Source organism: Acinetobacter sp. ANC_7634 (assembly GCF_056779875.1).
In genome coordinates, this window is record NZ_JBWYIT010000008.1 from 115344 (window position 1) to 159866 (window position 44523).

Below are 44523 nucleotides of genomic sequence, written 5' to 3' on the forward strand. Positions count from 1 at the left end.
AATCTATAACAACCTCAAAGCATCGGGCTATCAGCCTACGCAAGTGAATGGTATCTTCCTCACTCACTTACACCCTGACCATGTGTGTGGTATTTCAAACAACGGTGTAGCGAATTATCCAAATGCGACACTACATATTTCAAAAACAGAATATGACTATTGGCTGAGTCCAAACACCGTAAAAAAACTGCCAAAAGATAAGCAAGCAGGCTTTTTAGGAACAGTTGAAAAAATCAAAGCAGCACTTGCGCCATATGAAAAAGCCAAACAGATTAAAGTCTTCTCAGACAAATCTTTACGCTTCGGCGATGTCGAATTTAAACCCTCCTTTGGTCATACACCAGGACATTACAGCTTTAAATTGAAAGCTGATGGACAAGAAGTGATGTTTATTGGTGACATCGTACATTCACATACCTTGCAGTTCGACAAACCTGAAACCGCGATTGAGTTTGATATCGATCCACAAACGGCAATCCAAACTCGCATAAAGCACTTTGCTGAATATGCCAAAGATGGACAGTTGATTGCAGCACCGCATTTACCATTCCCGGGGCTTGGGCACATTTATTCCAAAGATGGACACAGCTATGAGTGGATGCCAATTCACTTTAAAGATTAAACTAAAGTCTCGTAATGGTTGAAATTTCAAGTATTTTTATTTGAAGTTCCCTCGCTTAAAAAACGGGGGTAAACTAATGAAAAAATTATTAATTTCAATTATCGCAGCAACTTCAGTATTGGCGACAGGCAGTTCAGTTCGTATGGCTGATATGACAGTTGCTTCAACTAAAAACTATAATCTCAACTCTAATCAGTTCGTGAAAGGTGAACGTGTAACAGGTGAAGATAAGGTCCCAGTTGTCTTGTTCCCTTTAGGGGTTCCAAACTTTAAAACTGCTGTAGATCGTGCTATTGAAAAAAACCGTTGCGCTGTGGCTCTTTCTGATGTGGTGATCACTCAATTGAATCAAGCATTCATTGTTGGTCAAATTGGTTATCGTGTAGAAGGTACACAAGTAATTGACCGTTCACAGCCTGAATGTAAGAAATAAGATTTTAAAAAAGCCTCTAATACGTTTAGAGGCTTTTTTATGGGCGTATTTAAATCAAAAATTAGGTGTCTAAATTTACGTTCTGTCTTCGGTCAATATATTCAACATAACCTCGCCCCTTACGTTCAGTTCCATTCAGCAAACCACTCCACTGATAAGAACTTACATAACCTGCAGCTAAACCATAACAATATTCCGTATCCGCAACCGCAAGAATATCTAACACTTTCTCACCTTGATGATGCGCAATCCATCTAAAAGACTGAGGCACCTCCATCTCAAAACCATCAGGTGTTATTTTCGGATCAGGCTTTAATGCGATGACTTGAAAAGCAACCTCACCATCATACTGGATGGAGGTACCATCAATATGGCGATAAGACACAGCGGTATAGGTAGGTTCACCTGCAAAACCGATATAGGCCAAGACCAATTGTGACTCTTCATCTATGTTGATGACTTGATAACTAAAACTGTCTAAAGGCACCAATCCTGTGGTCGGTTTAATGGGACTCGGCAACATTGAGCTTGAGACTGCTTTCCAATGTTCTAGTGTACATAGTCCTTTAACTTCAACACGTTTTCCATGTTGGGTGACATGACCTTCATATTGCATCAATACACTAAAGTGCTGATATAACATGCTATGTGCAAACCACGTAATGGCAGGCGTTGGGGTTAACCAAAGATCAACTTGCAGATCATCACGTTCAGATACTAGATGATAACTCCCTTCAATTTCAGCAAGGAAAGATTCTCGACCAAACTCAACCTTAAATGGCTTTTGATGAAATACAATTTCCTCTTGAATGTTATAAATACGAAAGGCTTCTTCATCTGTCGATAAGGCTGTTCCATGGACCAAAGTAGCGGTATTTTCAGGACTAAGACCCGAAATCGACTTGGGTAAATGCGTTATCTTCGCACCGACATCACCAATGACAGAAGCATAGGACAGATATCGAAAAGGCTCAGGCAAATCTGGAATCATGATTCCATAATGCGTACTCGCGAATTGACGATGAAAAACATGCGCGTCTAAATTATATTCGCGCGGTAAAAGTGCTTGTTCTTCTGGCTCTACTGCACCCAAAAGGTTTTTGGCCATTTGACCCAATTGATAGTAGAACTTTTGTTGTAGACTTTTATTTTTGGAATGACTACTGAGGAGAGAATACATAACAAACTCACAAACAATGAGAGATGTTTACACCCTAAACAACCTCTCCTCAGTTCTTTATAGCTGATCAGGACTGGCAAATGTGAATTCAGGTCAGATCATAAAAATTGTTAGACAATATTAAAAATGTGATCTACCTCACACCAAAAATCAACTTCAATCCGAGTACAGACATCACAATGCCCGCACCACGATCAAATACTTTCTTAAATTTTAAATACACCGCACGTGGCTTTTCTGCTGATAAAGCAACCGCCACCAACGAGCACCAACCAGCATCGATAAAAAAGCACAGCATTGGTAACACAAAGTAAAAATACAACGGAATCTCTTTGGGTAATAAAGCTGTGAAAATACTGGCAAGTACAATGGCAATTTTAGGATTCGACAGTTGAGTAATTAAGCCTGTGGTAAATGCACGTCGTAAACTCATCGGATGCGATGCAGAATGATCAGCTTCGATTGGATCTTTGGCATGTTTGATAATTTTATAAGCCAAAAACAATAAATATAATCCACCGCAGATTTTCAAAGCCAAATATGCTGAAGGCACTGCAAGTAAGAATGCCTGTAAACCTAATACTGCCAATAAACCAAAAATTGCAGCACCGAGACCAGTTCCCAGTGCAGTAAATAAACCATGTTTACGCGAAATAGCGATTGAATTTTTAGCGACATAGATTGAAGTCGGCCCCGGACTCATTGCGCCCAGTAAAAGTGCTGCTGCAATCGAACCTAAAATCCAAATTGATTCCACATTAATTCCATAGTAGATGATTGATTTATCGCGTTATTCTACTTGGAAGCCTTATGAATATTTCCCTAATTATTTGAGTGATTTTTTTAAATATTAAAATTATTCACTATTTATTTCATTATTTTTAGCGAATTAGTTTACTGTATAAATTAAATACAATTGATTTTATAAAATAGCCAAGTCATGCTAATCATCATCTGACAGTGCTTCATTATATGCAGTTTCGTGCGGAGACAGACGATAGTCCCTTTCCTGTACAGGTACGCCAGCAATAATCATACTTCGTGCTTCAGTTTTTGGTTTGTTTAGAAAATCCTGCTCACAGCCTAAGGCCGTTAAAACAAACAAACCCAATAATAAAATGGATAGAGATTGCTTCATGCCACCCTCCCAAAATTCCGTTTTCTTTCAGATTAGCACTTCTGATTATTTTTTAAACATATTTTTTCACTGTTTTTCAATTTCTCCGAGTAAGAGCTAAGATTCGAAATCCGCTATACTGTTAAAAAACCAAATGCTCGCACTATGTTTGATACGATTGCCCAACAGGTTCAAGATCAGGAAATTTCTTTAAATGGTTTAAACATCACAGTTCGCCGTTTAGACCAAATTCATCCACATATCTCTGGAAATAAGTTTTATAAACTGAAATACAATTTTATTGAGGCAAAACGTCAAGGCTTTCAAAATGTAATGACCTTTGGTGGGGCTTATTCAAATCATATTGCCGCCACAGCGTTTGCTGCGCATCAATTTGGCTTTCAGTCTATTGGGATCATTCGTGGTGAAGAACTCAAAAACTCAGCCCGCAATCACACCCTAGCCACCGCAGAACGTTTTGGTATGGCGCTGCATTTTATCTCACGAGAAGCATATCGACACAAAAATGATCCTGAGTTTTTAGCTCACTTAGCGCAACGCTTTCCTGAAAGTTATTTAATTCCAGAAGGTGGCACCAACTCGCTTGCCATTCAGGGCACTCAACAAATTTTAAAAGATGCTGATCAGACCTTTGACTTCATTTGTTGTGCTGTCGGAACAGGCGGTACGATTTCAGGATTGATTGAGCGCAGTTTAAACCGTCAAAGAATTATTGGATTTTCTGCATTAAAAGGCAATTTTCTGAATGATGAAGTAAAACTACTGACGGGTAAAAACAACTGGCATATCACTGATGATTATTGCTTCGGAGGCTATGCCAAAACTCGACCTGAACTGATTCAATTTATTGAAAAGTTTGAATATGAATACCGTATTCCACTTGAACAAGTCTATACAGGAAAAATGATGTTTGGCATTCATGATCTTATACAACAAAACTATTTCCCCAAAAACGCTAAAGTTTTAGTCATTCATTCGGGCGGGCTTCAAGGTCGAGCGATTTAGTTGATCTTGCTTCTGCTTCTGTTCGCTTGAATTAATCCGATAATGCTCAGTTCATCTTAATTTACCGTTATAATTGCGCTGTTTCGTTTTTTGATTATTTTCATGTCTTCCAAGCAATACGATGTTTTAGTAATAGGTGCGGGTGCATCTGGTTTAATGACCGCATATATGGCTGCTCAACGTGGGCGTCGTGTCGTGGTGGTTGAAAAAGCCAATAAAGTAGGGAAAAAAATTCTCATGTCAGGTGGCGGTAAATGTAACTTTACCAATCTGTATGTTGAGCCTGACAACTATATTTCACATAACCCGCATTTTGTTATCTCAGCACTCACTCGTTATACCAATTGGGATTTCATTGGCTTGGTCTGCGAATATGGCATTGAATACGAAGAACGTAAACACGGTCAGCTCTTTACCCTCAACGGCGCGAAAGAAATCTTAGCCATGTTACTTGCTGAATGTGACAAAACTGGTCTAGTCGACATCAAAACCAGTTGCGAGGTGAAAGCCGTCAACGCCCTTGAGGAGCACGGTTTTCAAGTAGCAACCAATTTAGGTTATTTTGAAGTTGAATCTGTCGTGGTCGCATCTGGTGGTCTCTCAATTCCGACGCTTGGAGGCTCAGGCATTGGCTATGAGATTGCTAAACAATTTGGACACTATGTTTATCCAACTCGTGCAGGTCTAGTCCCCTTTACTTTTTCTGATGGTTTCAAAGAAGTGACGACACGACTCAGTGGCAATGCTGTTGAAGCGACATTAAGCAATCATCTCAATAGCTTTACTGAAGCACTCTTGTTTACGCACCGTGGTTTAAGTGGTCCAAGTTCTTTACAGCTCTCAAACTATTGGGATGTGGGTCAAAGTTTTAAAGTCGACTTTTTACCGAGTCTTGATCTCTTGGATTTTTTTAAAACTAGAAAACAAAATCAACCTAAAGTGTTACTCCGCACCTTACTCGCTGAACACTTACCCAAGAGTGTCGTAGTTGAATTGCAACAGTTGATTTGGATGGATCAAGCTGAAATATCAATCGGTAATATCAGTGATGAGAAGTTAGAGACGATTGCCCAGCGCCTTCATGCATTTGAAGTTAAACCTTCTGGGACTGAAGGATACCGTACGGCTGAGGTGACTTTAGGTGGAGTTGATACCACTGAAGTTTCCTCAAAAACAATGGAAAGTAAAAAGCAAAAAGGACTTTTCTTCGTCGGTGAAATACTCGATGTAACTGGCCATTTAGGTGGATTTAACTTTCAATGGGCTTGGTCATCTGCACATGCCGCATCTGAGTATGTCTAATTAACAACGAGTATTGTTCATTTTTTCATTAAAGGGGGCATCCTTTGCCCTCTTTGAATATCGTCCCTATTGATCAATCGAATGCTTCATTATTGATTTATCTTTTCTAAAGGAAGTAATTTATGAGGGTCTTTGGGCGTTGGTATCAGTTGAATCAATCATTTGTGTGGTTGGATCTGTTACTGCATCATCAATAGATGGTGTATTGAGTCTGTTGTTTTCAGTAGCTTTTGAATTTGCAAAAACAAAGCGGTAAGCGCTTGCTAAAAAACCCACGGTGATACCCGCAATCACTATTGGGGCGAATAATTTATTAAATTTCTTACTCATAATTTTTACTCTTTTTCATGAGGATCAGCCAAACCATGCTGACTGATCCTGACACAAATTTACATGTTATTTAGGGTCATTTTTTGATGGTGTATTTTGATCCGACTCTCCTGTAGATCCATAAGGATTATTCAATGGTTGAGTTGGTGCCTCTACATCAATTTGCGTGGGTGGAATGTCTTCGTCTTGATATTCTTCCGCAACAGTTGAAGCATCCATTTGCTCAGTAAGTGGTGGAGTGACTTGTTCAGGCTGATTTGGTCTTGGCTTATTCGCGTCAGATTTCGCTTTATCGATTAAGTCAGTCAACAATCGCTCTGCAGGTTGGCGACCACCTAGACCAAAAGCAAGCGCAAAAGCGACAGCAACCGCTCCAAGTGTTAATCCAAAGGCTAAGTTTACGATTGAGTCAGCGATTCCCATTGCACGCAAGCCCATTGCCACGACTAAACCAATGATCAGTACTCGGACAAGATTCGCTAACCAATGTGCGCTATTGGTCTCACCACGCTTCACCACATTGGCAACAAGATTTGCTAACCAGAAACCAATGACGAGGATAACTGCACCTAAAAGTACATTCGCTCCGAAATAAATGAACATCGCAATCAAATCACTAATTTGATCGAAGCCCAAACGATTCGCAGCTTCAGACACCGCAAAGAGCATGGTGAAGAATACAATCAAATGACCGACAACTTTTGATATTTTGGTTTGACCCAAAAAGCGTTGCATATAGAGCTTTTGAGGAATGTTATCAATACCTGTCCCAGCGATTACTTCAACCACAAGATTAGATACGAAACGTGAGACCACATAAGCAATGATCAGGATTAAACCTGCTGCGATGATATGCGGAATTGCATTCATAATTTCATACAACATTGCTGTTGCTGGTTGTGAAATCGCGTCTACACCCAAAGCCTCAAACGCAATAATCAGTGAAGTAATGATTACTAAGGCAAATACAAATGATCCTAATAGCTTAGGCAGATTGGAATTTTTAAAAATTCCGATTTTTTCAGCTTGCTGTTGAACATTCAAACTTGAAAGTAGTCCTTCGACAATACCGCGTACAATTTTTGCCAAAATGTAACCAACAAATAAAATCACACCTGCCATAAAGATATTCGGCAAGTATGCAACGGCTTCAGTCACCATATTCTGAACTGGATATAACAAACCATTTAAGCCCAAAATAGACAGCACGATCGGTAAGAACAGCAATAAAATGAGCCAGTAAACAATTTCACTGATATTTTGGCTAAATGAGCTCACACCAACGTCTTGACTGAGCTTTTCATCCAATTGTGTACGACTGAGTAGTCGAGTTAATCCAACTTTGACTAAATTTGCTACGATCCATCCAATAAAACCAACTGCTACCGCAGCCAATAATTGTGGGATAAATAGTAAGAATTGTTGAACCATATTACTAAACGGACCACTCACACTGGTCAAGTTTAAAACGTTGAGTGAGCCGATAACAGCAATAATGAGGATCAGCCAGAAAACGACTCTGGAGATGATATTTTCTATATTTGAGCGATGTCCTGTCGCGCTACTCAATTTTTGATTGGTATTTAATTTTGCAAGTACCTTCTTAACCCCTGCGGCAACGATTAAAGCGATGATCCATCCTATGAGTAAAATGGCCACTGCAGCAATAATTGGTTGGAATTGCTCCCAATAATACATTGCATCAAAGCCCCCATTTCGAGTGAAGCCGTTATATTCATCATTCATTGGTTACGCCTCTTCTTATGTTAAGTGTTCTGAATTACGATTGATTTAATTCCTTTCCCTAGATCATTTTTCGATCGCGTCATCACACCATAAATTTCGAATATTTTTTAATCAACTCAAAGCATCATAAATACAACACATTGTTGCAAATCAAGAAAAAACCCAGCCTAAGCTGGGTTTAAACATGAAAAGTGTAGTGGTTTATTGGTCGTTTGCGACCGCAGTAACGGTATTATCCACTGCTGAATCTGTTGCCGTTGCTGTATCTGCATTATCTTGAGTTGCAGGAATAGTCGTATCAGCAGGAATTTGACCTGGTGTTGGTTCACGATCAGCGAGCATATAGAAAATGAAGGCTGCTAAAAAAATACCAACGATAATCAGAATATACACTGGGATCTTACTTTTTTTCTTTTGATCATTATGGGTCGGATGATTGGATTGATCTACCATGATGCCCCTCTTATGTATTTTGATGATTTTTTATACTAGCAATCTATCATGTTGTTTTGTGTGAAAAAACATTATCAATTCGTACTGATCAAAGCACATGAGCTGTGATGCAAAATAGAGTATAATATGCACCCTCCTCATTTTTATTGTCGATCTGTATGACCTATCGCCGACAAAGTGTCTCTTTAGATTTAGACACAGATGTCACTCATGCCTGTTCTTTGCATCATACCCGTGATGGGCATTTGATTGGAATTATTGAGTTTACGAAACCAAGCTATGTGCTGAAGTGGGGTGACTTAGAGTATTTCCGCCGTCGCACTGAAGAGTTTTCGGTGATGCCCTTTCCTGAATGTGTCAACGGCATGATCATCGACATTCGTAACATCGCTTGCTTCTTAGATAATGAAGTACCCATTATTCCTTGGCGTTTACTCGAAGAAGAATGCCCAATTCGTTTAGTGGTTCCACACGATCGTTTGGAACATTATGCAGGTTTATTTGAACCGACTTGGCTCACGAGTGATGTAGATACTGCGATTCAAGAGATTCGTCAATTTATGGATATGTTTGTCCATTAAGTATGTCGCATAGTATTCCTATGTAATTTAGAAAAAAACCTCCGAGATGGAGGTTTTTTGCCGTAATTCCCTCACCCAAAGAGAGAGGGTGATTAGGACTTACCAATAGTTCTCTACTGCAATATTTCCTTCACCACGGCGATTCATGGTCAGGCCACGGGCTTTCAGTGCCTCTTTTGTATCTTCAACCATTTGGGGATTCCCACACAGCATGATATGTGACGTTTGCGGATTAAAATCGAGACCAACGGTTTTCTCTAACGCTCTATTTTCGATTAATACTGGCAATCGATCATGCAATGGCGCATTTGGATCACGTGTAATAATTGGCACAAATTTAAATCCTGTATGACCTTCACCAAAGGTATACGCGACTTCCTGAATTCGGTCTACGTAAGCCAATTCACTTGCTGTTCTCACACTGTAAACCAAATGAATATTTTTATATTTTTGCCACACTTCAAAGTCTTGCAACATAGAAATAAATGGTGCGAGCCCCGTGCCTGTCGCCAATAACCACAGGTCTTTTGGCATAGGTAACTGGTAACGTGCTAACGTCAAAAATCCATAAGGGATCTTTTCCAAATAAAGTTCATCACCAACTTTGAGATGTTGTAAATTTGATGTAAAAGCACCATCTGGTACAACAATTGAAAAGAATTCTAGGGTTTCATCAAAAGGCGATGAAACGACAGAATACGCACGTACCACTAAATCATCGCCAACTTTCAAACCAATACGCGCGAACTGCCCTGCGGTAAATTTAAAATGTGCGGGACGCGTCATGGTAAAGCTAAATAAAGTGTTGGTCCAACGATGTACAGAAAGGACTTTTTCTACGCTAAATTTTTCAATTGACATAATTTCTACGTGGCATGACAGACTGCGCTCATGGTAGCATGACAATATAATTTATTAATATTTTTTCACATTAAGGCTTCATTCATGCGCATGACATTACGCCAACTGGCTGTTTTCGTAGCTGTCGCTCAAGAGGGTACAGTAACTAAAGCAAGTGATGCTGTACGACTCACACAAAGTGCTGCAAGTATGGCGTTAGCAGATCTTGAAGATGGTCTCGGTGCACCATTATTTGATCGCTTAGGAAAACGATTACAACTGAATGACTTGGGTCGTTTTTTACTCCCACAGGCGCTTGAAATTTTAGGTCGATGTGAATCATTTGAACAAGCAGCTAAAGGCGAGCTTCAAAGTATTGATCTTCGTATTGGGGCGACTTTGACCATTAGTGATTATTTGATGCCTGATTTAATGGCTGATTTTCTTCAATTACAACCACAAGCACATTTGCAACTTCAAGTGGGCAATACGCGTCAAATGATTGAAGCTGTTAATCAGTTCCAACTTGATTTAGCACTTATCGAAGGTTCATGTCACTTACCTCAATTACAATCGATCCACTGGCGTGATGATGAGCTTGCTGTGTGTTGCTCACCAGATCATCCCTTGGCGAAATTAGACCGCCCTCTGACCATTGAAGACTTTAAACAGGCTGAATGGATTTTACGTGAAGAAGGTTCAGGGACTCGTGAAGTCTTTGACAACGCAATCCTGCAAGACTTACCGAATGCCAATATTCGTTTAACTTTGGGTCATAATGAAGCTATTTTGAAAATTGTTGCTGGTGGTTTAGGCATGTCATGTATTTCAAAATTAGCTATTGAACCATTAAGAGAAAAAGAGCAACTGGTGATTTTAGAAACGCCGTTCTGGCAACTCACACGTCCTTTATTTATGTTAGTACACCGTCAAAAATATCAGGGACCTGGTTTAAAAGCCTTTATGAAATTCTGTGATGCTTAATAAAAAAAAGCTCCTCATTGGAGCTTTTTTTATTTCTCAGCTTCTTTCTTTTGTTCTTTGATAATGTGTTCTTGTTCTACCGCATAAATTTTTGCTTTTGCGTCTTGCTCTTCTCTGTATTGCTCATATTTTTGAAATCCCCAAACACCCAGATTAATGAACACTAAAATAGGGACAATACTTGCAAATATCCATGGATTAAATTGCTTGTTTGGATCTTTTATCTTCTTGGCTTTTTTCTTTGATTTTTTATCAGCTCCGAATTCATCAACACGCGAACTCGTAATGAATTTTTGCGCATTAAATTTTAATTGAAAATGCGTTTTAACAACAGGGAGTTCTTTACGTACAACTTTTGGTGGGCGCCCTTTTGCATGGGTTGGCTCGGGTAGATGATCATCTACGTTCTCTTCAGGCGCACTCTCATTCAAAGGTTGAACTTTCGTAAGTGGTACGACAGCTGACTCATCTAAGACTGGCACACGGCGACTTGGCTTTGATTCGAGCATTTCTTTAATTTGCTCTTCCTCAAGAGGTTCACCTAAGGAAATTTTAGATACTGGATCTGAAACTTGATCTGCATGATGTTCAGCACCAGAACCATCCAACACGATTGATTCTTTAGTCAGTGTATTAAAATTTAGTTCAAAATCTTGAATTTGTGTTGGTGAGTCTAGCGTATTTCCCTGATCTGCAAGGCGCTTTTCGATCAGCTCATCTAGCTCTTGTTCAAACTTCTTAGACTCACCTTCTAAATCTTCGTGCGCACGATAAAAAAGTTGATTCAAGGGTTGTTCGACGCGTGCATGTTTATTGTCTAACCGCACGATAAATTTTGCATGACGTTGGTCGTCTTTATCGACCACGATACATTTCACACGCTCACCAATTTGAGGCGCGATACTGGAATTTGCCATGTCATTCAATACGAAATGCACATCAAAATCATGATCATTGATTTTGATAATTCCTGCTTTTAATGCAGGGTCGTACGAATGTAAAACACCCCTGTAAAACATGTTATTTCCCCAGCATAAAAAAGATTGATTCTTAGTAATTAGTTTTTTTAAATTTATCGTTGAATCAAAATCTTAATAAAAAAGGAGGCCTTAGCCTCCTCTATAATTTAATCAAATTTTAATCTTTTTGTACAGAACCAAAAATTTTATCGCCAGCGTCCCCAAGACCCGGAACGATATAACCATTCTCGTTTAAACCGTTATCCACAGCTGCTGTAAAAATGACAACATCAGGATGTGCTTCTTCCACACGTTTAATGCCTTCTGGTGCTGCAACCAAAACCATCACTCGGATATCTTTACAACCACTCGCTTTAAGGACATCAATAGCAGCAACCAATGATGATCCAGTCGCAAGCATTGGATCAATAATCATCGCTATACGGTTTTGTACGTCAGGTACCAATTTCTTATAGTAAGTACGTGCTTCTAATGTTTCCTCATCACGCTCTAAACCAAGAACAGAAACTTTTGCACTTGGAATAAGATTTAAGAAACCATCAAGCATACCAATGCCAGCACGTAAAATTGGTACAACAGTAATTTTTTTACCTGCAATACGCTGTGTTGTCACCGGGCCATTCCAGCCATTAATTTCGTGATCTACAACAGGTAAATCTTTGGTTGCTTCGTAAGTCAGTAACATTGTGACTTCTTGCGCTAACTCACGGAAGTTCTTCGTGCTGATATCTGCACGGCGTAATAAACCTAATTTATGACGAATGAGCGGATGACGAATTTCTTGGATTGGCACGGGAGAACACCTGAAGCATAAATGTAAATTCTGTCTATTATAAATGTTTTTAATATAAGAAATAAGAAAAGCCCTCAATGAATAAGGGCTTTTTTTGTTAACAACAATAGTTTTTTTAGATTAATCGATCAACTATTGAAGAACGATATGTAATGGCGCGATCAATTGTGCTTGATTTGCCATCGCAATGACTGGATCTGGATATACACCGATTACAAGCACTGCAAGCGCAGCAAGCAATACCATAATACCACCCACTTTTTGACCCCAATGTTTATCAGCATCAATACGTGGAGTGTCTGGTGGCGTCATATACATGACGATCATGACACGTAGGTAATAGTATAGACCAATACCAGAACCCACAATGATCATCGCAGCGAAGAACCAATGTGCTTCAGACACAACTGTCATGATCAGCATGAATTTACCGATGAAGCCTGCAGTTAACGGAATACCTGCAAGAGATAGCATCATCACAGTCAGGGTTGCCGTCAATACTGGACGACGCCAGAATAGACCACGGTAGTCTGCAAGTGATTCTGCTTCGTCATTGTTGTTGTATGGGCTAGACATCAACGCTACAGCACCAAACGCACCAATCGTCGTTAATACATACGTTAATACATATAAGCTTACTGACGTTAAGCTTAAGAAAGATGTCGTAACAACAGCAAGGAATAAGTAACCAAAATGCGCAATTGACGAGTATGCCAAAATACGTTTTAAGTTCACTTGTTTCACTGCAAGCATGTTACCAATCAAGATTGATAACACTGCAATGACGATCAAAATCGTTTTGATCGATTCGATACCAATTACACCTGAAGACAGTAAGTAACGTACGAATAAACCAATCATTGCAACTTTAGCTACAGTAGCAAGGAATGTTGCAATTGGTGCTGGAGCACCTGCGTACACATCTGGCGTCCATTTATGGAATGGCGCTAAAGACAATTTAAATGCAACAGCTGCGATGATTAAACCAAGACCTAAGATTCCAAATACAGTGGTAAGTTTCTCACCAAATTGTGGAATATAAGCTTGCAGCGCCATCATCAATTGAGGATCTTGAGACTTAGTTAACGCCCAGAACATATCATCCACTTGACCCGCAAATGATAATGAACCTAGAACTGAGTAAACATAAGCCATACCCATCAACAACATTGCAGAAGCAGTTGCTGAAAGTACAAGATATTTAATACCCGCTTCGAGTGACTTACCGCGTTGGTAGGTATAAGCAATCAGACCGTACACTGGAATCGACATTAACTCTAAGCTAATGAAGAATGATGCAAAGTGTGAACTTGTTACCATTAACATTGCCCCTGAAACAGAGATCAACATTAATAGATAAAGTTCTTCACGATTATCTTTATAGGTTTCGATATATGCATGTGACAGTGTGCAACAAGCCAATGCAGCAATCAAAATAATCACTTGATAGAACAGACCAAAAGCATCAACCATAAATAGGTTCATGACATTTGGTGAGATCTGAGAACCTGTAAACAACGTGAATAGAATATTCAACAATGCAAGGTTAAGACCGATAACAGATACTGTCGCAATCAAATTATGATTACGTTTGATTGCAGTCAAAATCATTACGATGATTGCTGTTAAAGCAACAATCATCACAGGAGCTAATGGCATTAGCTCAGAAAATGATAGTGTGAAGTTCATGACTTATTGCATCTCCACATTTTCGAGTTGAGTTGTGGCTTGTTCAACCACTTCAACTACTTCTTGTACTGGAATGTAGCTATTCGCAATCCAAGCCAAACTTGATTCTGAAATATCAAGGAAGCTTTGTGGATACAAACCAAGCCATAACAGACCGAACGCACAAATTAACAAAATACCAAGCTCACGCACATTAAGATCTTTTAATGGGTTCGCATAGTGTTGTTTTTGCTCTTCGTTTGGCACACCAAATAACGCTTTATGAATCAGGATTAAACCATATAGACCCGCAAATACTAAGCTGATCGCAGCAATAATCGTGAATGTAGGGAATCGAGCAAATGCACCCATCAAGATGAGGAACTCACCAATGAAGTTACCTAAGCCAGGGATACCTACAAGCGCAGCAATAAAGAACATCAAGAAGAATGGTAAATACTGGAATTGACCACGAATACCACCCATCAAGCGTAAATCACGTGTGTGAAGACGCTCATACACTTGACCACACATAATGAATAATGCTGCTGACGATAAACCGTGAGCCAACATCATGACCATCAGACCTTGGAAGGTCAGGATGTTACCTGCGTAGATTGCAAGTAAAACAAAGCCCATGTGTGAAATCGACGTATACGCCAACAAACGTTTCATATCGGTTTGCTGGAAAGCACACCAAGCACCGTAGAAGATACCGATTAAACCGAAAATGATTGCTACATCAGCAAACTGCGCTGAAGCAACTGGGAAGAATGGAATGACGAAACGAAGTAAACCGTAAGCCGCTGTCTTAATTAAGATACCCGCAAGGTCTACAGAACCTGCTGTAGGTGCTTGTGCGTGCGCGTCTGGTAACCAACCATGCAATGGGAAAACAGGAAGTTTGACTGCAAAACCAATAAACAAACAAATCATAAATGCAAAGGCAATTGATGACGTTTGTGGGTTAGCATCCAATGTATTCGCAACAGCGAGTAAATGGTTATAACTGAAGCTGATTGTATCTGTCATCATGAAACCGTAGATCACAAGACCTAAGATACCAATCAACATGATCAGACCAGCCACCTGCGTGTAAATAAAGAATTTAGTCGCAGCGTAAACACGAGATTTACCAGAAGCACCTTTGTGGCCCCAGAGTGCAATCAAGAAGTAGATTGGAACGAGCATCATCTCCCAGAAGAAGAAGAACAAGAACAAATCAACAGCCAAGAATACACCGATCACGCCACCTAAAGACCATAAAAGGTTTAAGTGGAAGAAACCAACGTTCTTCTGAATTTCACCCCAAGAACAGCCAACCGCCAATACACCTAGTAAAGCAGTTAAACCGACCATGAGAAGTGAAAGACCATCCACCGCTAAGTGGATGTTAATGCCAAGGGTTTGAATCCAAGGTACATAGAACTCTGCAGACCAAGTCGGTACAGTTTCACCAATTTGGTAGCTGTAGGTACCTGATTGCCATAAAGCAACGGTCATGCCCAAAGTAATGAGCATACCCACAAGTGCAATATAACGTGGTAGGTGTTGATCTAATTTATCAACGACCCAACAAATAAAACCAGCAATGAACGGAATGAGGATCAGCGCGGGTAAATACCAGTTATTGATGTTTTCCATCTTATTTCCCCACGATCTGAGTCACGATCAGAATCATGATAATTACCACGATACCGAACGCCATGCTCGATGCGTACTCACGCAAAGAACCTGTTTGACGTGAACTAGTGAAGCTATGACCACCTTTAACAATCGCTGGCAATACAAGCCATACGCCATCAATCGGGTCACGACCAATCATTTTTGCAATAAATAAGTAAGGTTTTACAAACACGAGGTCATATAACGCATCGAAACCAAGCGCATTACGACAGATATTTGCAAGTCCAGCACCCAATGAAGTGCGAGCAAAACCTTGAACTGCTTTATAAGCAAAAGCAAATAAGACAACACCAACCGCTAAACCAGCAAGTGCGATTGCAATAGCGACATATTCTGCACCATGCGCACCAGCTTCTAGCGCTTCAGGAATAACAAATGCAGGGATTTGTGCTGCATCAAGAATACTCATGACTGGCGCTTTAAGTACGATTGCCAAACCTGTAGAAAGGACAGCAAGAATCGCTAAAGGAGCCCAGTAAGTTGCACCTTTGATTTCGTGATATGGCGTTTTCTCTTCGCCAAAGAACACAATCCAAATTAAACGGAACGTGTAGATTGACGTTAAGAATGCACCAGCAACACCGACCCAATACAATGTATTGAATACAGGTAAGCCTGCGATATGACTTTGTGTCCACACAGCCGCCAAGATTGCATCTTTTGAGAAGAAACCAATCGTTAAGAATGGAATCGCTGCTAAGGCACCGCCACCGATCGCGAAACAAGCAAATAAGAATTTATTACGCTTGAACAAACCACCCATTTTGAAAATGTTTTGTTCGTGATGGTATGCAAGAATCACCGCACCTGATGACAAGAACAACAACGCTTTGAAGAACGCGTGTGTCAACATGTGGAATAGACCAGCTTGGTATGCTTCAGCACCTACAGCCATAAACATATAACCCAACTGACTCATGGTTGAGTAAGCAAGAATACGTTTGATGTCTGTTTGAACCAGTGCAGCAAAACCTGCAACTAATAATGTCACCGCTCCTGTGATTGAGATAAACACCATGACTTCTGGTGCCATTTCAAATACAGAGAACATACGGCAGCATAGATAAACACCTGCTGTTACCATTGTTGCAGCATGGATTAATGCAGATACTGGTGTAGGACCCGCCATCGCGTCTGCTAACCATGTTTGTAATGGGATTTGCGCAGATTTACCTGCAGCACCCAAGAACAACATTAATGCAGTCCAAATGGTTAACGATGAGCTTTGTGTCATTACCACAGGCGCAGCAGCAACGATTTCAGCAATATTCAATGTTCCAAATTGTTGGAAAATTAAGAACAATGCGATGAGTAAAAAAACGTCACCTATACGTGTCACGGTGAATGCTTTAATTGCAGCAGCACCATTTGCTGGATTTTGGTAGTAATAACCAATCAGCAAGTATGAGCACAGACCAACACCTTCCCAACCTAAGAATAACAACGCAAGGTTATCACCCAACACAAGCAATAACATGCTTGCTACGAATAAGTTGAAGTAAGAAAAGAAACGTGCAAAGTCTTCTTCACCACGCATATACCATGATGCAAAGATATGAATTAAGAAACCCACACCCGTAATCATGCCAAGCATAAGTAAAGATAAACCATCTAAGTGCAAGCTAATACCTGGTTCAAAACCACCCACACTGAACCAAGTCCAAAGGTGAGTCACTTGAGATGTTTCACCGCTGTTGATGAAATTCATACCAGCCAATAATGCACATAGTGCAGAAAGACCAACTGAACCCACACCAATAATGGCAGCTACAATTTCAGGAAGCTTATTACGCCCTGCCGCTAAAAGGATAAAACCAATGAGCGGAAATAATATGGTTAATGCTAATAAACTCATCCGCGCATCTCACTAGCAGCATCTACATCCAAATGATGGAAGCGATGATAGAACTGAAGGACGATCGCAAGCCCGATACACGCTTCTGCCGCAGCAAGCGTTAAGATCAAGATAAACATGATCTGACCATCTGGTTGCACCCATGCACTACCAGCGAGGACAAATGCAAGCGCAGCTGCATTCATCATGATCTCAAGGCTCATTAACATAAATAGAAGGTTGCGTCGCACCATTACACCGTAGAAACCGAGTGCAAAAAGAATGGTTGCAACAATCAAACCATGCTCTAAAGGGATATTACCCATTATTCTTTTTCCTCTTCTGCACTTGGTTCACGTTTGCCTAAGTGGAATGCAGCAACTAACGCAGCAAGCAATAACATTGCGGCAACTTCAACCAATAATAAATATTGTGTAAAGAGTGCTTGACCAACTTCTTTAGGGCCTACAACTTCTGTACCCATTAAAGGACCAGAAATGCTGTGCTCTGAAGTCATTGTCCAAACTAAAACTAGACCCATTAAAAAGCTCATCAATGCAGGGTAAGCCCAAGCATCAGATGTTAACCATTTACGTTCTTGTTCAACAGTTTGAGAACCAAGGTTCAACATCATCACAACGAAGACGAAAAGAACCATAATGGCACCAGCGTAAACAATAATCTCAAGTGCACCTGCAAATGGTGCACCAACGATCATGAACATACCAGCAACTGCAAGTAACGAAACGATTAAGCTTAAAAGTGCGTGTACTGGATTCGCATTAGTCACAACACGAACCGTAGAAACGATGGCCACAAGTGCCATCAAATAAAATGGCCACATCATGGTAATAAGCTCCGTACATCGACAGGTGCGCTTTCACGCTGAGCCTGACCTTTGTCTTTACCAGCTACAGCCATACCAGTTACACGGTAGAAGTTATAGTCTGGATATTTACCAGGACCAGAAATGAGCAAGTTTTCTTTCTCATAAACTAAGTCTTGACGAACGTATTCACTGAGTTCGAAATCAGGTGTCATCTGAATAGCAGTTGTAGGACATGCTTCTTCACACATACCGCAGAAAATACAACGAGAGAAGTTGATACGGAAAAATTCCGGATACCAACGACCATCTTCTTTTTCAGCTTTCTGTAATGAAATACAGCCAACAGGGCAAGCTACAGCACACAAGTTACAAGCTACACAACGCTCTTCACCATCTGGGTCACGTGTCAATACGATACGGCCACGGAATCGTGGTGGAACGATTTCTTCAGCTTTAACTTCAGGGTATAAAATAGTGTCACGTTTACGTGTTGCGTGGCTAAATACCATCCACAACGAACGTACAATTGACCCAAACCCAGCTAGAATTTTATACATAATGTTCTCCCTGCTGTCCTAGGCCTGATTCATCAGAATCACAGCACCAGTCACCAACAAGTTGACCAACGCTAAAGGCAAACAAATCTTCCAACCAAAGTTCATCACTTGGTCATAACGTGGACGCATTAATGAACCACGTGCCAAGACAAACATCATCACAAAGAATGCTGTTTTAATCATGAACCAAAATGCTGGAGGTAGGAAATCTAGACCAAATGGTGCTAACCAACCACCGAAAAATAAGGTTACGATCAAAGCTGAGATCAGGACAACGTTGACGTATTCCGCAACGAAGAACATCCCCCATTTCATACCACCATATTCAACATGGTAACCTTCCGCCAATTCTTGTTCCGCTTCTGGTTGGTCAAATGGGTGACGATGCGTTACCGCAACACCTGCAACCACGAAGATGAGGAAACCTAAGAATTGTGGAATGACAAACCATACATCTTTTTGAGCTTCTACGATTTCACGCATGTTGAATGAGCCTGCAATTGCAACCACACCCATCAAGGAAATACCTAAGAAGACCTCATAAGAAATCGTTTGCGCTGCTGAACGAAGACCACCGAGTAATGCATATTTATTGTTTGATGACCAACCACCAAATAAAACTGCATACACTGCAATACCCGCCATTGCCATAAAGAACAATAGACCGATACTCATGTCTGCAACACCTAAATAAGGTGATACAGGGATAACCATGAACGATAACACCGCAGTTGCCATTGCAACTGCTGGAGCTAAACGGAAAGTCAATTTATCTGCAAACTTTGGTGTCCAGTCTTCTTTGAACATGATTTTCAGCATGTCGGCAACAATCTGGAACATCCCCCCAGGACCTACACGGTTTGGACCGTAACGGTCTTGCCATAAGCCAAGTAAACGACGCTCAATGAAAGACATCAACGCAGCAATCAAAACTACAACGAGCAAGATCACAATCGCTTGAACTACAGAGTAGGCAATTGGCCAGTTCTCAGCCCAAAGCGGCGTTTGACGGATTAATTCTTGTTCCATGAATTATGCTCCTACCGCGACTGATACAGGCTCAGCTAACGATACCGTTGGCGCGAGACCAATTGGGTAACCAATATAACCTGTAGGTAAATATTCAATGACTTGAACAGGAAGAACGATCGAAGCCTCACCTGCTTTCACAGTAATGTTTTGGCCATCTTTCACATTCAAGCGCGCTGCATCTTGCTCACCCACTGCAAATACCGCTTCTGGAATACGAGACTCCATTGCAGGTGTTTTCACTGTGAATTCACCAGATCCAAAAATATGATGCATTGGAACAAGGCGGAAACTCTCAGCATTTACAAGAACTGGTGCTGGTGCAACGTATGTGCGTGCTGGTAATTTCGCAAGGCGATCAAATAAACGAATACCTGAATCACCACCTTTTAAAGAACCGCCCACTGATTCTTGGAACTTATTCCAAGCTTGTGGTGAGTTCCAACCTGCTGACCATGCAAATGGAACTAACGCTGACGGCGTTTGGTTCCCGACATAACCTTCCATAGAGAATGTTAATGCAGAGTCTTGATCAGTTGGTTGTTTAGGCTCATGGACAGATAACGGCGCACGAAGTGAAGTACGACCAGAGTAACGACGTGGTTCACGTGCCACTTTAAGACCATGGACACGGAATCCTGCATCTGGTGCTACATCTTGAATCGCTTCAAGCGCAGGTACATTCTTAGCAACTGATTCGATGACATCATCAAGCACAGTCCAAGAAATTGCTTTGCCTTTCACGCCAGTTTCAATGGCATGTAACCAACGCCAAGATTCTTTGATCGCAAGTTCTGGTTTGTAGTAACTTGGGTCATATACTTGATAGAAACGTTGTGCACGACCTTCTTGAGATACCACAGTACCATCACCTTCAGCAAAGCTCGCTGCAGAAAGAACGATATTCGCTCTTTTCACCGTTTCAGTTTCTGAATGGTCAAGCACGATCACGTCTTTACCAGACAAAGCAGCATCTACTTGCACTGCAGGTAAACGACGATAAAGGTCGTTTTCTACAATCACGACAGTGTCATAGTCTTGTGCAAATGCTTGCTCAAGGCTGTTACCGCCAAAGATTGCTAAGCCCATTGAGTTCACTTCAGGAACAGTCAAAGTTAGACCCGCATTACCCAGATTCTGTGCAACTTGTGCAGCAGCTTCCATAATTGCAGCTTCTTGCAAGCTTGTACCAGAGATAATCAATGGTTTTTTTGCAGCTTTTAAAGTGTCAGCAATGGTTTGAGCAAATGCTTTTGCATCTTCTTCTAAACCGGTAATACTTTCACCTTTCACCGCGGCAGCAACAGCAAAACCTAAACGTGCGATATCATTTGGAGAAGCAACGACTTCACCAGTAGCTACGTCAGATAAACGTGTTTGAGTCGCAGCCAAGATATAAATTGGTGATTTTTCGTCTTGAGCAATACGTTGTACTGGCTCAGCCAACCATTCTTGTGTACGGCGTTCTGCAGCCATTTCTTTGGCTTTGTTCTTCGCAGCTTGACGTACTGACAATGCCATACGTGGTGCAGTTTGTGTTAAATCTTCACCGAGAATTAAGACAGCATCGTAGCTTTCAATTTCACGCATACCTGGGTTATATACACCCTCGGTTTGCATAATTGATGCAGCAAGTTCAACCAAGTTTTGCTCTTTTTGAGACATACCTGTTGAATAGTTTGCTTGTCCAACCAATTCACGAAGCGCAAAGTTAGACTCAAGAGATGCACGTGGAGAACCAATACCCAATACTTTTTTGCCTTGGATTTTCTCAATCACGGTGTCTAACGCTGTATCAACTGAAACAGTCTCTACATTGCTACCTGAACGGAATTGCGGTTGACGTGGACGGTCTTCACGGTTCACATAACCCGTACCGAAACGGCCTTTATCGCACAGGAAGTATTGGTTGACTTCACCGTTAAAACGGTTTTCTACACGACGTAATTCACCATAACGCTCACCCGGAGAGATGTTACAACCTGAAGAACAGCCTTGGCAGACGCTTGGCGCATACTGCATGTCCCATTTACGGTTATAACGTGCAGAGTGTGTTTTGTCTGTGAATACGCCCGTCGGACATACTTCAGTTAAGTTACCCGAGAACTCAGACTCTAAAGTACCTGATTCTGGACGACCAAAATAAACACGTGAAGCGTTTGCATACACACCGAAGTCTGTGCCACCTGCGTAGTCTTTATAGTAACGAACACAACGGTAACATGCGATACAACGGTTCATCTCGTGCGCAATAAACGAACCAAGTTCTTGGTTGTAATGCGTACGTTTCGTGAAACGGTAACGACGACGGTCATGTTGTGTCATCACAGTCATATCTTGAAGGTGACAATGACCACCTTCCTCACAGACTGGACAGTCATGTGGGTGGTTCGTCATCAAGAATTCAACAATAGATGCACGGAAATCTTTTGCTTCTTTGTCTTCAATCGAGATGTAGGTATTGTCAGCTGCAGGTGTCATACATGACATAACTAAACGACCGCGAGTATCTTCTGGATTCGCGTATTGAGTTACAGCACATTGACGGCAAGAACCGACAGAACCTAAGGATGGATGCCAACAAAAGTACGGGATATCAATACCCAAAGACAAGCATGCTTGTAGCAAGTTCTCTGAGCCATTGACTTCATACGATTTGCCATCGACATGAATTGTAGCCATAGTCGAATTCCTTAAGCTTGTTCTACGTTGCTAACTTGAGCAGCGGCATTCACCACTTTTGCTTCAAATTCGCCACGGAAATATTTGAGTGCACCCATGAGTGGTTCCATAGCACCAGGAGCGTGAGCACAGAAAGTCTTACCAATCCAAAGCTTACGTGTAAGCTCTTGCAAATGATCGATGTCTTCTTTCTTGCCTGTACCATCTTCAAGTGCTTTAAGCGCTTTCACCGCCCAAGGTAAACCATCACGACATGGTGTACAGAAACCACATGATTCACGCGCAAAGAATTCTTCTAAGTTACGTGTTGCTGAAACCATACATTGAGTTTCATCAACCACCATAAGCAAACACGTACCTAAACGCGAACCTGCTTTCATGATGCTTTCCGCATCCATTGGAAGATCGATGTGTTCAGCTGCCAAAAAGTCAGTTGATGCACCACCTGGTAACCATGCTTTAAGCTTTAAGCCATCACGCATACCACCCGCATGTTCTTCAATCACTTCACGTGCAGTTGTACCAAATGGAAGCTCCCAAAGACCAGGGAATTTCACTTTACCTGATGCACCATAAATTTTTGTGCCAGGATCTTTCGACTTACCTGCAGATAAATTGATATACCACTCAGGACCACGCAGCATAATTGCTGGTAAGTTATTGTAAGTCTCTACGTTGTTCACAATCGTAGGACGACCCCAAGCACCTGCAACTTGCGGGAATGGTGGTTTTGTACGTGGATTTGCACGGCGACCTTCAAGCGAGTTAATCAATGCAGTTTCTTCACCACAGATATAACGACCCGCACCAGTGTGCACATGTAGTTCAAAGTTCCAGCCAGAACCGAGGATGTTTTCACCCAAGTAACCTTTGGCACGAATTTGCTCTAAAGCTTGGTTCAAATACTTCGCAGCTTCGATGTATTCACCACGGATAAAAATATAACCATGGGTTGCTTCAAGTGTATAACCTGCAATTAACATCCCTTCGATCAATTGATGAGGAAGTTTTTCCATCAACAGACGGTCTTTGAATGTACCTGGTTCCATCTCATCGGCATTACAAATCAAGTAACGAGGACCTGAATTGTCATTTGGTGCCATGAGCGACCATTTAATCCCTGCAGGGAAACCAGCACCACCACGACCTTTCACAGTCGCTGCTTTAATGATTTCCAATACATCTTTAGGCGGCATTGTGAGTGCTTTCTTGAAACCCTCATACCCTTCAAGAGATTCATAGTCTTCTACACTATGAACAAATTCTTGCTTGCTCAAACGCCATGTTAATGGGTGAGTTTCTGGGTTACCGTCGCCATAAATCGGTTTTGGTTCAGTATTCATACATACTTCTCCAATAACTGTTTCACTGAAGAAACTTCTACTAGACCGTGAGTATCTTCATTAATCATCAAGGTTGGACCCTTATCACAGTTTCCTAAACAGCAAATCGGGAGCAAAGTAAAACGACCATCAGCAGTCGTTTGACCAAATGAAATTCCGAGTTCGCGTTGGAATGCTTCTGCTAAAGTTTCTGCACCCATCAAGAAGCAAGCAATAGAATCACAAAGCAAAATTACGTTGCGACCTACTGGCTGGCGGTAAATACGGTTATAGAATGTTGCCACACCTTCCAAATCAGCAAGGCTCATTGACAACATCTGCGCAATCGCATTCATTTGCGCATCATCCACCCAACCATTACGACGTTGAACACATTTAAGTGCATCTAAACATGCCGCACGTGGGTATGGGTAATGGCCAATGTGATGCTCGATTTCGTGGATTTCTTCCGCAGTCAAAATCCCTTCGACATTCACACGTGGCTTTTTATCAGTCAAAATCATCATAATGCGTACCCCTTAGCGATCCACGTCAGCCATTACGACATCAATCGTCGCTAAATAAATGATTAAGTCAGATACAAGACTGCCGTTAATTACAGAAGGAATTTGCTGTAAGTGCGTGAAGGTTGGTGTACGAATACGGGTACGGTAACTCATCGTTGACTTGTCTGAAGTCAAGTAGTAGTTCGATGCACCTTTTACCACTTCCGCCATAACAGATGCTTCACCTGCTGGCATGACAGGACCCCATGACACGCTTAAGAAGTGCGTAATCAAAGTTTCAATGTCTTGTAGTGTCTTATCTTTCGGTGGTGGAACAGCCAATGGGTGATCCGCTTTATAAGGACCAGATGGCATGTTATCCAAGCACTGTTTGATGATTTTTAAAGATTGTTCGATTTCACGGTAGTGAACGATCACACGTGCATATGCATCGCCTTCGTATTCTACAGGCACTTCGAAGTCGTAATTTTCATAACCGCTATATGGACGATATTTACGTACGTCAAAATCAATACCTGTTGCACGTAAACCTGTACCTGTTACCCCCCATGCCAATGCAGATTTTGCATCGTATTGCGCAACATTACGGGTACGACCTTCAAATACCGAGTTTTTAAGTGCTGCAGTATGATATTCCTTCAAACGTTTAGGCATCCAATCCAAAATTTCACGGATCAAATGTTGCCAGTTGTTTGGAAGATCGTGTGCAGTACCACCGATACGGAACCATGCTGGGTGCATACGGTAACCCGTGATTGCTTCAATCGCGTCATAGATCTTTTGACGATCGGCGAACATATAGAATACTGGGGTCATACCGCCGGCATCCTGAATCGCTGTACCGATATAAAGCAAGTGGTTATTAATACGGAATAGTTCCGACATCATGACACGAATACATTGCGCACGTTCTGGCACAGTGATCCCTGCCATCTGCTCCACACCCATCACATAAGGCATGTTTTGCGCACAACCACCTAAGTAGTCAACACGGTCAGTATACGGAATGAATGAATGCCAAGTTTGACGTTCAGCCATCTTTTCCACACCACGGTGGTGATAACCGATATCAGGCACACAGTCTTTCACTTCTTCGCCATCTAACTGCAAGATCACACGGAATGCACCATGCGCAGATGGATGGTTAGGACCCAAGTTCAAGAACATGAAGTCTTCATCAGCATTACCGCGTTTTAGACCCCAATCTTCAGGTACAAAACGTAAATGCTCTTGTTCGAAATCTTGTTTCGCTTGGTTCTGACGATAAGGTGTGTATTCAGTCGCACGTGCAGAATATTCTTTACGCAACGGATGACCTTCCCAATACGTTGGCAATAAAATACGACGGAGCATTGGATGCCCTTCGAAGTTAATGCCGAACATATCGTAAGCTTCACGTTCGTACCAGTTGGCATTTGGCCAAATGTTGGTTGCTGTTGGAATATTGAGATCAGACTCATTCAACGCAACTTTAATACGAATATCCGTATTACGCTCTAGTGACAACAAGTGATAGAACACAGTGAAGTCAGACGCAGGTAACCCATCGCGGTGAGTACGTAAACGCTCATCTACCGCTGACAAGTCAAACAACATCACGTAAGGACGTGACACTGTACGCAAGAACATTAATACGTCTTGTACACGTGAGCGCTCAACCCAGACTGTTGGAAAGTCTTCAAAAGTCGTTTGCACGTAGAAATTCTCACCAAACTTGGTTTTGAGCTCTTCTACAATTGCAAATGCTGGGCGTGAATCAACTGGAGTTGATTCTGGCATAGCAATGTCAGTTTCAGCCATTGGCTTGGCTTCCTATTTAATACAAATTCATTCAACCAAAACGACAATTACACCCAAGCGGGTGCATCAATATTATTTGCCGTTAAGATTATTTAATTTCATCCATAGAGCGTAAGTGTTTTACTGCAATACGTTCAGCATTCTTACGGTCACGTTCAGGCTGCATCTTTGGCTTATAAACTGGCTTAAGATCATCACCGATCACCGCAGAAAGCGGACGACGCTCTAATTGAATTTGGTCTTGCAATAACATCAACGCTTGGATTAATGCTTCAGGACGCGGTGGGCAACCTGGAATATACACATCCACTGGAATGATTTTATCGACACCTTGTACAACCGAGTAAATGTCATACATACCGCCAGAGTTTGCGCATGCACCCATTGAGATCACCCATTTAGGTTCTAACATTTGCTCATAAAGGCGTTGAATTACAGGTGCCATCTTGACGAAGCATGTACCCGCTACAATCATCAAGTCCGCTTGACGTGGTGAAGCACGAATTACTTCGGCACCAAAACGTGACAAGTCATGCACGCCTGTTAAAGTCGTTGCATACTCTACGTAGCAGCAAGATGTACCAAAGTTGAACGGCCAAACTGAGTTTTTACGACCCCAGTTTACTGCTGTATGCGCCAAATCCTCTAAACGAGTCATGAACACATTCTTATTCACTTCTTCTTGTAGAAGCGGATCTTCTACAACGATACGCTCTTGAAGTGGATACTGATCAGCATCCGGATTCGCACGGGTTAATGTATATTTCATCCCGTATTACTCCTTATCAGATGATGTAGTCGTTGGCGAAGCTTTTACACGACCAGATGATTGCGCTGGAATTTGACCTGTAGGGTCAACCACCAACTCCTCAATTGAGTTGAAGCGAGTAATTTCTGCGAGATCCATATTTGGCGAACCAATTTTAGGTTTAATCCCTGCTGCTTTACGCTTATCAGATGGCGCCCAATTTAATGCACCAGTAGACAACTCATAAATCAAGCCAACGAGTAAAACTAAAATAAATACAGCTGCTGCTGCAAAACCGATCCAACCCACTTCACGAACTGACGCAGCCCATGCATAGAGATAGAGCGCTTCTAAGTCAAACACAACGAAGAAGATTGCAACCAAATAGAATTTTGCAGATAGACGAATTCGTGCTCCACCAGCACTAACTACGCCTGACTCGAACTGCTCTTGCTTAGCACGTCCCCACGATTTACCCCCTAGGAGTAGCGGGACAGTGAGCATAAAGACGCATAAAAATGTAACGCCGATCACGAAGGCAATTATTGCCCAATCGTATGGAGTAATGGCACTCATGCGGGGATAACTCCTGGCAGGCCTATTTATTAACAAAGAATGTATGTATTGGCCTTCAAATACACCAAACACAAAATTAATCCCGCCAATTGTACCTGATTTATGATTTCTGTTGCTAGCCAATCCCTCTAAGTCTTTAGGATGAATTTTGCCCTTTTTCCAGATTTCATGGTGATTAAAGTCAATAAAACCTTATTTAATCGTAGAAAGTTATCAAGGTGATAAAACTGATTATTTTTTCCGAATAATCATTCAAAAAATTCAAGCGGCGTCAATCCAGACACTATCACTTTTTTAGTTTTACCATTCGTGTTAGGTCAGCTTTTTTTGCACCAATATGGCTCAATTAATTTTGATTTATTCTATTTTAAAAGTTTTAAATTTTAATTGCTTACAATGTTTTAATTAACTTTATACAAATCGTGCTGATTTTCGTTATATGCTCAATTAAATAATAAGGAGAAGATCTATGAGTCTAGAATTCACACACAAACCTAACTATTTTTTATTTGCTCAGTTGATCGTCCATCATTTAGACAGCTATATCAAAAAACATCCTGATGCAACGAATGCTATTTTTGATTTACGCGATATTTATCAAATTTTCCGCCAAGACCTCGCCTCTACAACCACTAATCTTGATGCTATTCTCAACATCGCAGATGAATATACAGTTGAGACCATTCACGGGGATCAAAAACTGATTAGCAATTATCATATTGATGCAACCAATAACAGTTTACTGATCGATTTCAATGCCGATGCCTTAAATGCACTTAAACAAGGAAAACGCATTATTGAACCGAATGCCAATAATTACCAATAAAAAGCAATATAAAATATAAAAAAAGCGCTTAATCGCGCTTTTTTAATTCTTGCTTTATTCTGATGTTTGACTGGTTTGAACAATCTTCTTCTTTTTAAATCTTTTAGCTGGCCATTGCATAGTAAATCGTGCACCGCCCATTTTAGGACTTTGATCCACTTGAATCGAACCGCCAAACCAATAAGCGATTCGACTTACAATAGACAAGCCTAAACCATATCCGCCTGAGGCACGTGTACGACTATCATCCAAGCGAGCAAAAGCTTCAAAGACTCGCTTACGATCCTCTTCTGGAATCCCCGGACCATCATCTTCAACTGAAATATACGCCATTCCCTGAGCATCAATTCCACCAGTGATCAGCACTGTATCATCGCAGTATCGGATCGCATTTCCGACTAAGTTTTGTACTACACGATGTAAATAACGGCGTTCAGCATCCACCACCAAAGCTTGTGATGGCAAATGTAATTGAATATTTTTATTGGTTTTTAATGATTTAGTTTCAATAGCGACTTGCTCAAGCACTTCGTATAGTCGAATTTCCTCAAAATCAATAGAAGGCATGCCTTGCTCAAGCTTAGCATAGGTCATGATTTCATCAATGAGGGTATTTAAAGCCTCAATGTCTTTATCAATCATTTCTACTTGTTGCTGACGATACTCATAATCCTCTTCATCAACCAACATTTCCATACCAAAGCGAATACGTGCTACTGGCGTTCGCAGCTCATGTGATACAGCTCTCATTAACTCTCGCTGAGCTTCGATCAAACGCTGTATATGATCTGACATACTGTTATAGCTGGCTGCCAAATGTGCTAACTCATCATATCCTTCGACAGGAACGCGAACGGACATATCCCCTTTTTGCATAACATTTAAGGCTGAGTTAACTTGCTTCAACTTGCGTTGCATTGGGACAATCAGACCATACACACCAAGCGACAAAATAAACATACTCAGCAAAGTAATCCCTGCCGCCAATTGGAATGGCATCCAATTGAACATTGGCACTGGTCCCATCACCAATACGTCACCAGACGAATTCGTCATTGGAGAAATGACAGAAATCGTAGTACCACGAATGCTAGCGCTATCCTGATACAGGATAACCCCTTGATCCGCACGTAAACGACCAATTTGCTCGGAATCTAAATTGAGATCAGAAAGATTTTGAATGCTTAAATCATAAGAAAAGTGTTGCTTAATTTTTGCAAGATATTCCCTTTCCTGCCCTGGATAATAAACCAAGTATTCCCATACAAAGATTGGTAAGGCCTTCATTTGACGCTCACCGATATTATCCACTTTTACATAAAGTAAATGCTCAGGGTCATCTATTAAACCAATAATGACATAAGCAATACTTTCTTTGGCGTCATACCGCACCACTGCTTTGCGCTTTTCTAAACGGTATTTTTCGGTGCGTGAAAGTTCGACTTTATTCGATTCTAGATAATAGATTGGAAGTTCGAGCAAATCAGATGCATCTGATATCCAATCCATTCTTTGTTGCATGGTTTGTTGTCTTGAAACACCCTCGCTAATGACGTACGAAATCCCATCAGTCAATGACTCACGGTATTCCTGCGCGCGTTGATAGTTGATGATTTGCACAAGCAAATAACCAAATATGGCAACCAGCACCACCAAAATGACGAGACCTGCGTAGATACGCAGGAATATACTGTGTTTAGACACTAAGGTATGACCTTCTGAGGATTGAGGGCATTACCGCGGGGATGTGATTACATCCCGTTGGTTTCTTTAACGAATAAATATCCTTTGCTACGCACTGTTTTAATACGTTTAGGATTTTCAGGATCATCACCAATTTTTGGACGGATACGAGAAATACGAACATCAATTGAGCGGTCTTGACCATCATATTCAATACCGCGTAGACGCTCAAAAATGTCTTCACGTGAAAGGATACGACCAGCATTAGATGCCAACAACCATAATAAGTCATATTCTGCACTTGTGAAATCTACAAGCTCACCGTTTAAGGTTACAGAACGACCACCATTATCAATCACTAAATCATCAAATTCGATACGTTGAGCAACTTCATCCTCTGGTGTTTTGTCTGTACGACGAAGCAAAGCACGAATACGCGCTAATAGAACACGTGGCTGAACTGGTTTCGCAACATAATCATCTGCACCCATTTCAAGACCTAATACTTGATCCATGTCTTCAGTACGTGCAGTCAACATTAAAATTGGTTGATGATAATGTGGCCGAACCTCACGACATACGGTGAGACCATCAGCACCAGGAAGCATAACATCCAGCACCACCATATCTGGTTGCTCTGCGATAATACGACGGATTGCACGATTACCGTCTGGTTCTACCCCAACTTCTAATCCATTACGAATTAAATACTCTTGCGTTAAACGCGCAAGACGCTCGTCATCTTCAACGATCAAAATCTTTGGTAACTTTTCTTCTTGGCTCATAGAATGCCCCTATATTGTTACGATATCTGCTGATTAAAATTCACAGATTTACATCGATATGTTTTGCAATATACACACGTTTACATTGTAAACAAGAGCCTGTTCACGAAACTGATACACGAGCGTAGTCTTTTGTTATCTTTTTATTAACTATTGATAAATAGATAGTTTTGCCAAGTCGATCAATATTTTCAATCAACTTTAAACTTTCAAACACAAATCAATTTGATGATATTTTAAACAAAATATTTCAAAAAAATTATTTTCGAGAAGCAATTTGCACTTTCAGAGTTATCCACAAACTTATCTATAAGCACTCTAAAAAGTCTCTGTTATGCTTAGCACCCTGTGACGCTGACTACATAACAAAATGGCGGAACATGGAAAAAGTATAGGGAAATTTGAGTGTTAAACTCAGAAAAAAAATTATCAAAATGTCAATATTGATCTACCCTGAAATTTACCGTATCTTGTGTCTTAATTTACATTAAACCACTAAGTCTTGTGTTTACCCTCAAATATCGCGATAGCTCATTTTTTGAGTTTGTATCCGATTCAAATGGTCCATAAGCATAAAAATGATGAGAATGGAGCGACGCTGAAATGAGCGCTAATACAACCCCTGGTCAACTTCAAGTGATTAAACGCACTGGTGATGTTGCCACTTTTGATGCAGATAAAATCTCTGTAGCAATTGGTAAAGCATTTTTGGCTGTTGAAGGTCAACCAAGTGCAGATTCGAGCAGAATTCACGATCGTATTACTCAGCTGACTGAGATGGTGATGAACACGTTTAAGCGTCGTTTACCTTCAGGTGGCACGATTCATATTGAAGAAATTCAAGATCAAGTTGAATTAGCTTTAATGCGCACAGGTGAACAAAAAGTGGCACGTGCATACGTGATCTATCGTGAACAACGTGCTGAAGCGCGTAAAGAGTTAGGTGCTCATCATCACCCTACTCTTCAGATCACAGGTCAAAATGGTCAGCTCCAACCATTAGATTTGAGTCGTTTACAAGCAAAGATTGAAAAAGCTAGCGAAGGCTTAGAAGGCATTGATGTTCAAGCGATCATCGATGAAACTGTAAAAAACCTATACAACGGTGTTAAAGCATCAGACATCTCTACAACGATGATGATGGCGACACGTACACGTATTGAACAAGAACCAAACTATACGTATGTCACTGCACGTTTGTTGCGTGACAACTTAGTTGCAACCGGTCTTGAGTTTCTTGGTCTATCTAAAGACACGCTTGAAAATGATGCGCTTGAAACCTTCTTGAAAAAAGGTGTTGAGCTAGAGCTTCTTTCTCCAGAATTATTAAATTTTGACCTTGTAAAATTAGCGGCTGCGATTAAACCAGAACGCTCTAATCAATTTACATATTTAGGTCTTCAAACATTATTTGACCGTTACTTCATCCACTCTGATGGCGTACGCTTCGAATTACCACAATTATTCTTCATGCGTGTTTCTATGGGCTTGTCGCTCAATGAAGACAACCGTGAAGATCGTGCAATCGAATTCTATAACTTACTTTCTAGCTTCGATTACATGGCATCTACGCCGACTCTATTTAACTCAGGTACATTACGTCCTCAGTTATCAAGCTGTTATTTAACAACGATTGATGACGACTTGTTCGATATTTATGGCGCTATGCGTGATAACGCAATGTTGTCTAAATGGGCAGGCGGTTTAGGTAATGACTGGACACCAGTTCGTGCCTTGAACTCATACATCAAAGGTACTAACGGTAAATCGCAAGGTGTTGTTCCATTCCTTAAAGTAGCGAACGATACAGCAGTTGCAGTTAACCAAGGTGGTAAGCGTAAAGGTGCGGTATGTGCATATCTTGAAACTTGGCACTTGGATATCGAAGAATTCCTAGAGCTTCGTAAGAACACGGGTGATGACCGCCGTCGTACACACGATATGAACACTGCAAACTGGGTTCCAGATTTGTTCATGCAACGTGTATTTGAAGATGCTGAATGGACACTCTTCACACCGTCTGAAACACCAGATCTTCATGATTTAACGGGTGCTGAATTCGCAGAACGTTATGCTTACTACGAAAGCATTGCGAAAGAAACAGACATGCTGCATAAGAAAGTCCGTGCGAAAGACTTATGGCGCAAAATGTTATCAATGTTATTTGAAACAGGTCACCCGTGGATCACATTCAAAGACGTATGTAACTTACGTTCACCGCAACAACACGTAGGTGTGGTGCACTCTTCTAACTTGTGTACTGAAATTACATTGAACACAAGCAAAGATGAAATTGCGGTATGTAACTTGGGTTCAATCAACCTTGTTCAACACGTTCAAGGTGGTCAATTAGACCGTGAAAAACTTGCTCGCACGATTAAAACTGCAGTTCGTATGCTCGATAACGTCATCGACATTAACTACTATGCAGTTCCACAAGCGCGTAATTCAAACTTGAAACACCGTCCAGTGGGTATGGGTATCATGGGCTTCCAAGATGCACTATACGAAATGAAGATTGCTTACGGTTCTGATGCTGCGGTTGAGTTTGCAGATGAGTCTATGGAAGTGATTTCTTACTACGCGATTCAAACTTCAAGCGATTTGGCGGTTGAACGTGGTACGTATGAAACATTTAAAGGTTCATTGTGGGATCAAGGTATTTTACCAATTGACTCTCTTGAGCTCGTTGCGAAATCTCGCCCAGAACGTATGTTTGAAGTCGATCGCACACAACGTTTGGATTGGGACACGTTACGTGCCAAAGTCCAAAAAGATGGTATGCGTAACTCGAACGTGATGGCCATTGCACCGACTGCAACCATTTCAAATATTTGTGGTGTATCTCAATCTATTGAGCCAACATTCCAAAACTTATATGTGAAATCGAACTTGTCTGGTGAGTTCACTGTCATCAACCCTTACCTCGTTCGTGCATTAAAAGAACGTGGTCTTTGGGATTCTGTGATGGTCAATGACCTGAAACATTTCGAAGGTTCAGTACAAAAAATTGCGCGTATTCCTGAAGAGTTAAAAGCAATTTTCGCGACAGCATTTGAAGTTGAAGCACGCTGGATTGTTGATGCTGCATCACGTCGTCAAAAATGGATCGACCAAGCACAATCTCTTAACCTTTACATCTCTGGTGCAAACGGTAAGAAATTGGACATCACGTATAAGATGGCATGGTTACGTGGTCTTAAGACGACTTATTACCTTCGTGCATTAGGTGCGACATCTGCTGAGAAATCTACGATTAACACAGGTGCATTAAACGCAGTTAAACCTGCGACAGTTGCAGCACCAGTAGCAGCAGTTGCTCAAGAAGCTAAACCTGAAGCAGCAGCGTCAGAAGAAGGCTTCGAACAAGCAGCGCCAGTGCCAATGGCATGTTCAATTGACAATCCTGATTGTGAAGCTTGTCAGTAATTTAAGCTTATACAGCTACATTGAGATAAAGATGATAATCAACATGACAGCATGTTTTGAGTCAGATGTCTGAATAGTTGTATTGGTTTAGATGTAATGACTTTCAGCATGCTTTCTTTAGAGAAAGCAAATGAATAGATTAAGAACATCTATTTTCAGTCTTGTTTTAGGATTAACTGGAATTGGTGGAGGATTTTACTTATCAAACTCCCAAACCAAAAATATTAGCAATGACTCTCTGGTACAGAACACACAAAATGGCTCAAATAGCTTAGGCCATTCTTCTGTCCAGAATGTCACTTACAATATTAACCATAATCACTATTACGAAACTGAGCACAAAAATAGATAAACGTATAAGGAAAAGACCATGCACCATATGACCCATAACTATATGTTAGGACTTGCGGTACTGGTCTTTGCCTTTATTTTTTTCTACACCCCGATGGTCTATGCCTTTTTAGCCATTCGCAAACAACAGAAGCGTAAGCAAAATAAGTAGTGCAGAAATTCAATCTACTCAAACGAACAAATTGAGTACATACATCGGCAAAACTTAATTTTGCTTACACAATATAAGCGTATAGTAGGATGTCTCACGTTGAGATGTCTGAATAAAAGATATAAGCAACGTAGAGAGAATTGATATGTCTATCCTCAGTTGGGACGATTTCGAAGATGATGAACCGAAACAAACTGCACAAGCACAGCAGTCTGCGCCCATCGAACCGCAAAAAGCGCCTAATCCACAAGTGGTATCTGATGCACGCAACGAACCGACGCGTGTGGCAGCTGCACAACCCGCTCGAACCAGTTCAAACGGAACAACAAATTCAGCCGATCCGTTGGCAAGAGCATCTAACGCCTTAGAACATTTGGACGTTGCTCCAGGTCTTGAAGAGTTAGAAATGGGCGCTCAACGTGTTCAAGTTGATGATAAAGCAATGATCAACTGTCGCGCTGACTTGAACCAACTTGTTCCATTCAAATACGAATGGGCTTGGCAAAAATATCTCGATGGTTGTGCAAACCACTGGATGCCACAAGAAGTTAACATGAACCACGATATCGCACTTTGGAAGTCAGAGGATGGCTTAACTGAAGATGAGCGTACCATCGTGATGCGTTCTTTAGGCTTCTTCTCTACTGCCGATTCGTTGGTTGCAAATAATTTGGTTCTTGCGATTTACCGACACATTACTAACCCTGAATGCCGTCAGTACATCTTGCGTCAATCATTTGAAGAAGCGATTCACACGCATGCTTACCAATATTGCATCGAATCTTTAGGTATGGATGAAGGCGAAGTCTTCAACATGTACCGCGAAGTTCCATCAGTTGCGCGTAAAGCTGCATGGGGCTTGAAATACACTCAAGAATTAAGTGATCCAACATTCAAAACAGGCACACCTGAAACAGATCAAATCTTGCTTCGCAACTTGATCGCATTCTACTGTGTTCTTGAAGGTATTTTCTTCTACTGTGGTTTCTCTCAAATCTTGTCAATGGGTCGTCGTAACAAGATGAATGGTGTTGCTGAGCAATTCCAGTACATCTTACGTGATGAGTCAATGCACTTGAACTTTGGTATCGATATGATTAACCAAATCAAGATTGAGAACCCTCATTTGTGGACTGCTGAGTTCCAAGAAGAAATCATTCAGATGATTCTTGAAGGTACAATGCTTGAAATCGAATATGCACGTGACACAATGCCACGCGGTGTATTAGGTATGAATGCTGCAATGATGGAAGAATACTTGAAGTTCATCGCAAACCGTCGTTTAGCTCAATTAGGTTTACCTGAGCAATTTGCTGGTGTGAACAATCCATTCCAGTGGATGTCAGAAATGATGGACTTACGTAAAGAGAAGAATTTCTTCGAAACTCGCGTAACAGACTATCAAACTGGTGGTGCGTTAAGCTGGTAATGCATCACGCTATTGTATCTAAAAATAAAAGAGCCTTATATGGCTCTTTTATTTTTTATACTCAAGCAGGTTTAGTATGTTCAAGAATAAAAAAAATAAAATAGCAGGGTTAAGTTTTAAGATTCTTAGATTAACATTTGAAGTGCAACACCATGTTGTTGCCATGATACTTGACTCGGATTTTTAAAGCCGAGTCTTTTCTTAGCCGATGATTCAAACGTTGAGTGATTTCTGAGATGTATTCATCCGTATAGATATTTAAATCACTCCCTTTTTTAAGGTATTGCCTGATTAGACCATTGGTATTTTCATTTGTGCCTCGTTGCCAAGCATTATAAAGATCAGCAAAACACCAGTCTATATCTAATTCTTGAGCAGTATACTCATGCAGGCTGAACTCCTTACCATTATTTGCGTTGATTGTTTTGAGATGATCTTTGATCGGCTCAAATAGACGGATAGTTGTTTGGCAAACTTCTTCTGCCTTTCGTGAGCTACACTTTTTGAGCCATAGATAACCTGTCTTGCGATCTACAATCGAGACCAAGGATTGCTGATAGTTCTTACCTACAATCGTGTTTATTTCCAGATCACCAAAGCGAGTCCGATGCTCAATCTCAATAGGTCTATTATGAATGCATCTACGGGTTTCATGAAAGCCGTACTTTCGTTTCCTTTGATTTCTGAAACGTAGGTTGTGAAAGAGTGTGCCACCCTTATTTCTATCCTGCCGAATGAAGCGATAAATTGAATGCAAACTGACTGAAACACGAGAAGCGATCTGTTCAGGACTCCATTGAAGATAAGAGATAACTTGTGCCTATATTTCACAAGGGATTATTTTAGAATTGGAACAATGGCGTCTTCGAGCGAGTGTATTAGCATGTGTAGGGAAGTAACCATTTCTCGCTCGATTACGTTTAATTTCTCTAGAAATAGTTGAAGGTGACCGATTGAGTCTCCAAGCGATATAATGTTTAAAAAAACCTTCACGTAATAATATATAAATCTGATATCTTTCTTCTTAGGTAAGATGAGTATAGTTCATGAAGCAATTTTGACTTTGGATGGTCGGAAGCAAAATGCTAAATCGTCTTACTTCCTTCCAATAACTTAATCATTCAAAAATTTTATTGTGAATGTTTTTTTTCCTTAGTACCACATACCGATTAGAAATATAAATCTCTGCTTTAAAAAATAACACTATATAGTCACCTGCCTAATCACTGTAGTCATATTAATTGTAATTTTTCTAAATAATTCAACTTATACGACCTAGAAAATGCATTCAATAGTGCTTGGATAGATGCGGAAGCAATATCAGTATCAATTGCAATTCCCCAATACGTATTTCCACTGTAGTCTATACAACGAATATAACTAATAGACCGGCTACTACTCTGCTTCCCTAAAGTATGTTCTGAATACTCAGCAATCGTTATTTTACAAGGCCATTTCTTATTTAAAGCATTGACTGAGGCAGATAATAATCCATTTCCACAACCTACTAGATTGATAATCTCACCATGTAACTCAATATATAGTTTGACTTCATAAACATCATCTTTTTTATCCGATTGATAACTTACAAGTTCAAAATTATCTTCATTAGCGTTTATACCATATTCCGTTCTAAATACTGTCCAAATTTCAGCATGAGATAACTCTTTCTTATTGTTATCCGTCATCTTTTGCACGATTTGGCTAAAATCTTTTTGTAACTTTAGTGGTAAATCTATGCCATGATTTTGCTGCAATATCCAAGCGGCACCACTTTTACCAGATTGACTATTTACACGAATTACAGCCTCATAACTGCACCCTAAATCAGCTGGATCTATAGGCAGATATGGAACTTCCCAAAATGAATGATCTTGAACATTTCTCGCTTTAAAACCCTTTTTAATTGCATCCTGATGACTACCTGAAAAAGCTGTAAATACTAATTCACCTACATAAGGATGCCTTGGGTGAATCGGAAGTTCATTACATTCTTTCACGATCTCTGCCACTTTCTTGATGTCAGAAAAATCAAGTTCAGGATAAATGCCTTGTGTGTACATATTCAAAGCAATATTCACAAGATCAACGTTCCCTGTACGTTCACCATTACCAAATAGACAGCCCTCAACACGGTCTGCACCTGCAAGTAATGCTAATTCAGCAGTTGCAACGCCTGTTCCCCTATCATTATGAGGGTGCACACTGATACAAACCTGTTCTCGTTTAGTAAAATTTTTACAAAAAAATTCAATCTGATCGGCGAAAATATTAGGTGTACTGACTTCAACGGTAGTGGGCAAATTAATAATCATTGGATTTTTAGGACTTGGAGCCCAAACTTCAGCTACGGCTTCACAAATTTCTAGCGCAAACTCAATTTCGGTAAAGCAAAAAGTCTCCGGAGAATATTCATAAGTCCATTTAGTTGCTGGATATTGCTTACATAGAGATTTCACCTGTTGTGTTGAAGCAACGGCTAGTTCAATAATTTCCTGTTTAGACTTTTGAAAGACAATTCTGCGGAATACTTCTGCCGTGGCATTGTAAACATGAACAATCGCTTGCTTTGCTCCCATCAGAGACTCAAAGGTTCTTTCAATTAGGTCTGGTCGGGCTTGAGTCATAACCTGGATACAAACATCATTTGGAATCTGATCATGTTCGATGAGGTAACGAACAAAATTAAAATCAGTTTCTGATGCCGCAGGGAACGCAACCTCAATTTGCTTGAATCCACATTCAACAAGCATTTGGAAAAATTTAAGTTTCCTATCGTGATCCATAGGATTGGCCAATGCCTGATTACCGTCTCTTAAATCGGTTGAACACCAAACAGGAGGGTGAGTAATTTTTTTACTTGGCCATGTTCTATCAGTAAAATCGGAAAAATCGAATGGACGATATTTATTTTGAGGATGAGTTAACATGATGTGATCCTATGACTTTAATCACATCATCATGAATCATCATTTTTTGTCTTTCTTTCGATTTAAAGACAAATACCATCTAGAAAAAGACAAAATCTAATCTGATTTTTTCTTTATATATTCTGTAGGCGTCATTCCCATTTGTCTTTTAAACATATAGGAGAAAGCACTAGGACTCTCATAGCCTAAATCTAAAGCGATATTGAGTATTGGCTTTCTCATTTCCAAATCAGTCAAGGCTTGCAGCAATTTTGCTTGCTTCAGCCATACACTAAAATTCATATTGAGTTCTTTCTGGAAAAGTCTTGAAAGTGTTTTAGAGCTAAAAGCATGCTGTTCGGCAACCATCTCTAAATGGTTGGTTCCGGAGAGATCTGCTTTGATATTTTCACAAATTTCTTTGAGTATCTCTGACTTTGCTTCTGGCAACTGAAATGGAATTTCTTCTAAAAAGCGTAACTCATCTAATATGAGTTCCAAAAGCCGTTCGTTTCTAGTATGAGGTAAGATTTCTTCATTTATCTGTACAGCCTGATTAATAAGTTCTGACAGAAGTTTTGGAATAGCAACAACACTACATTGCGTATTGAAATCAGCACGGGCAAAGGGATCAACAAATATTCCTCGGGCTTCCACATTACCAAATATCTTGATTGAATGTTTTTTGTTTTCAGGTATCCAAATACCTTTAGATGGAGGGATGACCCATATTCCTTCTGACGTTCGAACATGAATGACTCCAGAAAGAGTATGTAGTAACTGGATTCTGTCATGTTGATGAGTCCCTTCTACATAACCATGAGCATACGACTGTGCATAAGCATAGACTGGATAACTAAGCTGACCATGAGAATAATGCATGAGATGTATCTCCTTAATGCTCGAATTCATATTTTATAGATGATCGAGAAATAAAAAATATTTATAGGAAGCTTTGTAGTTAACTTAATGCCTGATATATGAATAGATTAAAGTAATTGTTATAGTTTTCTTAGTCTAAGAACTATTTTCGTAAAATGACACAGGTTGTGTCGTTTTATCCAAAAAATGACATAGGTTGTGTCGCTAAAAATGTCATTATGTGTCGCAACGATCGTTAACTTATTGATTTACACTTAGCAAAATGACAACTTATGTGTCGCGTGACGCACGTTATTGTATCTAAAAATAAAAGAGCCTTATATGGCTCTTTTATTTTTTTTACTCAAGCAGGTCTAGTATGGTTCAAGAATAAAAACAAATAGCAGTGTTAAATTTTCAGATTAAAAATTTTCATATTCACATGTTTATTTAAGCATCAAAATCAATCAAAGTTAAAGCACTGAGTTTTCAACCAATTTAAGAATATCGAATTATGCAAGTACTCCTTTAAATCCAATGTGAATAATGAGTAATGAGCGGATTATTCTTCGAACTCAGGCAAAATGATTTATATAACCTAATTGTGCAATACATATCGAGTTATAAAATTAGAAATTACTACTCCCCCCATACTAGCCACCTGAAAATACAAATAAAAATGAGCAAGGTTAACTTTTTTTTAATGGAGCGAGTGTTTATTTCTATATTCTATTTAATAACGTTCAAAAAACAGGTCTAAATATAGAGATGAAAATCTCTTTGGAGTAGGAATTTAATTTTTTGAATCATTACCATTTTTTATTATCAATAAATCCTAAACAACATTTTTTTATGATTAAGTCTACCCCTGATAACTAACACATAAAGCTCTATAAAATGGTGCTTGGATATGATTTTTTTGTTGCAATCGCGTCTCCATAATGAATTTTATTTTATTAGAATATTTTTCAAATGACGAAATAACAAATAAAATTTTTGTTCTTCAAAAATTAATTTATTCAAATTATTAGAATTTTATTTTTTTTATACCAATTACTTTTGATTTCACATTTTTAAAAATAAAAAGAGGTCTCGAAAGACCTCTTTTCATTTGTTTAATTAAATTTGATTATATTTTAACAGATCATCGATCGCATAAAGACTGCTATCTGTATTTTGCAGAACAATAAGCTCAGTTGGGTTATATTTCGTTTTAGCCCCATCAGTATCAACACTAATCACCGTATTTGCACCATCTTGTTTGATCGTTACAAATTCACCAATGTTAGACGATGTAACATTCTGATCTTTTAATAAAGCAGAAATATCAACTCGATCACCTTCAGCTTGATTAAAGTCAGTCCAAATATCTGGACTTTCGGTATGTTGAGCTTGATTGAGCACATCATAAAGGACTGTATCAGCACCTTCACCAAGAGTAAAAGTATCGATTGAAGCAGATGCTTGTACGGTATCTGCCTCATCACTTCCAGTTAACGTCATCGAAACATTAATTTCAAGTGTTGCAGATTGTGATGTTCCCGCTTTAGAAACTGTTGTATAGGTGAATGTTTCAAGACCTCCACTTAAACCTGATGGTTGATACTCATAGGTGCCATCTTTGAACACAGTAAGGACACCGTGCTTACCTTGAACTGTGAACTCTTGACCACCTTTAGCTGGATCATTTACATAAAGCTCTTTAGATCCAATTTTCAGAATATCAATTTGGTCGATAGCTGTATCATTTTCAAATAAATCACCCTCAAGCAATGGTGTATCAGTTGGAGTAATATTATTGACCATTATTCCAGTAATTGATGCACTAGATACATTCACTGAATTAAATGTACCACTCGTTGTGTTAATTGAAATAACATAATCACCTGCATCGAGCACTTTGCCATCATCTAAAATAATTTCTGAGGCATAAGTCGTTGATGTCGAAGGATTCAATATTGTTCCAGCTGGCCATGTAATACTAACATTTCCGGTATAAACTTGTTCAAGCACTTGCTGTTCAACGCCGTTGACAAGCTGAGTAGTCACCTTATTAATCACAACACTCATTGAAGGATTATCATTAGTTAAAGTACGAGTGATATTCCCTTGGAGATCTAAGCTACTAATATAAGATCCTTCTTCAACTTTAAATTCTAATGTACGACTTGCAGATCCAATAATTCCAGATTCTACAGATTCATTGAGCATTGAATAGTTTGCAGCTTGAACTTCTACAACTTCTGCATCGTTAGCTACTGTATTGGTATCAATCTTAATATTGAGAACTTCAATGTAAGTTGTACCATCTGCTCGTTCCACTACAACCTCAAAACGATCAATCTCACCATATGGTGGAGTCCAACCCACTGTGCTTTGTGGAACTGTAACATTGTAGGTATAAGTACCGTCAGTATTAATATTGAGTGAGCCATATTGACCCTGTACAACTAAAGCTTCACCTTCAACCACATCAGTGTTATTTACCAATATTAATTTATCTGTCGTAATCGGAGTCGCATCACCTTGAACTGATCCAGTTATCGTTTCTGGGTTTGCATAATCGTAAATATTGACATCTGTAACTTGAGCTGAAGCTCCTCCAATTACGTTTACACCACTAGTTTGCTTGATAATACCAACGTAAGTACCCTCACCAAAACTCAATGTTACCGGGGTTGAAACACCACCGCCAATGAGCACTTGAACAAAATTTGGAATTTCGTGTACTTGAACCAACTGTTCAGTATTCTCATCTAAACGATAGATAACCAAACTAAATGTTGAAAGTATCGTTACCCCGCCCGCGGAACCGGTAAAGGTCATTTCTTGGAAAGTACCGTCTTCAACAGTGAAGTCCATGACACCTTCCGTACCAATTACACTTGCAGACAACACATCACCAGCAATACCTAGATCAAGTAAATTCAATGCGACTGCATTTGAAATACCTAATGCTTCGCCTGTGGTTTCAGTTAAATCAGGAGTAACATCAAGTAATACTGTATTATCAATGATGGCATTTTCATCTGTGGCAACACGCACTAATTCAATATTTAATTCAGCTGTGCGTTTTTCACCATTTGGTGCCGTTACCTCATATACAAAACGATCAACTTCACCGTAATCTCTAAATAATGGATCTACTGTATATGTATATTGTCCATTTTCAGAGATAGTTAAAGTGCCATACTCCCCTTTAATTGTTGCAATACCATCTGTAAATTGATTAATGGTATCTTCACCATGAATAACTCCACTGATTTTACTACCCTCTGGGACGACATCTGTACCATTTTGATAATCCTGATCCGTAATCACATTACCATTTATTGTTCCTGTCACAGCTTCTGGATTATTAAAATCACGTACAGCATCTGATTCAAATCTTAATGTATACCCCGTAGCAGCTGACAACCCTTGGCCGTTACCTAATACAATGAGCCACTCTCCTTCATCTAAAGAACGACTTATCGTTTCTGACACACCACCTAATACAACGAGATACCAATTATCAATTTTTTCTTTTAATTCATATTCACCAGTTGACTCATTTAACTTATACATAAATAAGTTCATCGTCCCTGCTGTAAGACCACCAGCATCAGCATAGAAACTAATATCTCTTTCGGTGCCTTCTTCGACTGAAAGGGAAACTGAAGAGCTAAATACGCTTTCAAGCACACTTGCATTTAACACTGGACCTAAGCCAACAGAACCCACTGTAAATCCTGTTGAGTTAAGCTCTGTTGGTGTTTCATTAACATCTACAGTCGGTGTGATATCCAATACCAATTGCACATCATTATTCGCTGTTGCAAATGGCTCAGGTACCTCAATATCTACGAGATCATCTATTCTTTCTTGCAATAGAGCTTTTGCAGCTTCAATCGCGTCTGAAGTTTGATCAATATTGTCTAATGCTTGTTGTGCAAGAGTTTTTGCTGCCTGAGCAGCTTCTAGGGACTCTTGCAATTTATCAGCCTCTGCCTGTGTTACAGTACCGTCTTGCAAGGCGTCAGCTAAATCCTCTTCAGCCGTTGTATAAGCTTCTTCAGCACTTTCTATTAAAGCTTCGACCCCCGCTAGTAAAGTATCAATATCATCAGAAATATCATTTTCATTTTGATCATTTACTGTTGGTAAAGTGATATCAACCAGATCATTCAAACGACCTTGTAGCGCATCTTTTTCTGCTTGTACTGCCTCAGGTAACGCTGTCACTTTTGTTTGTGCTTCTTCTTTAGCAGCAAGTGCATCATCACGTGCTTGAGTCAATGCAGCAAGTTCTGTTGGTGTGATGAGGCCATTGGCATTTGCATCGATCAGCGCTTGTTCTGCCGCAGCATATGCTGCTTCTGCTGCCTCTACTGCTGCTTCGGCATCTGCCAATACTTGTTCGTACTCATCTGCTATGCCATCTTCGTTTTCATCATTTACTGCTGGTAAAGTGA

General features: G+C 40.2%; 39 protein-coding genes (1 of these 39 cut by a window edge). 10 read left to right on the plus strand and 29 right to left on the minus strand.

What is annotated here, in order from left to right; genetic code table 11:
• Positions 1 to 622: the 3' portion of an MBL fold metallo-hydrolase gene (locus AC1M9A_RS09810; RefSeq protein ID WP_481610114.1), read on the plus strand. Its footprint begins 347 nt before the window's first position; 622 of the gene's 969 nt are visible here — the last part of the coding sequence; the start codon falls outside the window, past its left edge; it ends in the stop codon at positions 620 to 622.
• 76 nt (positions 623 to 698) lie between these two features.
• Positions 699 to 1055 carry a hypothetical protein gene (locus AC1M9A_RS09815; protein ID WP_481607751.1) on the plus strand — a complete coding sequence of 119 codons (357 nt, stop codon included), beginning with the start codon at positions 699 to 701 and terminating at the stop codon, positions 1053 to 1055.
• Positions 1056 to 1116: 61 nt separating this feature from the next.
• On the opposite strand, the gene AC1M9A_RS09820 is transcribed toward AC1M9A_RS09815, so the two are convergent.
• From AC1M9A_RS09820 to AC1M9A_RS09830, 3 genes are all read right to left on the minus strand, one after another.
• On the minus strand, positions 1117 to 2235 hold the full coding sequence (locus AC1M9A_RS09820) for a DUF6670 family protein (protein ID WP_481610115.1): 1119 nt from the start codon (positions 2233 to 2235) through the stop codon (positions 1117 to 1119).
• 133 nt (positions 2236 to 2368) lie between these two features.
• On the minus strand, positions 2369 to 2992 hold the full coding sequence (locus AC1M9A_RS09825) for a LysE family translocator (protein WP_481596336.1): 624 nt from the start codon (positions 2990 to 2992) through the stop codon (positions 2369 to 2371).
• Between the two features lie 186 nt (positions 2993 to 3178).
• Positions 3179 to 3373, minus strand: a complete 195-nt coding sequence (locus AC1M9A_RS09830; protein WP_035267295.1) for an NF038215 family lipoprotein — start codon at positions 3371 to 3373, stop codon at positions 3179 to 3181.
• 144 nt (positions 3374 to 3517) lie between these two features.
• Here AC1M9A_RS09830 and AC1M9A_RS09835 point away from each other — a divergent pair, with 144 nt between their 5' ends.
• Both AC1M9A_RS09835 and AC1M9A_RS09840 read left to right on the plus strand, forming a co-directional pair.
• Positions 3518 to 4378, plus strand: a complete 861-nt coding sequence (locus AC1M9A_RS09835) for a 1-aminocyclopropane-1-carboxylate deaminase/D-cysteine desulfhydrase (protein WP_481610116.1) — start codon at positions 3518 to 3520, stop codon at positions 4376 to 4378.
• A gap of 102 nt (positions 4379 to 4480) precedes the next feature.
• The gene (locus tag AC1M9A_RS09840) at positions 4481 to 5680 is read left to right on the plus strand and encodes a BaiN/RdsA family NAD(P)/FAD-dependent oxidoreductase (RefSeq protein ID WP_481607754.1); all 1200 of its coding nucleotides are present in this window, start codon (positions 4481 to 4483) and stop codon (positions 5678 to 5680) included.
• 120 nt (positions 5681 to 5800) lie between these two features.
• Here the strand turns inward: AC1M9A_RS09840 and AC1M9A_RS09845 are convergent, their stop codons facing one another.
• The 3 genes from AC1M9A_RS09845 to AC1M9A_RS09855 all read right to left on the minus strand — a co-directional run bounded on the left by AC1M9A_RS09845 (position 5801) and on the right by AC1M9A_RS09855 (position 8209).
• Positions 5801 to 6010, minus strand: a complete 210-nt coding sequence (locus AC1M9A_RS09845; RefSeq protein ID WP_035267292.1) for a hypothetical protein — start codon at positions 6008 to 6010, stop codon at positions 5801 to 5803.
• 66 nt (positions 6011 to 6076) lie between these two features.
• Positions 6077 to 7756, minus strand: a complete 1680-nt coding sequence (locus tag AC1M9A_RS09850) for a mechanosensitive ion channel (protein ID WP_481610117.1) — start codon at positions 7754 to 7756, stop codon at positions 6077 to 6079.
• Between the two features lie 201 nt (positions 7757 to 7957).
• Positions 7958 to 8209: a hypothetical protein gene (locus AC1M9A_RS09855; protein WP_035267289.1), complete on the minus strand. Its 252-nt coding sequence runs from the start codon at positions 8207 to 8209 to the stop codon at positions 7958 to 7960.
• A 158-nt stretch (positions 8210 to 8367) separates the two neighbouring features.
• Here AC1M9A_RS09855 and AC1M9A_RS09860 point away from each other — a divergent pair, with 158 nt between their 5' ends.
• Complete coding sequence (locus AC1M9A_RS09860; protein WP_035267287.1) at positions 8368 to 8790, plus strand: hypothetical protein; 423 nt, start codon at positions 8368 to 8370, stop codon at positions 8788 to 8790.
• Positions 8791 to 8889: 99 nt separating this feature from the next.
• Here AC1M9A_RS09860 and AC1M9A_RS09865 read toward each other — a convergent pair whose 3' ends face one another.
• Positions 8890 to 9651 carry a ferredoxin--NADP reductase gene (locus tag AC1M9A_RS09865; protein WP_481610118.1) on the minus strand — a complete coding sequence of 254 codons (762 nt, stop codon included), beginning with the start codon at positions 9649 to 9651 and terminating at the stop codon, positions 8890 to 8892.
• Between the two features lie 84 nt (positions 9652 to 9735).
• Between AC1M9A_RS09865 and gigC the strand changes: the two genes are divergently transcribed.
• A complete protein-coding gene (gigC, locus tag AC1M9A_RS09870; protein WP_180028048.1) occupies positions 9736 to 10614 on the plus strand; it encodes a LysR family transcriptional regulator GigC in 879 nt (292 codons plus the stop codon).
• A 29-nt stretch (positions 10615 to 10643) separates the two neighbouring features.
• On the opposite strand, the gene AC1M9A_RS09875 is transcribed toward gigC, so the two are convergent.
• From AC1M9A_RS09875 to ndhC, 15 genes are all read right to left on the minus strand, one after another.
• Positions 10644 to 11633, minus strand: a complete 990-nt coding sequence (locus tag AC1M9A_RS09875; protein WP_481610119.1) for a hypothetical protein — start codon at positions 11631 to 11633, stop codon at positions 10644 to 10646.
• A gap of 118 nt (positions 11634 to 11751) precedes the next feature.
• Positions 11752 to 12387, minus strand: coding sequence for a uracil phosphoribosyltransferase (gene upp / locus AC1M9A_RS09880; protein ID WP_035267277.1), 636 nt, complete (start codon positions 12385 to 12387; stop codon positions 11752 to 11754).
• 132 nt (positions 12388 to 12519) lie between these two features.
• Positions 12520 to 14076 carry an NADH-quinone oxidoreductase subunit NuoN gene (nuoN, locus tag AC1M9A_RS09885; protein WP_035267275.1) on the minus strand — a complete coding sequence of 519 codons (1557 nt, stop codon included), beginning with the start codon at positions 14074 to 14076 and terminating at the stop codon, positions 12520 to 12522.
• A gap of 3 nt (positions 14077 to 14079) precedes the next feature.
• Positions 14080 to 15699 (minus strand): NADH-quinone oxidoreductase subunit M, encoded by a 1620-nt coding sequence (gene nuoM / locus AC1M9A_RS09890; RefSeq protein ID WP_481610120.1) that lies wholly within the window; start codon positions 15697 to 15699, stop codon positions 14080 to 14082.
• A 1-nt stretch (position 15700) separates the two neighbouring features.
• Complete coding sequence (gene nuoL / locus AC1M9A_RS09895) at positions 15701 to 17596, minus strand: NADH-quinone oxidoreductase subunit L (protein ID WP_092766949.1); 1896 nt, start codon at positions 17594 to 17596, stop codon at positions 15701 to 15703.
• Positions 17593 to 17901 (minus strand): NADH-quinone oxidoreductase subunit NuoK, encoded by a 309-nt coding sequence (nuoK, locus tag AC1M9A_RS09900; RefSeq protein ID WP_004695395.1) that lies wholly within the window; start codon positions 17899 to 17901, stop codon positions 17593 to 17595. The genes nuoL and nuoK overlap by 4 nt, the downstream gene beginning before the upstream one ends.
• Complete coding sequence (gene nuoJ / locus AC1M9A_RS09905; protein ID WP_171076777.1) at positions 17901 to 18419, minus strand: NADH-quinone oxidoreductase subunit J; 519 nt, start codon at positions 18417 to 18419, stop codon at positions 17901 to 17903. Before nuoJ ends, nuoK begins: the two co-directional genes overlap by 1 nt.
• Positions 18419 to 18961, minus strand: coding sequence for an NADH-quinone oxidoreductase subunit NuoI (gene nuoI, locus AC1M9A_RS09910; protein ID WP_035267267.1), 543 nt, complete (start codon positions 18959 to 18961; stop codon positions 18419 to 18421). The genes nuoJ and nuoI overlap by 1 nt, the downstream gene beginning before the upstream one ends.
• 18 nt (positions 18962 to 18979) lie before the next feature.
• The gene (nuoH, locus tag AC1M9A_RS09915; RefSeq protein ID WP_035267266.1) at positions 18980 to 19990 is read right to left on the minus strand and encodes an NADH-quinone oxidoreductase subunit NuoH; all 1011 of its coding nucleotides are present in this window, start codon (positions 19988 to 19990) and stop codon (positions 18980 to 18982) included.
• A 3-nt stretch (positions 19991 to 19993) separates the two neighbouring features.
• Positions 19994 to 22672 (minus strand): NADH-quinone oxidoreductase subunit NuoG, encoded by a 2679-nt coding sequence (nuoG, locus tag AC1M9A_RS09920; protein WP_035267264.1) that lies wholly within the window; start codon positions 22670 to 22672, stop codon positions 19994 to 19996.
• A gap of 11 nt (positions 22673 to 22683) precedes the next feature.
• The gene (nuoF, locus tag AC1M9A_RS09925; protein WP_035267262.1) at positions 22684 to 24015 is read right to left on the minus strand and encodes an NADH-quinone oxidoreductase subunit NuoF; all 1332 of its coding nucleotides are present in this window, start codon (positions 24013 to 24015) and stop codon (positions 22684 to 22686) included.
• Entirely contained in the window at positions 24012 to 24521 is a 510-nt protein-coding gene (gene nuoE / locus AC1M9A_RS09930; protein ID WP_035267260.1) for an NADH-quinone oxidoreductase subunit NuoE, read from the minus strand. The genes nuoF and nuoE overlap by 4 nt, the downstream gene beginning before the upstream one ends.
• A gap of 12 nt (positions 24522 to 24533) precedes the next feature.
• A complete protein-coding gene (gene nuoC, locus AC1M9A_RS09935) occupies positions 24534 to 26321 on the minus strand; it encodes an NADH-quinone oxidoreductase subunit C/D (RefSeq protein ID WP_035267259.1) in 1788 nt (595 codons plus the stop codon).
• A gap of 88 nt (positions 26322 to 26409) precedes the next feature.
• Positions 26410 to 27090 carry a NuoB/complex I 20 kDa subunit family protein gene (locus AC1M9A_RS09940; protein WP_035267257.1) on the minus strand — a complete coding sequence of 227 codons (681 nt, stop codon included), beginning with the start codon at positions 27088 to 27090 and terminating at the stop codon, positions 26410 to 26412.
• Positions 27091 to 27096: 6 nt separating this feature from the next.
• Positions 27097 to 27645, minus strand: coding sequence for an NADH-quinone oxidoreductase subunit A (ndhC, locus tag AC1M9A_RS09945; RefSeq protein WP_035267255.1), 549 nt, complete (start codon positions 27643 to 27645; stop codon positions 27097 to 27099).
• 469 nt (positions 27646 to 28114) lie between these two features.
• On the opposite strand from ndhC, the gene AC1M9A_RS09950 reads away from it, so the two are divergent.
• Positions 28115 to 28471 carry a hypothetical protein gene (locus AC1M9A_RS09950; RefSeq protein WP_092766947.1) on the plus strand — a complete coding sequence of 119 codons (357 nt, stop codon included), beginning with the start codon at positions 28115 to 28117 and terminating at the stop codon, positions 28469 to 28471.
• Positions 28472 to 28525: 54 nt separating this feature from the next.
• Here the strand turns inward: AC1M9A_RS09950 and bfmS are convergent, their stop codons facing one another.
• Both bfmS and bfmR read right to left on the minus strand, forming a co-directional pair.
• Positions 28526 to 30175 (minus strand): sensor histidine kinase BfmS, encoded by a 1650-nt coding sequence (gene bfmS, locus AC1M9A_RS09955; RefSeq protein WP_481610121.1) that lies wholly within the window; start codon positions 30173 to 30175, stop codon positions 28526 to 28528.
• 47 nt (positions 30176 to 30222) lie between these two features.
• Complete coding sequence (gene bfmR / locus AC1M9A_RS09960; protein ID WP_035267251.1) at positions 30223 to 30939, minus strand: response regulator transcription factor BfmR; 717 nt, start codon at positions 30937 to 30939, stop codon at positions 30223 to 30225.
• Positions 30940 to 31542: 603 nt separating this feature from the next.
• Here bfmR and AC1M9A_RS09965 point away from each other — a divergent pair.
• From AC1M9A_RS09965 to AC1M9A_RS09975, 3 genes are all read left to right on the plus strand, one after another.
• Positions 31543 to 34368 (plus strand): ribonucleoside-diphosphate reductase subunit alpha, encoded by a 2826-nt coding sequence (locus AC1M9A_RS09965; protein WP_481589064.1) that lies wholly within the window; start codon positions 31543 to 31545, stop codon positions 34366 to 34368.
• A gap of 370 nt (positions 34369 to 34738) precedes the next feature.
• Positions 34739 to 34870: a preprotein translocase subunit YajC gene (locus AC1M9A_RS09970; protein WP_481587302.1), complete on the plus strand. Its 132-nt coding sequence runs from the start codon at positions 34739 to 34741 to the stop codon at positions 34868 to 34870.
• A gap of 145 nt (positions 34871 to 35015) precedes the next feature.
• Complete coding sequence (locus tag AC1M9A_RS09975; RefSeq protein ID WP_035267248.1) at positions 35016 to 36299, plus strand: ribonucleotide-diphosphate reductase subunit beta; 1284 nt, start codon at positions 35016 to 35018, stop codon at positions 36297 to 36299.
• Between the two features lie 130 nt (positions 36300 to 36429).
• Here the strand turns inward: AC1M9A_RS09975 and AC1M9A_RS09980 are convergent, their stop codons facing one another.
• The 5 genes from AC1M9A_RS09980 to AC1M9A_RS10000 form a co-directional block, all read right to left on the minus strand.
• On the minus strand, positions 36430 to 37056 hold the full coding sequence (locus tag AC1M9A_RS09980) for an IS30 family transposase (protein ID WP_481610122.1): 627 nt from the start codon (positions 37054 to 37056) through the stop codon (positions 36430 to 36432).
• A 63-nt stretch (positions 37057 to 37119) separates the two neighbouring features.
• Positions 37120 to 37308 carry a helix-turn-helix domain-containing protein gene (locus AC1M9A_RS09985; RefSeq protein WP_481596350.1) on the minus strand — a complete coding sequence of 63 codons (189 nt, stop codon included), beginning with the start codon at positions 37306 to 37308 and terminating at the stop codon, positions 37120 to 37122.
• Positions 37309 to 37531: 223 nt separating this feature from the next.
• Positions 37532 to 39229 (minus strand): 2-isopropylmalate synthase, encoded by a 1698-nt coding sequence (gene leuA, locus AC1M9A_RS09990; RefSeq protein ID WP_481610123.1) that lies wholly within the window; start codon positions 39227 to 39229, stop codon positions 37532 to 37534.
• A 96-nt stretch (positions 39230 to 39325) separates the two neighbouring features.
• Positions 39326 to 40090: an AraC family transcriptional regulator gene (locus AC1M9A_RS09995; protein WP_481610124.1), complete on the minus strand. Its 765-nt coding sequence runs from the start codon at positions 40088 to 40090 to the stop codon at positions 39326 to 39328.
• 1098 nt (positions 40091 to 41188) lie between these two features.
• Positions 41189 to 44523: type I secretion C-terminal target domain-containing protein (locus tag AC1M9A_RS10000; protein WP_481610125.1), on the minus strand; the 3335-nt coding region annotated here is incomplete at its 5' end.

Coding starts and splice junctions, on each gene's coding strand:
- AC1M9A_RS09815 (WP_481607751.1), top strand. CDS start 699: ATGAAAAAATTATTAATTTCAATTATCGCAGCAACTTCAGTATTGGCG.
- AC1M9A_RS09820 (WP_481610115.1), bottom strand. CDS start 2,235: ATGTATTCTCTCCTCAGTAGTCATTCCAAAAATAAAAGTCTACAACAA.
- AC1M9A_RS09830 (WP_035267295.1), bottom strand. CDS start 3,373: ATGAAGCAATCTCTATCCATTTTATTATTGGGTTTGTTTGTTTTAACG.
- AC1M9A_RS09835 (WP_481610116.1), top strand. CDS start 3,518: ATGTTTGATACGATTGCCCAACAGGTTCAAGATCAGGAAATTTCTTTA.
- AC1M9A_RS09840 (WP_481607754.1), top strand. CDS start 4,481: ATGTCTTCCAAGCAATACGATGTTTTAGTAATAGGTGCGGGTGCATCT.
- AC1M9A_RS09845 (WP_035267292.1), bottom strand. CDS start 6,010: ATGAGTAAGAAATTTAATAAATTATTCGCCCCAATAGTGATTGCGGGT.
- AC1M9A_RS09850 (WP_481610117.1), bottom strand. CDS start 7,756: ATGAATGATGAATATAACGGCTTCACTCGAAATGGGGGCTTTGATGCA.
- AC1M9A_RS09855 (WP_035267289.1), bottom strand. CDS start 8,209: ATGGTAGATCAATCCAATCATCCGACCCATAATGATCAAAAGAAAAAA.
- AC1M9A_RS09860 (WP_035267287.1), top strand. CDS start 8,368: ATGACCTATCGCCGACAAAGTGTCTCTTTAGATTTAGACACAGATGTC.
- AC1M9A_RS09865 (WP_481610118.1), bottom strand. CDS start 9,651: ATGTCAATTGAAAAATTTAGCGTAGAAAAAGTCCTTTCTGTACATCGT.
- gigC (WP_180028048.1), top strand. CDS start 9,736: ATGCGCATGACATTACGCCAACTGGCTGTTTTCGTAGCTGTCGCTCAA.
- AC1M9A_RS09875 (WP_481610119.1), bottom strand. CDS start 11,633: ATGTTTTACAGGGGTGTTTTACATTCGTACGACCCTGCATTAAAAGCA.
- nuoN (WP_035267275.1), bottom strand. CDS start 14,076: ATGAACTTCACACTATCATTTTCTGAGCTAATGCCATTAGCTCCTGTG.
- nuoM (WP_481610120.1), bottom strand. CDS start 15,699: ATGGAAAACATCAATAACTGGTATTTACCCGCGCTGATCCTCATTCCG.
- nuoL (WP_092766949.1), bottom strand. CDS start 17,596: ATGAGTTTATTAGCATTAACCATATTATTTCCGCTCATTGGTTTTATC.
- nuoK (WP_004695395.1), bottom strand. CDS start 17,901: ATGGGTAATATCCCTTTAGAGCATGGTTTGATTGTTGCAACCATTCTT.
- nuoJ (WP_171076777.1), bottom strand. CDS start 18,419: ATGTGGCCATTTTATTTGATGGCACTTGTGGCCATCGTTTCTACGGTT.
- nuoI (WP_035267267.1), bottom strand. CDS start 18,961: ATGTATAAAATTCTAGCTGGGTTTGGGTCAATTGTACGTTCGTTGTGG.
- nuoH (WP_035267266.1), bottom strand. CDS start 19,990: ATGGAACAAGAATTAATCCGTCAAACGCCGCTTTGGGCTGAGAACTGG.
- nuoG (WP_035267264.1), bottom strand. CDS start 22,672: ATGGCTACAATTCATGTCGATGGCAAATCGTATGAAGTCAATGGCTCA.
- nuoF (WP_035267262.1), bottom strand. CDS start 24,015: ATGAATACTGAACCAAAACCGATTTATGGCGACGGTAACCCAGAAACT.
- nuoE (WP_035267260.1), bottom strand. CDS start 24,521: ATGATGATTTTGACTGATAAAAAGCCACGTGTGAATGTCGAAGGGATT.
- nuoC (WP_035267259.1), bottom strand. CDS start 26,321: ATGGCTGAAACTGACATTGCTATGCCAGAATCAACTCCAGTTGATTCA.
- AC1M9A_RS09940 (WP_035267257.1), bottom strand. CDS start 27,090: ATGAAATATACATTAACCCGTGCGAATCCGGATGCTGATCAGTATCCA.
- ndhC (WP_035267255.1), bottom strand. CDS start 27,645: ATGAGTGCCATTACTCCATACGATTGGGCAATAATTGCCTTCGTGATC.
- AC1M9A_RS09950 (WP_092766947.1), top strand. CDS start 28,115: ATGAGTCTAGAATTCACACACAAACCTAACTATTTTTTATTTGCTCAG.
- bfmR (WP_035267251.1), bottom strand. CDS start 30,939: ATGAGCCAAGAAGAAAAGTTACCAAAGATTTTGATCGTTGAAGATGAC.
- AC1M9A_RS09965 (WP_481589064.1), top strand. CDS start 31,543: ATGAGCGCTAATACAACCCCTGGTCAACTTCAAGTGATTAAACGCACT.
- AC1M9A_RS09970 (WP_481587302.1), top strand. CDS start 34,739: ATGCACCATATGACCCATAACTATATGTTAGGACTTGCGGTACTGGTC.
- AC1M9A_RS09975 (WP_035267248.1), top strand. CDS start 35,016: ATGTCTATCCTCAGTTGGGACGATTTCGAAGATGATGAACCGAAACAA.
- leuA (WP_481610123.1), bottom strand. CDS start 39,229: ATGTTAACTCATCCTCAAAATAAATATCGTCCATTCGATTTTTCCGAT.
- AC1M9A_RS09995 (WP_481610124.1), bottom strand. CDS start 40,090: ATGCATTATTCTCATGGTCAGCTTAGTTATCCAGTCTATGCTTATGCA.